Annotated in this window: 48 protein-coding genes and 1 riboswitch (1 of these 49 running past the window's edge); of the genes, 17 read left to right on the top strand and 31 right to left on the bottom strand. The window is 68.2% G+C overall.

The genetic code is table 11. The annotated features are described in order from the left end of the window. From ACTJLF_RS29440 to ACTJLF_RS29395, 10 genes are all read right to left on the bottom strand, one after another. On the bottom strand, positions 1–4,563 hold the 5' portion of the coding sequence (locus tag ACTJLF_RS29440; RefSeq protein WP_440884450.1) for an alpha-2-macroglobulin family protein. It extends 1,464 nt beyond the left edge of the window; only the first 4,563 of its 6,027 coding nucleotides appear in the window; its start codon is at positions 4,561–4,563; the stop codon falls past the left edge of the window. Between the two features lie 135 nt (positions 4,564–4,698). After that, the gene (locus ACTJLF_RS29435) at positions 4,699–5,169 is read right to left on the bottom strand and encodes a DUF2269 domain-containing protein (RefSeq protein ID WP_132801587.1); all 471 of its coding nucleotides are present in this window, start codon (positions 5,167–5,169) and stop codon (positions 4,699–4,701) included. A 1-nt stretch (position 5,170) separates the two neighbouring features. Beyond that, a complete protein-coding gene (locus ACTJLF_RS29430; RefSeq protein WP_207918284.1) occupies positions 5,171–5,521 on the bottom strand; it encodes a DoxX-like family protein in 351 nt (116 codons plus the stop codon). A 23-nt stretch (positions 5,522–5,544) separates the two neighbouring features. After that, positions 5,545–6,051: an SRPBCC family protein gene (locus ACTJLF_RS29425; protein ID WP_132801592.1), complete on the bottom strand. Its 507-nt coding sequence runs from the start codon at positions 6,049–6,051 to the stop codon at positions 5,545–5,547. After that, positions 6,032–7,180 (bottom strand): saccharopine dehydrogenase family protein, encoded by a 1,149-nt coding sequence (locus ACTJLF_RS29420; RefSeq protein ID WP_440884449.1) that lies wholly within the window; start codon positions 7,178–7,180, stop codon positions 6,032–6,034. Before ACTJLF_RS29420 ends, ACTJLF_RS29425 begins: the two co-directional genes overlap by 20 nt. Beyond that, on the bottom strand, positions 7,177–8,820 hold the full coding sequence (locus ACTJLF_RS29415) for an FAD-dependent oxidoreductase (RefSeq protein WP_440884448.1): 1,644 nt from the start codon (positions 8,818–8,820) through the stop codon (positions 7,177–7,179). The genes ACTJLF_RS29420 and ACTJLF_RS29415 overlap by 4 nt, the downstream gene beginning before the upstream one ends. Positions 8,821–8,939: 119 nt before the next feature. Next, a complete protein-coding gene (locus ACTJLF_RS29410; RefSeq protein ID WP_019653704.1) occupies positions 8,940–10,487 on the bottom strand; it encodes a polyamine aminopropyltransferase in 1,548 nt (515 codons plus the stop codon). A gap of 99 nt (positions 10,488–10,586) precedes the next feature. Further along, on the bottom strand, positions 10,587–10,805 hold the full coding sequence (locus ACTJLF_RS29405; RefSeq protein ID WP_019653703.1) for a DUF350 domain-containing protein: 219 nt from the start codon (positions 10,803–10,805) through the stop codon (positions 10,587–10,589). A gap of 54 nt (positions 10,806–10,859) precedes the next feature. Beyond that, positions 10,860–12,344 (bottom strand): DUF4178 domain-containing protein, encoded by a 1,485-nt coding sequence (locus tag ACTJLF_RS29400; RefSeq protein WP_440884447.1) that lies wholly within the window; start codon positions 12,342–12,344, stop codon positions 10,860–10,862. Positions 12,345–12,467: 123 nt separating this feature from the next. After that, positions 12,468–13,517, bottom strand: coding sequence for an SPFH domain-containing protein (locus ACTJLF_RS29395; RefSeq protein ID WP_440884446.1), 1,050 nt, complete (start codon positions 13,515–13,517; stop codon positions 12,468–12,470). Between the two features lie 179 nt (positions 13,518–13,696). Here ACTJLF_RS29395 and ACTJLF_RS29390 point away from each other — a divergent pair, with 179 nt between their 5' ends. From ACTJLF_RS29390 to ACTJLF_RS29380, 3 genes are all read left to right on the top strand, one after another. After that, a complete protein-coding gene (locus tag ACTJLF_RS29390; protein ID WP_020723010.1) occupies positions 13,697–16,045 on the top strand; it encodes an NADP-dependent malic enzyme in 2,349 nt (782 codons plus the stop codon). A gap of 180 nt (positions 16,046–16,225) precedes the next feature. Next, entirely contained in the window at positions 16,226–16,639 is a 414-nt protein-coding gene (locus ACTJLF_RS29385; protein WP_019653699.1) for a ribonuclease domain-containing protein, read from the top strand. A 50-nt stretch (positions 16,640–16,689) separates the two neighbouring features. Continuing rightward, positions 16,690–17,115, top strand: coding sequence for a barstar family protein (locus tag ACTJLF_RS29380; RefSeq protein ID WP_086011111.1), 426 nt, complete (start codon positions 16,690–16,692; stop codon positions 17,113–17,115). Positions 17,116–17,389: 274 nt separating this feature from the next. On the opposite strand, the gene rsmA is transcribed toward ACTJLF_RS29380, so the two are convergent. The 3 genes from rsmA to ACTJLF_RS29365 form a co-directional block, all read right to left on the bottom strand. Beyond that, positions 17,390–18,160 carry a 16S rRNA (adenine(1518)-N(6)/adenine(1519)-N(6))-dimethyltransferase RsmA gene (gene rsmA / locus ACTJLF_RS29375; RefSeq protein WP_440884445.1) on the bottom strand — a complete coding sequence of 257 codons (771 nt, stop codon included), beginning with the start codon at positions 18,158–18,160 and terminating at the stop codon, positions 17,390–17,392. A gap of 92 nt (positions 18,161–18,252) precedes the next feature. Then, on the bottom strand, positions 18,253–19,659 hold the full coding sequence (locus ACTJLF_RS29370) for a peptidylprolyl isomerase (protein WP_019653695.1): 1,407 nt from the start codon (positions 19,657–19,659) through the stop codon (positions 18,253–18,255). 35 nt (positions 19,660–19,694) lie between these two features. Then, positions 19,695–22,292, bottom strand: a complete 2,598-nt coding sequence (locus tag ACTJLF_RS29365) for an LPS-assembly protein LptD (protein ID WP_132755601.1) — start codon at positions 22,290–22,292, stop codon at positions 19,695–19,697. 235 nt (positions 22,293–22,527) lie between these two features. Here ACTJLF_RS29365 and ACTJLF_RS29360 point away from each other — a divergent pair, with 235 nt between their 5' ends. The 6 genes from ACTJLF_RS29360 to ACTJLF_RS29335 all read left to right on the top strand — a co-directional run bounded on the left by ACTJLF_RS29360 (position 22,528) and on the right by ACTJLF_RS29335 (position 30,697). After that, the gene (locus ACTJLF_RS29360; RefSeq protein ID WP_132755603.1) at positions 22,528–23,652 is read left to right on the top strand and encodes a phosphotransferase; all 1,125 of its coding nucleotides are present in this window, start codon (positions 22,528–22,530) and stop codon (positions 23,650–23,652) included. A gap of 69 nt (positions 23,653–23,721) precedes the next feature. After that, positions 23,722–24,435, top strand: coding sequence for a 16S rRNA (uracil(1498)-N(3))-methyltransferase (locus tag ACTJLF_RS29355; RefSeq protein WP_126183604.1), 714 nt, complete (start codon positions 23,722–23,724; stop codon positions 24,433–24,435). A gap of 121 nt (positions 24,436–24,556) precedes the next feature. Continuing rightward, entirely contained in the window at positions 24,557–25,918 is a 1,362-nt protein-coding gene (locus ACTJLF_RS29350; protein ID WP_132755605.1) for a M20/M25/M40 family metallo-hydrolase, read from the top strand. A 100-nt stretch (positions 25,919–26,018) separates the two neighbouring features. Continuing rightward, positions 26,019–26,480, top strand: coding sequence for a YidB family protein (locus ACTJLF_RS29345; protein WP_020723009.1), 462 nt, complete (start codon positions 26,019–26,021; stop codon positions 26,478–26,480). A 102-nt stretch (positions 26,481–26,582) separates the two neighbouring features. Next, positions 26,583–29,516 (top strand): DUF4132 domain-containing protein, encoded by a 2,934-nt coding sequence (locus ACTJLF_RS29340; protein WP_440884444.1) that lies wholly within the window; start codon positions 26,583–26,585, stop codon positions 29,514–29,516. Beyond that, positions 29,513–30,697, top strand: a complete 1,185-nt coding sequence (locus tag ACTJLF_RS29335; protein ID WP_440884443.1) for an MFS transporter — start codon at positions 29,513–29,515, stop codon at positions 30,695–30,697. Before ACTJLF_RS29340 ends, ACTJLF_RS29335 begins: the two co-directional genes overlap by 4 nt. On the opposite strand, the gene ACTJLF_RS29330 is transcribed toward ACTJLF_RS29335, so the two are convergent. Continuing rightward, positions 30,669–31,526 (bottom strand): lysophospholipase, encoded by an 858-nt coding sequence (locus ACTJLF_RS29330; RefSeq protein WP_440884442.1) that lies wholly within the window; start codon positions 31,524–31,526, stop codon positions 30,669–30,671. The two genes, ACTJLF_RS29335 and ACTJLF_RS29330, sit on opposite strands and share 29 nt — an antisense overlap. Beyond that, entirely contained in the window at positions 31,523–33,034 is a 1,512-nt protein-coding gene (locus ACTJLF_RS29325; protein WP_132755613.1) for a M20 family metallopeptidase, read from the bottom strand. The genes ACTJLF_RS29330 and ACTJLF_RS29325 overlap by 4 nt, the downstream gene beginning before the upstream one ends. Positions 33,035–33,129: 95 nt before the next feature. On the opposite strand from ACTJLF_RS29325, the gene ACTJLF_RS29320 reads away from it, so the two are divergent. Next, entirely contained in the window at positions 33,130–33,900 is a 771-nt protein-coding gene (locus tag ACTJLF_RS29320; RefSeq protein WP_440884441.1) for a DUF72 domain-containing protein, read from the top strand. Positions 33,901–34,008: 108 nt separating this feature from the next. Here the strand turns inward: ACTJLF_RS29320 and ACTJLF_RS29315 are convergent, their stop codons facing one another. Then, positions 34,009–34,530, bottom strand: coding sequence for a bactofilin family protein (locus ACTJLF_RS29315; RefSeq protein ID WP_019653684.1), 522 nt, complete (start codon positions 34,528–34,530; stop codon positions 34,009–34,011). A 114-nt stretch (positions 34,531–34,644) separates the two neighbouring features. Here ACTJLF_RS29315 and ACTJLF_RS29310 point away from each other — a divergent pair, with 114 nt between their 5' ends. Continuing rightward, entirely contained in the window at positions 34,645–35,595 is a 951-nt protein-coding gene (locus ACTJLF_RS29310; protein ID WP_145759483.1) for an ion transporter, read from the top strand. Here ACTJLF_RS29310 and ACTJLF_RS29305 read toward each other — a convergent pair. The 4 genes from ACTJLF_RS29305 to ACTJLF_RS29290 form a co-directional block, all read right to left on the bottom strand. After that, positions 35,540–36,127: an IMPACT family protein gene (locus ACTJLF_RS29305; RefSeq protein WP_126183595.1), complete on the bottom strand. Its 588-nt coding sequence runs from the start codon at positions 36,125–36,127 to the stop codon at positions 35,540–35,542. The two genes, ACTJLF_RS29310 and ACTJLF_RS29305, sit on opposite strands and share 56 nt — an antisense overlap. A gap of 7 nt (positions 36,128–36,134) precedes the next feature. Then, positions 36,135–36,725 (bottom strand): methionine biosynthesis protein MetW, encoded by a 591-nt coding sequence (metW, locus tag ACTJLF_RS29300; RefSeq protein ID WP_440884440.1) that lies wholly within the window; start codon positions 36,723–36,725, stop codon positions 36,135–36,137. After that, a complete protein-coding gene (metX, locus tag ACTJLF_RS29295; protein WP_019653680.1) occupies positions 36,722–37,885 on the bottom strand; it encodes a homoserine O-succinyltransferase MetX in 1,164 nt (387 codons plus the stop codon). Before metX ends, metW begins: the two co-directional genes overlap by 4 nt. Before the next feature lie 229 nt (positions 37,886–38,114). Beyond that, a complete protein-coding gene (locus ACTJLF_RS29290; RefSeq protein WP_019653679.1) occupies positions 38,115–38,678 on the bottom strand; it encodes a TMEM165/GDT1 family protein in 564 nt (187 codons plus the stop codon). 17 nt (positions 38,679–38,695) lie between these two features. After that, positions 38,696–38,874, bottom strand: a riboswitch (yybP-ykoY riboswitch). A 272-nt stretch (positions 38,875–39,146) separates the two neighbouring features. Here ACTJLF_RS29290 and ACTJLF_RS29285 point away from each other — a divergent pair. After that, positions 39,147–39,671 (top strand): RNA recognition motif domain-containing protein, encoded by a 525-nt coding sequence (locus tag ACTJLF_RS29285; RefSeq protein WP_126183593.1) that lies wholly within the window; start codon positions 39,147–39,149, stop codon positions 39,669–39,671. 143 nt (positions 39,672–39,814) lie between these two features. Here the strand turns inward: ACTJLF_RS29285 and ACTJLF_RS29280 are convergent, their stop codons facing one another. Genes ACTJLF_RS29280 through ACTJLF_RS29265 form a run of 4 tightly spaced genes read right to left on the bottom strand, consistent with a single transcriptional unit; the run spans position 39,815 to position 42,829 of the window. Continuing rightward, positions 39,815–40,603, bottom strand: coding sequence for an SDR family oxidoreductase (locus ACTJLF_RS29280; protein ID WP_132755621.1), 789 nt, complete (start codon positions 40,601–40,603; stop codon positions 39,815–39,817). A gap of 14 nt (positions 40,604–40,617) precedes the next feature. After that, a complete protein-coding gene (gene lptC, locus ACTJLF_RS29275; protein ID WP_184606017.1) occupies positions 40,618–41,283 on the bottom strand; it encodes an LPS export ABC transporter periplasmic protein LptC in 666 nt (221 codons plus the stop codon). Further along, positions 41,280–41,828 (bottom strand): KdsC family phosphatase, encoded by a 549-nt coding sequence (locus ACTJLF_RS29270; protein ID WP_019653675.1) that lies wholly within the window; start codon positions 41,826–41,828, stop codon positions 41,280–41,282. The genes lptC and ACTJLF_RS29270 overlap by 4 nt, the downstream gene beginning before the upstream one ends. Beyond that, positions 41,828–42,829 (bottom strand): KpsF/GutQ family sugar-phosphate isomerase, encoded by a 1,002-nt coding sequence (locus ACTJLF_RS29265; RefSeq protein ID WP_019653674.1) that lies wholly within the window; start codon positions 42,827–42,829, stop codon positions 41,828–41,830. The genes ACTJLF_RS29270 and ACTJLF_RS29265 overlap by 1 nt, the downstream gene beginning before the upstream one ends. 142 nt (positions 42,830–42,971) lie before the next feature. Between ACTJLF_RS29265 and ACTJLF_RS29260 the strand changes: the two genes are divergently transcribed. Then, positions 42,972–44,957 carry a monovalent cation:proton antiporter-2 (CPA2) family protein gene (locus ACTJLF_RS29260; protein WP_440884439.1) on the top strand — a complete coding sequence of 662 codons (1,986 nt, stop codon included), beginning with the start codon at positions 42,972–42,974 and terminating at the stop codon, positions 44,955–44,957. A gap of 37 nt (positions 44,958–44,994) precedes the next feature. Here ACTJLF_RS29260 and ACTJLF_RS29255 read toward each other — a convergent pair whose 3' ends face one another. The 7 genes from ACTJLF_RS29255 to rpmH form a co-directional block, all read right to left on the bottom strand. Next, positions 44,995–45,978 carry a zinc ribbon domain-containing protein gene (locus ACTJLF_RS29255; RefSeq protein ID WP_440884438.1) on the bottom strand — a complete coding sequence of 328 codons (984 nt, stop codon included), beginning with the start codon at positions 45,976–45,978 and terminating at the stop codon, positions 44,995–44,997. A 106-nt stretch (positions 45,979–46,084) separates the two neighbouring features. Further along, positions 46,085–46,546 (bottom strand): Crp/Fnr family transcriptional regulator, encoded by a 462-nt coding sequence (locus tag ACTJLF_RS29250; protein ID WP_019653672.1) that lies wholly within the window; start codon positions 46,544–46,546, stop codon positions 46,085–46,087. 102 nt (positions 46,547–46,648) lie between these two features. Then, positions 46,649–48,055 carry a tRNA uridine-5-carboxymethylaminomethyl(34) synthesis GTPase MnmE gene (gene mnmE / locus ACTJLF_RS29245; protein ID WP_132801604.1) on the bottom strand — a complete coding sequence of 469 codons (1,407 nt, stop codon included), beginning with the start codon at positions 48,053–48,055 and terminating at the stop codon, positions 46,649–46,651. Positions 48,056–48,139: 84 nt separating this feature from the next. Beyond that, positions 48,140–49,837: a membrane protein insertase YidC gene (gene yidC / locus ACTJLF_RS29240; protein ID WP_019653670.1), complete on the bottom strand. Its 1,698-nt coding sequence runs from the start codon at positions 49,835–49,837 to the stop codon at positions 48,140–48,142. Further along, positions 49,834–50,121 (bottom strand): membrane protein insertion efficiency factor YidD, encoded by a 288-nt coding sequence (gene yidD / locus ACTJLF_RS29235; protein ID WP_132755627.1) that lies wholly within the window; start codon positions 50,119–50,121, stop codon positions 49,834–49,836. The genes yidC and yidD overlap by 4 nt, the downstream gene beginning before the upstream one ends. Then, positions 50,118–50,546, bottom strand: a complete 429-nt coding sequence (locus tag ACTJLF_RS29230) for a ribonuclease P protein component (protein WP_132755733.1) — start codon at positions 50,544–50,546, stop codon at positions 50,118–50,120. The genes yidD and ACTJLF_RS29230 overlap by 4 nt, the downstream gene beginning before the upstream one ends. Before the next feature lie 101 nt (positions 50,547–50,647). Then, positions 50,648–50,782 carry a 50S ribosomal protein L34 gene (rpmH, locus tag ACTJLF_RS29225; protein ID WP_007834827.1) on the bottom strand — a complete coding sequence of 45 codons (135 nt, stop codon included), beginning with the start codon at positions 50,780–50,782 and terminating at the stop codon, positions 50,648–50,650. A 317-nt stretch (positions 50,783–51,099) separates the two neighbouring features. On the opposite strand from rpmH, the gene dnaA reads away from it, so the two are divergent. The 4 genes from dnaA (at position 51,100) to ACTJLF_RS29205 (ending at position 56,739) form a co-directional block, all read left to right on the top strand. Further along, a complete protein-coding gene (gene dnaA, locus ACTJLF_RS29220; RefSeq protein ID WP_132755629.1) occupies positions 51,100–52,479 on the top strand; it encodes a chromosomal replication initiator protein DnaA in 1,380 nt (459 codons plus the stop codon). A 96-nt stretch (positions 52,480–52,575) separates the two neighbouring features. Then, positions 52,576–53,682, top strand: a complete 1,107-nt coding sequence (gene dnaN, locus ACTJLF_RS29215) for a DNA polymerase III subunit beta (protein ID WP_126183589.1) — start codon at positions 52,576–52,578, stop codon at positions 53,680–53,682. A gap of 135 nt (positions 53,683–53,817) precedes the next feature. After that, the gene (gene gyrB, locus ACTJLF_RS29210) at positions 53,818–56,424 is read left to right on the top strand and encodes a DNA topoisomerase (ATP-hydrolyzing) subunit B (protein ID WP_019653664.1); all 2,607 of its coding nucleotides are present in this window, start codon (positions 53,818–53,820) and stop codon (positions 56,422–56,424) included. 69 nt (positions 56,425–56,493) lie between these two features. Next, the gene (locus tag ACTJLF_RS29205) at positions 56,494–56,739 is read left to right on the top strand and encodes a hypothetical protein (RefSeq protein WP_440884437.1); all 246 of its coding nucleotides are present in this window, start codon (positions 56,494–56,496) and stop codon (positions 56,737–56,739) included. Positions 56,740–56,753 lie beyond the last annotated feature (14 nt).

Raw genomic sequence — 56,753 nt, 5'->3', positions numbered from 1 at the left:
GTGCGGGTACGCCTCCAGGTACTGCATGAGTCCGGTCGCGAAGGCCCACGGCGCGGCCGACACAGCCACGTCGCTCTGGCGGAAGTTCGGATACAGGTCGGCCTGGCTCGAGATTTCTCCCGCACGCTGGAAGCTGCCGGCCTGCACCAGCGTGACGAAGGGCGACGCGGGCCGCACGCTCACCTCGGTCGACAGGCGCGCGCTGTAGTTCTTGTGCGTGGAGGTGAACACCAGCGCCGAGGAACCCAGCACCGCCTGCTCGCCCGGCTTGGCGCGCACGTTGAACTTGGTGCTGGCCTCGCCGCGCTCGTTGACCTTGAGCGTCTGCGTGGCGTCGCCCACCACTTCGAGGCCGCCCGATGCGGTGAGCGTGAGCGCGATGGGCGCCTCCCTGCCCGAGCCGACGATGTTGTTGGCCAGCCCAACGCCCACCTCGACGGTGTCGCCGGGCGCCATGGCCAGCGGTGCGTTCGGCAGGATCACCATGTCGCCGCGCACCACGGTGCGGGTGCTCTTGGCGCCTGTGGTCTCGTCGTTCACCGCCACGGCCATCACGCGCAGGCTGCCGTTGAAGCTCTCGGGCACGGTGTAGCTGAACTCGCGGCTGCCGTTCACGTCGACCAGGCCAGACCAGTAGGCCACCGGCTTGTCGCGCTTGCGCTTGAACGGGTTCAGGTGCTTGCCGAGCTCGCCTTCGCCGTCACCACCGGGAGCGGCGCCCTGCATGAGCTTCTTGAACTCGGGCAGGATCAGGTCGAGCGTCTGCAGCGTGCCCACCTCGAGTGCGCGCTTCTGGAAGAAGTGCTTGAGCGGGTCGGGCGTCTTGTAGCGCGCCACCTGCAGGATGCCTTCGTCCACCGCGAACACCACGGCGCGCGTGGGCTTGTCGCTGGTGAGCTTCATCTTCATCGTCTGCCCCGGCTTCACCAGCTCGCTGCTGGTGAGCTGCAGGTTGGCGGTGCGCCTGGCCAGCGCGGTCGCGAAAGGCACCACGCCGTACGACAGCGGGCTCATGTAGACCTCGTCGGAGGCCGGGTCGCGCACGAAGTGCACGTTGATGTAGCCGGTGCCCTCGAAGTCCTTTGGCACGGTGATCTTCTGCACCGAGGCGGTCTTGTCGGTCTTGAACCACGCGTGGGCGTAGACCTTGTCGCGCTCGATGGTGATGAGGCCCGCGCCCACGTAGGGCGCCCGGATGCTCACCGAGATCTCCTGGCCCGGCTCGTAGTCCTTGCGGTCGAGCGTGAGCTGCAGTTCGGCGTTGCGGTCGAGCGAGCGCGACACGTTGGCGTTGCCGGCCACGCTGTACTCCACGCGGTTGAGCTCCATCCCCTGCGCGTTGCGCATCACGTAGGCGAAGTTGCCGGGCGCGGAGGTGTCCAGCGCCACGTTGTTGCCCGCTGCCGCGATGGCGAAGGGCTTCTCGTCGAGCACGATCTCCTTGAGGCGCGACTCGTAGCGGTACAGCCCGTTGTCCTGCTTGATGAGCACCGACAGCACCTTGCGCTCGACGCGCTCGATCTTCAGGTCGGCCACGGCCGTCTTCTTCGCGCGCGGGTCGATGGCGATCACCGTGGCGTTGCGCGTGGCGCCCTTGCTCACGTAGCTGGTGTCGCCGTCGACCTTCACGCCGACGAGGTAGGGCAGGTCGCTCACCAGCGTCTGGGCCTCGGCCGACACGCTGCGCCCGCCCTCGGGCTCGAAGGCCTTGGCAAGCACGTGCACCTGGTAGGTGGCGGCGTCGAAGCGCGAGAGGCGCAGGTCGAACTCGGCCTTGCCCTCGGCGCTGGTCTGCACGCTGCCCAGGTCGTCCACCTGCTTCTCGGTGGCGCGCTGCGGGTCGAAGAAGGCGTAGTCGGTGAAGGCGCGGAACACCGGAAAGCCCGGGCTCAGCGTGAGCGTGCCTTCCACCTTGCGGTCGGGCGCGGGCGTGCCGAAGAGGTTCTGCACGTCGATCTGCGCCTTCAGGTCCTTCGGGCTCACCCAGCCTTCGGCAACTTCATTGCTGAGCTTGGCCGTGACCTTGGTGCGGTCGGGCAGGAACTCCTGCACCTTCACCGTGGTGCTGCCGATCAGCAGGCTCTCGACCTCGGGAGTGCCGGGCGACGACTGGCGCGGCAGGTACAGGTTGACGGCGTAGTTGCCGGTGGGCGAGGTGTCCTGCGTGGTGTGGGCGATCTCGGCCGCGCCGCCCGGGCCGAGGCGCAGCTTCTCGCGCCGCACGCTGAGCCCGCGCGCGTCGATGATCTCGGCTTCGAGCGGCAGGTCACGCAGCGAGGTGCCCCAGTTGCCGGCCTTCACCATCATCGCGATGTGCATGGTGTCGCCGGGACGGTAGATGCCGCGGTCGCTGAAGACGTACGCCGTCATCTGGTTCGGCACGCCGGCCGCGCGCAGGCCGCCCACGTCGAAGCGCGAGATGTCCAGCGTGCGGTCGCTGCGGTTGAAGGGCAGGAAGCTCAGGTCGCCGTCCTTGCGCACCACCAGCACCACCGGCGCCTTCTCGCGCTGGTAGCCGGCGAGGTTGGGCAGTTTGGCTGCGCCAGTGGCGTCGGTGGACTGCGACGCGACGATCATGCCGTTGCGCCCCCACACCTCGACCATCGCACCCGCCACGGGCTGGCCGCTGGCGATGCTCTGCACGAACACGTCGCGCGTGCCGTCGAGCGACTTCTTGGCGACGATGCCCAGGTCGGTGACGAGCACCAGGCGCTGGTCGACCTGCTGCTCGGGGCTGCCGCCTTCACCGTCACTGCTGCCTTCCTCTTCGGAGGATTGCTCTTCCTGTTGCGGCTGTTGCGCCTCCTCGGGCTGGCCTTCGCCATCGGGCTTCTTCTTCGCCTTGGGGTCGTAGCCCTGCACCTTGAGCAGGAACACGCCGCGGCGATCGGTCGCGTCGCTGCGCAGGTAGTCGGCGAAGTCGACGGTCTCGTAGTGCGCCTTGCCGGCGGGGATGCTCAGCGGAATCTCCTTCTGGAAGCGGTCGACGAGGTTGTCCGACTGCAGGCCGCCGTAGAACTGCGGATGCGCGAAGTCGCCGCTGGTCTGCGTCACCAGGTGCTGCAGCTGCTGCGGCAGCAGGCGGCCGATCTCCAGCCGGATGCCGGGCAGGTCGCGCACCAGGATCGGCAGCTTGCGCTCGCCCGAGAGCGCGAGCAGCGAGCCCTGGCTCATGATGCTGAGCTCGGGCGCGAAGGTCTTGAGCAGGCGCACGTCCTGCCGCGCGGCGCCGAGCTGGTAGCCGCCGGGCGTCTTCAGGCCCTTGGCCACGCGCACCAGCAGGTAGCGGCCGCCTTCGGCCTGCGGCATGCGGAAGCTGACCATCTCGGTCACCTCGCGCTCGCTGGCGATGGGCTGCAGGTTGAGCTTCTTCGCGCGACGCAGCACGGCGTCGGTCACCTTCGACGGATCGGCGGACCAGTCGAACTTCTCCGCGGGATCGCCCTTGGCCTCTTCCGTCACGGGCAGCAGCCAGGCCTGCACCACGCGCGCCATCTCGCGCTCGTGCACCGGCATGGAGGCGCTGACCTGCATCACGTGCTCGGGCTCGCCGTTCTCGCCGGTGACGATGGTGGGCTCGATGCCGGAGATGGAAAGGCTGTAGAGGCCGGGAATGTCGACCGCGCGCGACTGGTCGTTGCGCAGCGCCGGCCCGCCCTTCTGCGCGACCGCGCCGGCCGTGAGGCTCAAGATCGCGGGCCGGTTCTTCTCGGGAATGGGCAGCGGCTCCGACTGCAGCGTGGCGATGAGGCGCAGCTTGTCGTAGCTGACGGTGAACTTCTCGCTCGCGCACTTGCCCACGCTGAAGAAGGAGCTGCTGCATGGCTGGTCGTAGGTCAGCACCAGGCGCTTCTCGAACTCGGCCGTGTTGACGGGGTGCGAGAAGCGTACCTGGAAGAGTGCGCGTCGCACGTTGGCCTGGACCGGGTCCTGGTAGAACTCGGCGCCGATGATCTGCGCTGTGAACTCGGGCGAGGTGAACTCGTACTTGCGCTGCGCCAGCTCGATGTGCGGCGCGAGGGCGCTGTCGGCGATCTGAACCTTGTACGGCTGGCCGACGGGCCAGTCCTGTGCGGGCAGGAATTCGAGGCGTTTCTGGCTTGTCCAGGTCCAGCGGCCGGCAATGGCGGGCTCGATGGTGACGCCGGTGGCCTCCTGGCCGATGCGCGCAATGGGAGCGACCGAGGCAGAGAAATTCACGACGAAGGGATTCGGCCCCTTGTCGAGCTCGATCTGGGTGCGCTGCGGCGCATCGGCCTTGGCGGTGGCGACCACCGGCTCGACGCGGTCGGGCGTGAGGCCGTGCCACCACTTCATCACGTGGGGATGGGCGATCCAGCCGGCCAGTGCGATCAACACCAGCAAGACCAGCCATGCGAGCCGCTGCTGGAGCCACTGCAGCCCGAGAAGAAGGAAGGCGCCCAGGATGCGCAGCCAGCCCGGTGGTCGCCAGGAACCGATGAGCCCGCGAGCCAGCGGACGCAGGAAGCCGAGCGCGCGGCCCAGCCCGGTGAAGAGCACGTCGCTGATCGACGCGAGTTTTCTGTTGGCGACTTGAAGCATGGAAGCTCCCCACTGTTTTTGTTGGCGCCCGCGAGTGTGCGAGCCATCTGTGAAGCAATCGCGCTGTGTGTGAAGTCTTCGTGAAAACCGCACAGGCCCGCGCCAGGCCTTCTTTCATCGGCTCGTTTCAGCGGCTCATAGCTGGGGCTTGTTCACCATCAGGTAGAACACCACCACCATGGCCGCGAAGGCCGGGTAGCCCAGCAACTCCCACCAGCGCTGGTAGCGCGCATAGAGCGGCGGCAGCGGCACTGCGTCGCGATGCGCCTGCGCCGCGATCGCCGCCATGCGGATCTGCAGCCACACCACCGGCAGCCAGCAGGCCCCCGCGAAAACGAACAACCCCAGCGACAGCGCGAGCCACGGCGTGGAAAGCGGAAAGCCCGCCATGTGCGCCAGCGCGAAGCCGGTGGCCGGCTGCAGGATCACGGTGGGCGTGGTGAACCACCAGTCGGCGCGCACCACCAGCCGGCTCACCACCGCCTGCGCGGGCACGCTGCCGCTGCGGTTGGCGAAGAACATGTAGAAGGCCGAGCCCAGCCCAGTGCCGACCATCAGCACGCTGGAGACGATGTGCAGCCACTTGAGGACGAGGTAGGTGTTCATGTCATGATGCGGCGCGCCGATACAGATGCCAGAGCAGTGCGGCAATCGGGATGTTCTTGAGCAGCGGCCCGAGCGGGTGCAGCCACAGGCCGGGCTGCAGCACGGTCGCCACCAGTGTCATGACGAGCATCAGGGCCAGGGCCGCCGCATAGCTTGCGCGGCCAGGCCAGCGCCACAGTGCGATGCCGACTGCAAGATCGGCAGCCGCGCCGCCAACGATCAGCCCTTGCACCAGCCACTGCGGCGATGCGATGCCGGCGGCGGCCAGCACCTGGCGGCTCTGGCCGTTCAACTCGACGATGCTGGCGACGGCGGTGAATAGCCAGACGGCGACGAGGCTCAGACGCAACAAGCGCTCCTGCGCAACAGAATCCTTCACGTGGCGGAGCCCCCACGCTCAGCGTGCTGCCACGCAACGACTTCATGCGCCTGCGTGGCCAGGAACGCATGCAAGCGCGCGAAGCGCCGCCGCGTCTGCCATGCAAAGACCCACGCGACCACCGGCTCCAGCAACCAGCGCAAGGCCTTCGGCCCCGCCTCGATGGTGTAGACGTAGATGAGAACGGAATGACCCGGCTGCACGTCGCGGTGCCGCATGGAAGCGGCCCAGCGGCTGAAGGGGAAAGAGCGGCCGACCATCGAGGCTGCAGCCACATGCGGTCGATCGAAGCTCACGAAGCGCGTTCGCATCGACAAGCCGCGCAACCAACCGTGACCCGTGTTTTCCGTCTCGGCCCCGACGAAGGGACAGGGCGCGCCGCCCACCACGCGGGCGTTGCCGACCAGCGAGTCCCAGCGTGCGCGCCACACGTGGTAGTGGAAAGCGTCGAATACCACGTCGGCAGGCGCCGGCATGTCGAACTCAAAACGCCGGTGCGCCATGGCCTGCCACTGCGATCGGCGCTTCTTCGACCACGTCGGTCACCATGCCCCAGCGAGCGAACTCCGGCCCGAATTCGGGCAGGGTCAACAGACCCATGCAGGCGTGCGCACCCACGGGCGGCAGCGTCGCGTCGCCTTTCGCGAGCCGGCGCGCCAGCAGGATCGCGGCCATGCACGGGATCTCCGGCCCATGGTTGTCGTCGGCAGCGATGTGCCAGGCGCGCCGTGCCGGCCGGCCCTGCGCATCGGTGCCTTCGACGCGCACGACCATGCCGCCCAGCGCGGTGCCCAGCGCGTCGAACACGCCGCCGGTGGCGTGCAGCAGGGGCGCCAGCTTCTGCGGCGCCGGCAGCAGTCCTGCGCGGCGCATGAAGGCCAGAAAGGCGAAGGCGCGCTGCGTCAGCCCGACTTCGAGCGCGGCGCGGAACATCACCGACTGCACGCCTTCGTACCGCGCCGGAAAGAGCTCCAGGTCGGGAATGTCGCAGAGCGCGCCGCGGCGCGGCTTCATGCGCGCGAACTCCACTTTCTCCGGATCGGCCCAGCCGGGAAGCTCGACCCAGCGACCGCCCTGCCAGACGCGGATGGGCTCGCCGCAGTATGCGAGCACCCCGGCCAGCGTGGCCTCGCCGCGCGGCGCGCCCTGCGCGGGGGCGATGCAGATGTCGATGCTCCGTATGTGCTGCCAGCCGTCCGCGAGATGGTCGACCACGGCGGACGACAGTGCGGGCACTGTGCTGGCGCCGCTCACGGCGATGCGGTCGGCGCGGCGAAAGGCGGCGTCCAGGGCGGCAGGAAAGTCGCACACGAAGCGCCGTCCGTCGGCCAGGTCGATGTAGTGCGCGCCCGCGGCTGCGACGGCGTGCGGCACGCGGTAGTCCTGGTTCTGGAAGGGGCCGGCGGTGTGGATCACGAGCTCCACGCCAAGGCCTCGCAACGTGTGTGCGAGATCGGCAGCCTGCACGTCGATGCGTACGCCACTCGCGGCCGCGTCCAGCGATGAAGCGAAGGCCGTGGCGCGCTGCGCGTCACGCCCCGCCACGAGCAGCTCGATGCCGGGACTGCCGGCCAGCGCGCGGCAGATGCGTGCGCCGAAGTTGCCGTAGCCGCCGAGCACCAGTGTCTTCATGCCGCCGCCGCATCCGTTCCCGCGACATGCCCGCGCGTGAACGCCTCTTCGAAGATCGAATAGCCCGACCAGTCCGCGTGCGCGAACGACAGCCGGCCCGCCACCACGCTGCCGCGATGCCCGGCGTCGGGTGCGCTGCGCTCGGGGCCGATCTGCGCCAGCAGGCCGGGCCTGGGGATGGACATGGCGTGCCCGTAGCGCGTGATCTCGATGCGAGAGACCAGCGAAGGCAGGTCGGGGTGGGGCACCGACAGCTCGGCGAGCAGGTCGTCGCGCCAGCCGGTCCACGGGCGCTCCAGCAGCAGCTTGCGGCCGTCGACGGTGTCGTAGCCGCTCGGGCCCAGTGGGCGGTACCAGCTCAGCACGGTGCCGCGCGGCGTGGGGTCCAGTGCCTGGTGGCGCGCGTCCACGTAGCCGAGACCCCTGGTGCCGTAGATCACGTTGTCCCAGCTGGGTGCGGCGCCGGGCCGGTCGGCCAGCGGGCCGCGCAGGTGGATGTTGGCCACCAGCCAGGGCGCATAGCGCACGTGCGCGGCGGCGTTCTTCAGCAGCTCGGGCGGGTTCTCGACGACGCGCGCGGCGATGAACACGGGCAGCGCGACGATGCAGCGCTCGGCCTGCCAGCGCACCATGGATTTCGATGCCGCATCCCATGCATCGACCTCGACGCCGTCGCGCACGTGCGCGATGCGCGTGACGACGCTGCCGGTGCGAAGCCGCTCGCCGAGCGGCCTGGCGAGCTGCCTGGTGAGCCAGCCGTTGCCCTCGGGCCAAGTCAGGATGCCGTCGCGCTCGGGGCTCGAATCGTTGACGCTGCCCGTCGGATCGCCGGGCGCGTGGAAGCCGTGCCGGCTCGCGAAGTAGTGGATGCCGGCCCAGGCCGACACCTGCCCGATGCCGGCGCCGTAGTCGTCGCGGCAGCAGTAGTCGAGGTACCAGCGCAGCTGCGCATCGCTGAAGCCTTCGCTGTCGAGCCAGTTCTGGAAGCTGACCGCATCGAGCGCCAGCAGCTCGGGCGTGATGGCGACCTTGAGCGTCGGAATGGCGAAATGCGCGGCGTGCTGCAGCGCGTCGATGCGCTGCGCGAACCTGCGGTACTGCGCGAGCGTCGCCTCGCCCACGCCATGCACGGGCAGCAGACCGTCCTGCCACTCGCCCTGGAAGAACAGGCGCTCCTGGGGGCTGTGGCAGAGCGTGACCTCGTCGTATTCCCAGCGGCCGGCCACGCGGCGGCGCAGGCCGAGCTCTTCCAGCAGGTCCTGCACCTCGCGCGCGTCGTCGCCCGGCACCGGCAGGTAGTGCGCGCCGAGCGGGCAGGCGATGCCGTTGACCATGCCGCCGCGCGCGTTGCCGCCGGCAGTGTCTTCCAGCTCAAGCAGCGCGAACTCGTCGACGCCCGAGAGCCGCAGCGCGCGGGCCGCGGCAAGGCCCGCCACGCCACCGCCCGCGATGACCACGCGCGTGCGCTTCACCACGGCAGGCGTCGTGCTCCCGAGAGTGCGGTCGCGCATCGCATGGCCACGGGTGACGTCGATGCCGGTGAAGCCACCCTCGATGGGCGGCGGAGGCGCCTCGCAGCCGGCAAGCGCGAATGCACCAGCAGCCCCCGCGGCAGCCCCAAGAAACCCACGCCGCCTCATACGCACCTGCCTGTCCCAGGAACACCGCGGAACCGGCTCCGCCGGGCCGCAGGTGTTGCCCCCGGCGAGGGGGTTGGCGAAGCGACACGAAGTGCGCGAAGCCTGGGGGAGTACGTCATTCAATGCGCCATGACCTTGCCCCACTCCTGCTCGTAGGTGGTGACGAGGATCTGGTTCGAGAGGCGGTTTACTTCGGCCGGCACGCGCGCCATGTCGAGCGGAAAGTCGAACATCAGCGGCAGGGTGGTCGGGGAGAGGAATCGCAGGCCGGGCGGCAGCGCATCGGGCATGCGGTAGGGCCTGCGGCTCGCGATGATGTAACCCCATTCGCCGAAGCTGGGCACGTGCGCGTGGTACGGCGTGGCGCGCAGTCCCACCGACTCGATGGTCGCCGCCACGGTCCAGTAGCTCTTGCGCGCCACGAGCGGCGAGGTGGTCTGGATCACCGCGTATCCGCTGGCCGACAGCCGCTTCTCGAGCAGCGCGTAGAAGCTGTTGGTGTAGAGCTTGCCGATGGCGAAGTTGGTGGGATCGGGGAAGTCGACCACGATCACGTCATACATGTCACCAGGCTGCTGCAGCCACTGGAAGGCATCGGTGTTGACGATCTTCACCTTCGGCGAAGACAGCGAATGTCCGTTCAGCGCGGCCAGCGTCTCGTGCTCTGTGAAGAGCCTGGTCATGTTCGGGTCGAGCTCCACCAGCGTGATCGATTCGACCGACGGGTACTTGAGGATCTCGCGCACCGCCATGCCGTCGCCGCCGCCGAGCACCGCGACCTTCTTCGGCGCGCCCTGGGCGGCCATCACCGGATGCACGAGCGCCTCGTGATAGCGGTATTCGTCGCGCTCGGCGAACTGCAGGTTGCCGTTGAGGAAGAGCCGATGCCCCAGCAGCCCGCGCGTGACCACGATGCGCTGGTAGGGCGAGGTGGCGCTGAAGACGATGCGGTCCTGGTAGAACTTGTCTTCAGCCAGCGTGGTGATGTGGTCGGCGCCGACGAAAGCCCCCACCAGCGCCCCCAGCGCGAGAACGCACGCGACGGCATGCGCGCCCACGCGGCGCAGCTCATGGCGGAAGAGCCATAGCGCCCACACCGCCACCGCCGCGTTCATGAAGCCGAACAGCAGGCCGGTGCGGATCATGCCGAGCTGCGGCACCAGGATCAGCGGGAACGCCACCGACACCGCCAGCGCGCCGAGGTAGTCGAAGGTGAGCACCTGCGACACCAGGTTCTTCAGCACGATGTTGCGCTTCAGGATGCGCATCACCAGCGGGATCTCGAGCCCCACCAGCGTGCCCACGACCATCACCAGCCCGTAGAGCAGCAGCCGGAACGCGCCGGGCACGTAGGCGTTGGCCAGGAACAGGATCGCCGGCAGCGCGCCGCCGATCAGCGCCACCAGCAGTTCGATGCGAAGGAAGTGTGCGGGCAGCTGCCGCTCGAAGTAGCGCGAGAGCCACGAGCCCACGCCCATGGCGAACAGGTAGGTGCCGATGATGGTGCTGAACTGCAGCACCGAGTCGCCCAGCAGGTAGGAGCTGAGCGCGGCCGCGGTGAGCTCGTAGACCAGCCCGCAGGCGGCGACCACGAACACGCTGGCGAGCAGCGCGATCTCCACGGGCTGCGGGCCTTTGGCCGGCAGCGGACTGGCAGGGGTATCCATGGATCAGGCGGTCGCCGCCGGACCGCCCCGAGGCGGACCGCGCCTCCCCCGCGGGGGGTGGCGAACGACGCGTAGCGAAGCGAAGTGCAAGGCCGGGGGCTAATGGATCGCTGCTGCGACGATGATGCTGATGCCGAGGCTCATTGCCGCCACGACGAGGCCCAGCGCCACGTTCTGCTTCTCGACGATCTCGCCCCACAGGTCGTAGGGCGTGATCTTGTCGATGATCAGGAAGCACAGCCAGAAGATCACGACGCCGATCAGCGCGTACACGAGCGATCCGAGGACCACGCCCGGTTTCAGCCATTCAAATCCCATGGGGACCTCCAGTCGTAGCAGTAGTTAGAGAGAGCATCGCGCGCATCTTCGCCGTCATTTGTGGCCGCCGCCACTGGAATAGCCGCCATAGGAGCCGCCCGAGCTGCGGTAGCCGCTGGACGATCCGCTGCTGCTGCAGGTGCTCAGGATGATCAGCAGGATGATGATCACGACGATGATGAGGATGATGGTGCCGCAGCCCAGCCCCGACGCGGCGCTCACCGGCAGCGCGTCGGCGCGCTTGAACATGTCCTTCTTCGCGTCGAGCTTGAAGGCGGTGGCCACCGCGCCGCTGTCGATCTTGCTGCCCGCGGACCAGGTGAGCTCGTTGGCCGAGCGCTCCATCGACAGCAGCGCGCCGCCGCTGGCGAAGTCGCGGTTGAAGGTCTTCTGGCCGCGCTCGACCTGCCAGTAGAACTCGCCCGCCACGTAGGTGGTCTCGGCGTTGTAGGCGTACTGCTGCTGGTAGCGCTTGCCGAGGTAGGTGGCGCTCGTGCCGTTCTCGGCCATCACCGGCGCGCCGGTGGTCGGCTTGACCATGCTCCAGCCGTCCTCTGCGTCCACCAGGAAGCTGAAGCCGCGCTTGTTGTTGTAGAGCAGGTATTCGTCCCAGCCGAAGTGCTCGTCGTCGCCGGGCTCGCTGCCCATGCGGTGCTGGAAGCCCACCACCTGCCACTGCGCGCCCTGCAGCTGACCCATGCTGCCCAGCGCGATGAGCGGGCGCACGGGCTCGTCCTGCGTGGCGTGCTTGAGCTCGCCGCCGATGCCCTGCGACAGGTCGATGATGCTGTGGCACGAGCCGCAGGTGATGCTCTTGCTGTCGGCGAGGTTGACGGTGACGGGCGAGCCGCAGTTGGGGCAGTTGAAGCTGCGGCCTTTTTCGTCCTTGGCGGACTCGGCGCGCAGGCCGGTCAGCTGCAGGTCTTCCAGCTGTACCGAGCGGCCGAGGTAGGCGCTGGGCCTGGCGGTGCCGTAGTCGATGCTGAGCACCAGCCCGCGGTCGTTGCGCAGCTCGACCATCGCGAAGGGCCGGCCGAGCTCGGGCAGGTGCGGCAGCTCGCCCTGCGCCGAGGTCAGCGCCACCTGCTCGTTCGAGGTGACGGTGTAGCTCTGGCCGGCGAAGGCGCTGGTGGCGCCCACGCGAAGGTCGCCGGGCGGCGGCGCCGCGCGCTGCAGGTCGAAGGGCAGGGCGAGGACGTAGGCGCCGTTGTCCTCGCTGAGGATGGCGGTGCGGTCGCCGTCGAGCGCGGCGATCCATTCGGTCCAGCGGCCACCGGGGTAGGTGTACTGCAGCCGGCCGATCAGCGTGAAGGGCTTGTCCTGGATGCGGCCGGCGGCGAACAGCTGCAGCGGGCTGAAGTCGTCGAACAGCTCCGCCATCTTGCCGGTGCGCGCGAGCGTGTCGCCCTGGCGCACGACGGTGCTCTGGCAGTAGGGGCAGACCGCATGGGTCGACTGCGCCGAACGGAATTCGACCGGCGCTCCGCAGCCGGGGCAGGGCGCCCGGTAGTAGCGTTGGTTGCCGTTTTCCTCAGCCATGGCACGCGGCTGAAGACACGACGAACGAGGCGGGAGATACCGCGCAGCCGGCTATGCCGGGCTGCTGGCATCGCCCCCTGCAAGGGACGAGGGAGGGCGACACGAAGTGCGCGAAGCCTGGGGTCAGACCAGTTTCTTGAGCAGTTCGGCCTTCTTGGCGTCGAACTCTTCCTGGGTGAGGATGCCCTTGGTCTTGAGTTCGCCGAGCTTCTCGAGCGTGGTCATCACGTCGGCAGCGCTCACCACGGCCACCGACGGCTGCTGCTGCTGGGCTGCAGCGGCAGCCGCGACGTTGGGGCTCAGGCCCTGCGCGAGGTTCTGCGCCAGCACCTGGCCGAGCGCCACGCCCGCGCCAAGTCCCATCGCGTCGCCAGCGACACCGCCGCCGCCGGCCGCGCCCTCGGCGAACTTGGGAATCGCCTGCGCGGTCTGGTACTGCATGAACTTGCCCATGTCGTTGCCGACCATGCCCATGCCGATCTTCTGGTCGAGGATCTTCTGCAGCTCTTCGGGCAGCGAGACGTTCTGGACCGTGATGTTCTCGAGCTTGATGCCGATCTTCTCGAACTCGGGCACCAGCTGGGCGGCGAGCGCCTGCGCGAACTGGATCTGGTTGGCCGCGAGGTCGAGGAAGGGCACGCCGCTGGAGGCGATGGCGTTGCTGATGTTCTGCAGCACCAGGCCGCGCAGCTGGCCGTCGAGGTCGGCCACGGTGTAGGTGTCGCGCGTGCCGGAGATCTCGGTGTGGAAGGCCTTGGCATCGCCGATGCGGAAGGAGTAGTTGCCGAAGGCGCGCAGGCGCACGGCGCCGAAGTCCTTGTCGCGGATGGTGATCGGCTGGGGCGTGCCCCACTTCTGGTCGACCTGCTGGCGGGTGCTGAAGAAGTAGACGTCGCTCTTGAAGGGGGACTCGAACAGCTTGTCCCAGTTCTTCAGGTACGTGAGCACGGGCAGCGTCTGCGTCGTGAGCTTGTACATGCCGGGGCCGAACACGTCGGCCACCTTGCCCTCGTTGACGAAGACGGCGACCTGCGATTCGCGCACCGTGAGCGAGGCGCCGTTCTGGATTTCCATCTCCGCCATCGGGAAGCGCCAGGCCAGCGTGCCATCGCCGGTCTCGGTCCACTGGATGATGTCGATGAACTGCTTCTTGATGAAATCCATCAGGGCCATGGTCGGTCACTCCTCTTCAGGTTTTTCAGGTTTTGTCCGAACCGTGCATATTGCCACACAGCCCCGCGGAAACACCCGTGCTATTGGTCATGGGAGCCCCTGGCCATGCGGCCTAGGGCGTCATGCGCGAGGTCTACAATCGGCGCCCCCAGAAGAAGCGCCACCAGGAGCTACGGCACATGTCAGATTCGACCCCCTCGACCTCATCGACTCCCACGCCCGAAGACAAACGCGCAGAGCTGCGCCGTGCCGCCCTCGAGTACCACGAGTTTCCCGTTCCCGGCAAGATCGCCATCGCGGCGACGAAACAGATGGTCAACCAGCGCGACCTGTCGCTGGCCTATTCGCCCGGCGTGGCGGCTCCCTGCGAGGAGATCGTCAAGGACCCGGCCAACGCCTTCAAGTACACCTCCCGGGGCAACCTCGTGGCCGTCATCAGCAACGGCACCGCCGTGCTGGGCCTGGGCGACATCGGCCCGCTGGCCTCCAAGCCGGTGATGGAAGGCAAGGGCGTCCTCTTCAAGAAATTCGCGGGCGTCGACGTGTTCGACATCGAGATCGACGAGAAGGACCCGGCCAAGCTGGTGGACATCATCGCCTCGCTGGAGCCCACCTTCGGTGCCGTCAACCTGGAAGACATCAAGGCGCCCGACTGCTTCTACGTCGAGCGCGAGCTGCGCAAGCGCATGAAGATCCCGGTCTTCCACGACGACCAGCACGGCACGGCCATCACCGTGGCGGCCGCGATGGTCAACGGCCTGAAGGTGGCCGGCAAGAAGATCGAGGAAGTCAAGCTGGTCGCCTCCGGCGCGGGCGCCGCGGCGCTGGCCTGCCTGAACCTGCTGCTCAAGGTGGGCCTGAAGCGCGAGAACGTGTTCGTCACCGACCTGGCCGGCGTGGTCTACGAAGGCCGCACCGAGCTGATGGACGACGACAAGCGCCAGTTCATGCAGAAGACCGACGCGCGCACGCTCGGCGAGGTGATCGAGGGTGCCGACGTGTTCCTGGGCTTGTCGGCCGGCGGCGTGCTCAAGCCCGCCATGGTGGCCAAGATGGCCAAGCGCCCGGTGATCTTCGCGCTGGCCAACCCCAATCCCGAGATCGCTCCGGAAGACGCCCACGCGGTGCGCGACGACGTGATCATGGCCACGGGCCGCACCGACTATCCGAACCAGGTCAACAACGTCCTGTGCTTCCCGTACATCTTCCGCGGCGCGCTGGACTGCGGCGCGACGACGATCACCGACGAGATGGAGATCGCCGCGGTGCACGCCATCGCCGACCTGGCCCAGGCCGAGCAGAGCGAGCGCGTGGCCGCCGCCTACGTCGGTGAAAAGCTCAGCTTCGGCCCCGAATACCTGATCCCCAAGCCCTTCGACCCGCGCCTGATGATGAAGATCGCGCCGGCCGTGGCCAAGGCTGCCGAGGAAAGCGGCGTGGCGCAGCGTCCCATCAAGGACATGGACGCCTACCGCGACAAGCTGCAGAGCTTCGTCTACGCCTCGGGCACCACGATGAAGCCGATCTTCGACGCCGCCCGGCGCGCCAGCAAGAAGCGCGTGGCGTATTCGGAAGGCGAGGAAGAGCGCGTACTGCGCGCGGCCCAGATCGTGGTGGACGAGGGCGTGGCCCGCCCGACGCTGATCGGCCGGCCGGCCATCATCGCCCAGCGCATCGAGAAATTCGGCCTGCGCCTGAAGGAGGAGCTGGACTACGACGTGGTCAACGTCGAGCAGGACCACCGCTACCGCGAGTTCTGGCAGACCTACCACCGCATGACCGAGCGCAAGGGCGTGACGGTGCAGGTCGCCAAGATCGAGATGCGCCGGCGCCTGACGCTGATCGGCTCGATGCTGCTGCACAAGGGCGAGGTCGACGGCCTGATCTGCGGCACCTGGGGCACGACCGCCAACCACCTGCACTACATCGACCAGGTGATCGGCAAGCGCCCTGGCGGCTGCGAAAGCACCCCGCAGGACGTGCCGGTGTACGCCTGCATGAACGGCCTGCTGCTGCCCGATCGCCAGGTGTTCCTGGTCGACACGCACGTCAACTACGACCCCTCGCCCGAGGAACTGGCCGAGATCACCACCATGGCGGCCGAGGAAATGATGCGCTTCGGCCTGAAGCCGAAGGCTGCGCTGCTGTCGCACTCCAACTTCGGCACCAGCAACGGCCCCAGCGCCGTCAAGATGCGCCGCACGCTCGACCTGCTGCGCGTGCAGGCGCCCTGGCTCGAGGTGGACGGCGAAATGCACGGCGACGTGGCGCTCGACAGCAAGCAGCGCGCCGTCGTCATGCCCCACAGCGCGCTGGCGGGCGACGCCAACCTGCTGGTTTTCCCGAACATCGACGCGGCCAACATTTCCTACAACCTGCTCAAGACGGCGGCGGGCGGCAACATCGCCATCGGCCCGGTTCTGCTTGGTGCGGCCAAACCTGTGCATATTCTCACGGCGAGTGCAACTGTTCGGCGCATCGTGAACATGACAGCCTTGACAGTGGCGGACGCAAACGCCGAGAGATAAGCCCTCTGGCGAGAGTGGCCGCCAACTTGAAAAGCCATTCGATAGCCTCGCGACTGCTCAAACTTTGGGCAGTCGCTTGCTATTTTCGCCAGCGTGGTGCACACTCGCGGGCTTGAATTTGCGGGTTAACCCCGACGTTGATCGCCGATTCGACCCCCCGCTCTTTTCTTGTGGTGCCCCATGGCGGCTTACGCCTCGATCACGTCCTCTGTCACAAAGTTTGCGCTCACCAGTCTGATGCTGGTGGCGTTGACGACGGGGGCCGAGGCCCGCGGATGGTTCGGCGCCGGGAAGACCTCCGCCGATGAAACCATCGCACTGGCCGACCTGCCGGTGCAGGGCCAGCGGACCTACCAGGCCATCCTCGATGGCGGCCCCTTCCGGTATGACAAGGACGGCTCGGTGTTCGGCAATCGCGAACGTCTGTTGCCGCCCGCACGCCGTGGCCACTACCGTGAATACACGGTATCCACGCCCGGTTCTCGCGACCGCGGCGCACGGCGGATCGTCTGCGGCGGAGAGCGACGCACCGCGCCCGAGGCCTGCTGGTACACCGCAGACCACTACGCGAGCTTCAGACGGATTGCGCCATGAGCGATGAAAACGACCTGAGCGGCGCCTCGAAGCGCCCCGACGAAATGATGATGACTATGGAAAGACCAGCGGAGATGACCTTATCCCTTCGTGCCGTACGCCCGAACATCGTGCAATCGATCCGCGCGTTCCGCGTGAACGACCTGCAGGACGCAGCCAATGCGGCCGGCCAGCACTTCCTGTACGCCAACCTGGGCAACGCCCAGACCAAGCAGGACGTCCTCGACCTGATCGCGCAGCAGTTCACGTTCCCGGCCCACTTCGGGAAGAACTTCGACGCGCTGTACGACTGCATGACCGACCCTTTGCATAAATCGGGCCCGCAGCCGGGATTCGTCATCGTGCTGGAGCAGATTCCGGCCAACGCCAAGTTTGACAAGGAAGCCCGCGAGCAGCTGCTCGACATCTTCCGCGACGCCTCGGACTACTGGGGCGACCGCAAGGTCCCGTTCCGGTGCTTCTATTCTTTTCTGTAGCCCGTTCTGCATCCACCAGCCAAGCAGAACGGGCGAACGAGGCTCAACCGAACGTTGAAACCCTCGATGGCATCGAAGTGAACTCCACGGCAGCAGCCGAGCCGGCCGGCGAAAAGATGCCGACCGACAAACTGGTCGACGTCTCGCCGCTGGCGCTGCGCATGAGCAGCCCCTTCAACGCGGGCTATTGGCTCGCTGCCGCTTGATCGGGAAAAGTCGGCAAAGCTTGCCGGCAACGAGCAAATGAAAAAAGCGCGCCTGGGGCGCGCTTTTTTCATCGGGGTACGGCCTGGGCCAGCGCCACGTAGTCGGCCACCGGCACCTCCTCGGCCCGCCGCTGGGTGTCGAAGTCGCCGGAAAAACCGTGTTCCTCCAGCCACTTGCCCAGCGTGTGGCGCAGCAGCTTGCGGCGCTGGCTGAAGGCGACCTGCACGATTTCGCCCAGGCGTTGCTCGTCGACGGCCGGCGGCATCGCCAGCGGCACCATCCGCACCACGGCGCTGTCCACGCGCGGCGGCGGGTCGAAGCTCTCGGGCGGCACGAACAGCACGTTCTCCATCTTGTAGCGCCACTGCAGCATCACGCTCAGGCGGCTGTAGTCGGACGTGGCGGGCCTGGCCACCATGCGGTCGATCACTTCCTTCTGCAGCATGAAGTGCTGGTCGGCGACCAGGTGGGCGCAGCCCAGCAGATGGAACAGGATCGGCGTGGAGATGTTGTAGGGCAGGTTGCCCACCACGCGCAGCGGCTTGCCGGCCGGAAACCTCGCGGCCAGTTCGGCGAAGTCGACCTTGAGCACGTCGGATTCGACCACGTCGAGCTGCGGATGCTCGCGCAGGCGCTTCGCGAGGTCGCGGTCGAGCTCGATCACGGTGAGCCGGCCCAGCCGCTCCACCAGCGGCTGCGTCAGCGCGGCGAGCCCCGGGCCGATCTCGACCATGGCATCGCCGGGCTGCGGCGCGATCTCGCGCACGATCGCATCGATGATCCCGCCGTCGGACAGGAAGTGCTGGCCGAATCGCTTCCTGGCGATGTGCTGCGCCATACCGTCAGGCCGTCATCGATGTGAAAGCGAGCCGGCTCCCGCAAGGAAGCCGGGAAACCGACCCGAGGTGCGCGCAGCCTGGGCGCATGCCATCAGGACTGCGGCGGCTCACGGTATTCGACGTAGGCACGCGCGCGCACTTCCTGCACCCAGGTGGTGAAGGCTTCCTCGACGCGCTGTTCGCGCAGCGCGGCGCGTGCGGCTTCGCGCTGCTCCGACTGGCTCAGCTTGGAATCGCGGCGCGCCACCACCTGGATCAGGTGAACGCCGAAGCGCGAGACAACCGGGTCGCTGATCTGGCCGGGCGAGAGGCGGTCCATGGCTTCCTCGAACTCTGGCACGAACTGCCCGGGGCGCGACCAGCCGAGATCGCCGCCCTGCTTGGCGCTGCCGTCCTGCGAGTTGTCGCGCGCCAGTCCCGCGAAGTCTGCCGTGCCGGCCTGGATGCGGCGCTTGAACTCGGCCAGCTGCGCAACCGCCTGAGCGGTGGTGCGCTTGGGATCGTTGAGCAGCAGGATGTGGCGCACCTGGGTCTGGGTGACGGTGGCGTCGCCGGAACCGATCTGGGCCTTGGCCAGCACCTTCAGCACGTGGAAGCCGGCGCTCGAACGCACGGGCCCGGCGATGCCGTTCACGGCGGTCGACTGCGTGGCCTCGACGAACAGCGAGGGGTAGCGGTCGGCGCTTCGCATGCCGATGGCGCCGCCGTTGCCGCGGTCGGGCGAATCGGAGTTCTCGCGCACCAGCTTGGCGAAGTCTTCGCCGGCACGGGCGCGCTGCGCGATGTCCTGCGCCTTCTTCTGGGCGGCGGCCACCTGCGCGTCGGTGGCGTTCTCGGGAACGGCCACCAGCACCTGGGCGAGGTTGAGGTTCTCCAGCGCCACGTTCTTGACGGACTGGTTACGCTGATCGCGCAGGTACTCGTCGGCCTCGGCGTCGCTGACCTTGACCTTCGACTCGACCTCGCGGTCGCGCAGTCGGGTGAGCAGCAGCTGGTCGCGCAGGTCGTTGCGGAAGTCCTGCTGCGCGATGCCCTCGGCAGCCACGCGGCGGCGCAGCTCCACCAGGCTGATCTCGTTCTGGCGCGCCACGGTCTGCTCGGCCTGGTCGATGGCCACTTCGTCGACCTTGATGCCGTTTTCCTTCGCGAGCTGCAGCTGCGCGCGCTCGGTGATCAGGCGCTCGAGTACGAGCCGCGTGAGCTCGCCGCGGGGCACGCGCTCGGCGTCGGGGTTCTCCTTGATGAGCCGCGTCACGCGCGACTGCACGTCGGTGTTGGTGATCGGCTCGGAGTTGACCAGCGCGACGATGAATTCCGCCGAGCGCTGCACCGGGGCCGCCGCAGGAGCGGTGGACGGGCGCGCCGGCGGCGGACCCAGGCGCGGACCGGCGCGCATGATGTCCGTGATGCCGGTACCGGGACGATAGCCCTGGGCACCCGCCGTGGCGGCGATCGCCGCGAGGCAACCCAGGGTGATGATGGAACGGATGTTTTTCATGGCGTCGCTCGCTAGCTCAGTCGGAGTCAGTCGTCTCAGTCGTAGTTGGTGAAGCGGCTGGGCGCTTCGCCCGGTTGGCGCAGGGGTTCGTAGCGCTGGATGTTCTGCCGCAGCGTCTGCATGGGGCTCGAGCCGATGCTGGAGAAGCCGACGAATTCGAGCTGGAACATGATGCGCGTGTTCGCCGTCACCTGGCCGGTGGTGATGCGCTGCATCACCACGCGACCGATCCAGCAGCAGCCGTCGTACTCGAAGCCGAGCACGCCATCGGTGAGCTTCTTGTCCTGCAGGCTGTAGTTGAGCCGGCCGACCGCATACCAGCGCCCGCCACCCTGGCCCTTGCCGGGGCCGAGGTTCTTGCCCTTGTCGCCCCACAGGTCGTTCAGCGGCCACTGCCAGCCCACGTCGATCGACTTGTTGCCGTCGGTCGCGGTCGGGGTGCTGGGCGCCTGGTAGCGGAAGGCCGCACTCAGGTTGTGGTACGGCTCGGGGTTGTAGCGCGCGCTGATGGCCGAGCGCTCGGACCGGCGGGTGTCGGGGTTGTACTGGACCAGCGTGTCCAGGCTCCACTTGGGCGTCCAGTTGATCGTGGCGCCCAGCAGCAGGTCGCTCGCTCGGTCGGTCACCGGCGTGCCGCCCGGCAGCGTGACCTTCTGGTCGCTGAAGCGCAGGCGCTGCGCGATGCCGAAGCGCGCGGCCTCGACGCCGGTGTCCGGGTCGATCAGGCGGGAGGTCACGCCCAGCGTGAGCGCATTGGTGTCGGAAATGCGGTCGCCGCCCGAGAACGCGTTCTCGGTGTAGATGGTCGCAAAGCTGAAGTCGTTGGCTGCCGAGTCGTAGTTCGGCAGCATGCTCTGGTTGCGGTAGGGCGTGTACACGTAGTACGCGCGCGGCTCCAGCGTCTGGCGGAAGGCGCGGCCGAAATAGCTGGCGTCGCGTTCGAAGGTCATGCCGCTGTCGAGGCTGAAGGTCGGCACCACCCGGTTGCTGGACGTCGGGAAGAAGTACAGCGAACTCGGGTTGTAGACCTGTCCGTTGACGTACTGCACGCCATTGAGCGTGAGCTTCGGAATGTCGGCCTGCGGCAGGTAGTAGTTGTACGAAGCCGCGTTCAGGATCAGCTTCGGGATGACGTACGTGCTCGGCGTGATGAAGGGCCGGCTGATCGTCGCCACGGCCATGGCGCGGTCGCCGTCGGGCTGAGACTGCTGGTTGACGTCGTAGCCGAGCTGCGTCGACGAGAGCCTGTTCACGCGGAAACGCGTGTAGTCGAGGTTCAGCGCGACGTCGAAGCCGTGCCAGTCGTACTTGTTGTAGTTGGCCGTGATCTGCGGCATCCGGTCGTACGACGGCGTGATCGGTGACAGGTTGTACTGCAGGTTCTGGTACTTGAGCGTGCGGATCATGCCGCTCCAGTCGCCCTTGCCCCAGTTCAGCGAGGCGTCGTTCGGCAGCTGGCGCTGCGCGAGCGAGGGCGTGCGGGTGAAGTCGCGCCAGTAGTCGTCGTCGCTCACCCGGTTGATGGTGACGTTGGCCGAGAGCGAATCGAGGCCGAGCGCCTTGGCGTCGAAGTCCTGGTGGTGCGTGAGCCACAGGCCCCAGCGCCGGGTGTTCTTCGGCGGATTGGTCAGGCTGCCGGCCGTGATCTGCCCGTTGGCCAGCTGCTGGAGCTGGCTGGTGCGCAGCTCGTTGTAGCGGTCGCCCACGAGGCGGTCGCTGCCCATCAGGTCGAGGCGGATCTCGCCCTTGTATTGCTTCTCGAGGTAGCGGAACTCGTTGCTGAAGTTGACGCCGCGCTTGCTCATGATCGTCGGCGTGAACGTGGCGTCGCGGTTGGGCGCGATGTTCCAGTAGTACGGCTGCGCGATCTCCAGGCCGTTGATGTTGTCGATGCCGATGGTGGGCGGCAGCAGGCCGGTCTTGCGGTCGTTCGACAGCGGGAAGCTCACGCTCGGGATGGGCGGCGTGCTGATGCCCATGAAGCTCAGGCGCGCGTTCTTCGCCACGCCCTCGTTCTCCTCGGTGTCGGTGGTGATCGAGGTCGCGGTCAACAGCCAGGCGGGCATCCAGCCGGGGAAGTCCTCGCGGCGGCAGGTGGTGTAGGTGGCTTCGCGGGCGATGGAGACGTTGGCGTCGACGAAGTCGATGCGCTTGGCCTCGCCGTGCGCCTCGTTCGCGAGGAACTGGTAGCGCACGTTGTTGAAGAAGCCCTCGAAGGTCTCGAGCTTGAGCTGCAGCTCGGGGCCTTCATAGACGTTGCCGGCTTGGTTGACCCGCACGTTGCCGGTGGCCTTGGCGCGGTCGTCGGGCTGGTAGTACTCGAGCCGGTCGGCGGTGATGGACACCGCGCCGCGGCGCAGCGTGGCGTTGCCCTCGACCACGGTCTCGAGGTCGGGCCGGCCGGAGATGCGGTCGCCGGTGACCAGGCTGGGCATCTGGCCGCGGTCGGCGGGCGTCAGGGTCTCGGTGAGCTGCGGCGTGCGCTTCAGCGTGAGCGGGGCGTCGGCGAGATTGCCGGCCGTCTGGGCCGAGGCGCCGTGCACATGGATCAGCGCCAGCGACAGCACGGCCAGCGGCAGGGGCGGCATGCCCGGGCGCCGCGGACGCGGGGCGGCGACACGACGTCGGCTCATCAGGCCTCCCGCCCGGCCGTTCCGAGGAAAGCCGGCGACTCTCCCGAGGAGAGCAGCGAGCGCACAAGGTGCCAAGCGTGAGGGCTTTGGGTCGTAGGCATCGGTTCGGAACGAAAGGTCGTCGGGGGACGGCGCGGCAGGCCGGCGGGTTGCAGGGGCCGGTGGCGATCCGCATCGGCCGGAAGCCGGCCAAGGGGGATTGCCGCGCCAGGCGGATTTGTAGAATCGATTATCCATGACAGCACCCCCGCCCCCGGCCGCATTGGCCCCAAGCCGCCCCGCCGAAACCATTGCCTGGACGGATCCGCAGCGGGCCGAAGCGTTCCGCGGCTGGCTGGCGGCCGTCGCGCCGCGCCACGCGCTGCGGCCCGAAACCGTGAGGCTCGCCTCGGCCGACGCGAGCTTCCGCCGCTACTTCCGGCTCGACACCACCGACGCTGCCACCCCCACGCGCATCGTCATGGACGCCCCGCCCGACAAGGAAAACAGCGCCCCCTTCGTGCAGGTGGCCGGACTGATGGCCACGGCCGGCGTGCTGGCCCCCACGGTGCTCGAATGGGACGAGCCCAACGGCTTCCTGCTGCTGGACGACCTGGGCCGCCAGACCATGCTGGACGTGATCGATCCGACCCGCCCGGAGGCCGCCCGCCCGCTCTACGACCAGGCCATCGACGCTCTTGTCCGCTGGCAGCTTTCCTCCAGGCCCGGCGTGCTTCCCCCCTACGACCGGGCGCTGCTGGAGCGCGAACTGGCCCTCTTCCCCGAGTGGTACATCGGCCGCCACCGCGGCATCGCCGTCGAGGGCAAGCTGAAGGAGCGGCTCGAGCGCAGCTTCAAGCTGATCGTCGAGAGCAACCTCGCGTCGCCCAGCGTCTACGTGCACCGCGACTTCATGCCGCGCAACCTGATGGTGGATGCGACCCCCACGCCCGGCGGCGGCTCGGGAGCTGCACTCGGCGTGCTCGACTTCCAGGACGCGGTGTACGGCCCCATCACCTACGACATCGCCAGCCTGCTGCGCGACGCCTTCCTGAGCTGGGACGAGGAGTTCGTGCTCGACGTCACCATCCGCTACTGGCAGGCGGCGCGCAAGGCCGGGCTGCCGGTCGACGAGGACTTCGGCGCCTTCTACCGCGCGGTCGAGTGGATGGGCCTGCAGCGCCACCTGAAGGTCGCCGGCATCTTCGCGCGCCTCACGCTGCGCGACGGCAAGCCGCGCTACCTGGCCGACACGCCGCGCTTCATCGCCTACATCCGCGCCACCGCGAGCCGTTACTCGGAGCTGACGCCCCTGTCGCGCGTGATCGACGAGATCGAGGGCACCTCGGCCATCACGGGCTACGCCTACGGCCGTGTCTGAAGGCGAACTGAAAAAGCACCACCCTGCGGCGCCCGCGCAACGGCCGCTCGCAGCTATCGATTCCGTAGCATGCCGCGTTTCCATTGTTCAGTGCCGTTGAGCGCCGGCGCCAGCCTGGCGCTGCCGGCAGGCGCCGCGCGCCATGTGCAGGTGCTGCGGATGCAGCCGGGCGACGCGCTCACGCTGTTCGATGGCGCGGGCGGCGAGTACGCGGCCACGGTCGAGCGCATGGGCCGCAGCGACGTCTCGGTGACGGTCGGCGCGCACCTCGCCGTGGAGCGCGAAGCGCCGCGTGCGGTGCATCTCGCAGTCGGCATGCCGGCCAACGAGCGCATGGACTGGCTGGTCGAGAAGGCGACCGAGCTCGGCGTGGCGAGCATCCAGCCGCTGGCCACGGCCCACGGCGTGCTGCGCCTGGCCGGCGAGCGTGCCGAGAAGAAGCGTGCGCACTGGGAAGCCATCGCCGTCGCGGCCTGCGAGCAATGCGGCCGCAACCGCGTGCCGGCGATCCATCCGGTGCAGCCTTTCGCGGCCTGGCTCGAAACCCAGCGCGAGCCGGCCGTGCGCCTGGTGCTGAGCCTGGCCGAGGGCACGCGCGGCATCGCGGCCATCGCCCCGGGCGACCAGGGCGCGACCGTGCTGAGCGGCCCCGAAGGCGGCCTGAGCGCCGCAGAGGAGCAGCAGGCCATCGCCCGAGGCTTCGCTCCCGTCACCCTCGGCGCGAGGGTGCTGCGTGCCGAGACGGCGGCGCTGGCCGCGCTGGTGGCCTTGGCCGGCCTCTAGGCGGGCGAACGGTCAGGCGGAGCGCCGCCGGCGTGCCGGTGGGTGTTTTCCGCAACGCGCGCCTGGACAGCCTGAGAAACAATCGTTACTTCTTTAAGACAAAAGAAGGACTCCCGCGCCCATGTTCAAGTTGCCCGGCCTGCTGCGCCTCGCCCCTCTGACACTTGCCGCGACGCTGCTTTGCGCGGCTCAAGGCGCGCTCGCCCAGCCCCAGGCCGTCGCCCCGACGCCCGCTCAGGTCAGCCCCGAGATCGACCAGGCTTTCACCCAGCTGATGGCGTCCCCCGCCATCCAGAAGCTGCTGGACGCGGTCAGGGCCGACCACGACCGCTCGATCGAAGACCTGAAGATGCTCACCGAGATCGAGGCCCCGCCGTTCAAGGAGCACCGGCGCGCCGAAGCTTTTCTCGCCCGCATGAAGGCGCTCGGGCTGACGAGCGCGAAGATCGACGCCGAAGGCAATGTGGTCGGCCTGCGCAGGGGCACGGGCAACGGGCCCAAGCTGCTGATCTCGGCCCATCTCGACACCGTGTTCCCCGCCGGCACCGACGTGAAGGTCAAGGAGCGCGACGGCCGGCTCCATGCGCCGGGCATCGCCGACGACACGCGCGGCCTCGCGGTGCTGCTCTCGTGGCTCAAGGTGCTCAACGACAACAGGATCCAGACCGTGGGCGACCTGATGTTCGTCGCCAACGTGGGGGAGGAAGAACTCGGCAACCTGCGCGGCATGAAGGCGATCTTCCGCGACCACCTCGACATCGACGGCATGGTGGGGCTCGAGCCTTCGGCGCCCGGCTCGGTGCTGGTGCTGGGCACCGCGAGCCACCGCTACGAGGTCACTTTCCAGGGGCCCGGCGGGCACAGCTTCGGCGCCTTCGGGCAGGTGCCCAGCGCGATCCACGGCATGGGCCGCGCCATCGCGAAGATCGCCGACATCCGCACGCCGAGTTTCCCGAAGACGACGTTCACCGTCGGCACCGTGAGCGGCGGCACGTCGGTGAACACCATCGCGCCCGATGCGCGCATGGCCATCGACATCCGTTCGGACGACATGGCCTCGCTGCTGGAGACCGAGAAGAAGATCCTTGCGGCCATCGACGAGGCCGTGGTCGAGGAGAACAGACGCTGGAACGTCAGCACGCTGAGCGTGAGCACCAAGCTCATCGGCGAGCGCCCCGGAGGCCGTACGCCGCCCGACTCGCCGATCGTCGAAGCCGCGATCCGCTCGAACGCCGCCTTCGGCAACAGGACGCTGCTGCGCGGCGGCAGCACCGACGCCAACGTGCCGATCTCGCTGGGCGTGCCGGCGATCATCGTGGGCGGCGGAGGAAGGGCCTCGGGATTCCATTCGCTGAGCGAGTCCATTGACATGACAGATGCGTGGAAAGGCGCGCAGAATTCGCTCGTCACCGTGCTCGGCCTGGTGGGCGTGCAGGGAGTCAGCCCCGCGCTGCTCGCCAAACGGACGGCACGTACCAAGTAATTTGTCACGTTGCCGGTTCGAAAGTGGCGTGGCACTTTCGACTTACGGTCCGCGGCATTTAACAATGTTGGCGGTTCTGTCACACACCAAGGAAACAGCCATGGGATTGCTCGATTCGGTACTCGGCCAGGTGCTCGGAGGCGCTGCGCAACAGCAGCAGCCGCAAGGTGGAGGCCTCGGCGGTCTGGGTGATCTGGGCGGCCTGGCCGGCGCGCTGGGCGGCCTGCTCGCCAACAACGGCAGCGTGGGCGGCCTGGGTGGCCTGGTCTCGAAGTTCGAGCAGGCCGGCATGGGCGACGTCATCGGCTCGTGGATCGGCAAGGGAGAAAACCAGCCCGTCACCGGCGACCAGCTGCAGAACGCGCTGGGCAGCGACACCATCGCGAGCATCGCATCCAAGCTCGGCATCAATGCGCAGACGCTCCTGCCGATGCTGGCCACCATGCTGCCGGCGCTCATCGACCAGCTCACGCCCCACGGCAAGGTCCCCGACCAGGGGCTGGGCAACCATGACGACCTGCTGGGCTCGCTCAGCGGTCTGCTGCAAGGCAAGCAGTCCTGAACCGGACTGCCTTCTCCAGCGTTCGAGCGCCCGCGAGGGCGCTTTTTTTTGGCCCGCGCGTGTTGGCCGACAATCCCTGCGGCATCAACGGAGAGCAATGGCATGGCGGGCAGTCGCAAGTCGAAGGGAGAAGACGAGAAGAAAGAGGGCGGCCTCGACGCGCGGCCCGACGGCAAGGTGCGGTGGTCCAAGAGCATGCGCGAGGCGCTCGCGCGGTTCAACGACCGGCCCTGCGGCCAGTGCGGCGGCTCGCTCTCCGACGAGCGCAGCCTGGCCGACAGCCTCGACTTCTTCCGCCGCCACCGCTCCAGCTTTTATCCCCCGCGCGCCGCGCGGCTGCGCATGCTCGAGATGCATGGCGCCGCGGCAGCCGAGCTGCTCTTCGAGCCCTCGCCGCACAAGGAAGCCGTCACCGACCTGCTGGCCATCCATGACGCGGAGGTGGTGCGCTTCTTCGTCGCGCAGGTCAAGCAGATCGACTGCAAGAACGCGCTGGTGAAGCAGGCGGCTCGCTGGCCGCTCTTCGTGCTGCGCGAACTGCTGTCGGCGAACCCGGCGCGGCACCAGGCCGGGGCCGCGCTGATCCTGGAGCTGCTCGCGGCGAACCCCGAATGGCAGAAGCCGCTCGAGGCCTCCTGCGACGAGGCGCAGCGCAAGACGCTCGCGCGCCTGCAGGAAGACGGCTCTCCCGGCGTGGCCGACGCATCCGCCGACGACTGGCCCGCGCTGCTGCGCCGCCCGCCATGGAAGAACCGGCAGGCGCTGCCCGTCATCCCGGTGCTGGCGCTGCAGCCGCTGCCACCGACAGCGCGGCTGCATTGGGCCGACCTGCAGCCGCCGCAGTACCTGCAGGCCACGGGTGACCTGTCCGACTGGCTGGCGCGCGAGGTGCGCGTCTCGCGCGATCGTTCGAACCAGTGGATGACCGAGTTCCCGCGCCACCAGCCCAATGCGCCGGATGCCATCCGCGAAGGCGGCAGCGTGCACAAGGCGCTGTGGATGCTGGGCCTGCGCCCCGAACTCGTCGACGACGTGGCCGCCGGGCGCCGCGAGATCGCCGGACCCGAGGATTTCGGCTCGCTCCCGGGCACGCGCTGGGGCGTGGCCGAATACATCTGGCAGCTGCCCGCGCCGCTGGCCGTGGCGGCGTTCACGCACGGGCCGGCCGTCGATCACTTCATGGGCGACGTGGCGCGCGTGCGGCCCATCCTCCACGCCCTCGGCGCGGACGCGCTGCCGGGGCTGCCGCGCTTCCTCAAGCAGGGCTCGCGCGCGATGTTCGAGCTGGCGTCGGTCATCGAGTGGGACCCGCTCGCCGGCTGGATCGCCAGGGGCTTCCACACCAACCGCTGGGTGCGACGCGAGGCGGCCGCATGGCTGGAACGCTACCCCGACACCGCCGCGCGCGGCCTCGTCCCCATCGCGCTGGGCGAGCCCGGCGCCGCGCATGAATCGGCACAGGCCGCGTTGCGCTGGCTGCACGACAACGGCCATGCCGATGCGGTCCGCAAGCAGGCACGGGCCTACGGCGCCGAAGCCGCCGACGCAGTGGCGCAGCTGCTGTCCATCGCGCCCGAGGACGTGCTGCCCGACAGCCTGCCCGCGGTGCCGAAGACGCTGCCGCTGCCGACGCTGCCCCGGCTGATCCTCGCCAAGGACGGCCTCGCGCTGCCGCAGGCCGTGGTGCCCGACGTGCTGATGGCGATGATGCTTGGCAAGGCCGACGCGCCCTATCCGGGGCTCGCCGGGCTGCTGGAGGCGATCACGCCCGACTCGCTGGCACGCTTCGGCCGCGCGCTGCTGGCCTGGTGGATCGGCAACGGCCGCCCGAGCAAGGAACGCTGGATGTTCGCGCTGCAGGGCCGCCTGGGCGACGGCGAGACCGCGCGCCAGCTCTACGGCCTGCTGCGCCAGTGGCGCGCCGCCCTCGACCGCGTGCGCGCCTACGACGCGATGGCCATGCTCGGCGAGATCGGCAGCGACGCCGCGCTGATGCACCTGGCCGAACTCTCGCGCCAGACCCGCTACGACGACCTGCGCACCCGCGCCGACCGCATGCTCGGCGAAGTGGCCGAACAGCGCGGCCTGAGCCTAGACCAGCTGGCCGACCGCACCGTGCCCGAGCTCGGCCTCGATGTCCGCGCGCGCCTCACCCTGGACTTCGGCTCGCGCAGCTTCGAGGTGCGCATGGACGACAGCTTCCAGCCCGTCGTCCACGATGCGAAGGGCAAGGCGCTCAAGACGCTGCCCAAGGCCGGCGCGAACGACGACCCCGGCAAGGCGGCCGCCGCAACGACCCAGCTCAAGGAACTGCGCAAGCTCGCGAAGACCGTCGCCACCACGCAGATCAGGCGGCTCGAAGCCGCGATGTGCGCGCAGCGCCGCTGGAGCCCCGACGAATTCATGCCCTTCTTCGCCAACCATCCGGTGCTGCGCGTGTTCAGCCGGCCGCTGGTCTGGGGCCTGTTCGATGCCGCCGACAGGCTGCAGGGCACGTTCCGCGTCACGGCGGAAGGCGAGCTGGCCGACCTGAACGACGACCCGGTGAAGCTGGCGGAGAACGCGCGCATCGGCCTGCCGCATCCGCTGGACTTCGCAGCGCTCGATGCCTCGCTCGCCGCCGCATGGGGCCAGGTGCTGGCCGACTACGAGCTGCTGCAGCCCTTCGAGCAGCTCTCGCGCCAGTCCTTCGTGCTCGACGATGCGCTGCGCGCCGGCCGCGAGCTGCCGCAGTGGGCCGGCCGCGCGGTGTCGAACGCCGCGCTCATGGGCCTGGAGACGCGCGGCTGGGTGCGCGAGATCGGCGACGGCGGCATGGTCAACGCCTTCAACAAGGGCGTGCCCGGAGAAGGCCAGGTCCGCCTGCAGCTGGAGGAAGGCTGGTTCGTGCAGGACAGCCCCGACGGCAAGGCGCTCCAGACCGTGCTCGGCGTGGCGCTCACCGGCACCGAGCGCACGCTGGGCGACCTGCCCGCCATCGCCTTCAGCGAGATCGAGCGCGACCTGCAGCGCGCGATACGAGAGACCGCACCATGAACCGCAACCTCTGGCTGCTCGCCATCTGCCAGGGACTGCTGCTGACGAACAACGTCACCTTCATCGCCATCAACGGCCTGGTGGGCCTGGCCATCGCGCCGCGCGGCTGGATGGCCACGCTGCCGGTGATGAGCTACGTGATCGGCGGCGCGCTCTCCACCGGGCTGGTGGCGCGCACGCAGCAGCGCTTCGGCCGGCGCGGCTCGTTCCAGACCGGTCTGGCTGTGGCGCTGGTGTCGGCGCTGCTGTGCTGCTTCGCGGCCGTCACCAGGAACTTCTGGCTGCTGTGCTTCGCCACCGTCATCGCGGGCTACTACAACGCCAACGCGGGGCTCTACCGCTTCGCCGCGGCCGAACTGGCGGCGCCGGAATGGCGCGAGAAGGCGGTGTCGATGGTGATGGCCGGCGGGCTGATCGGCGCCGTGGCCGGGCCCAACCTCGCCAAGGCCACGCGCGAGGCCTTCGCCGTGCCTTTCGCGGGCGCCTACATCGCGCTCGCCGCGGTGGCGCTGCTGTCGATGGTGGTGATGCACTTCATCGAATTCCCGCCGGCGCCCGCGCGCAAGGAATCGGGCGGCGGACGCTCGCTGTCGGAGATCGCGCGCCAGCCCGTGTTCATCGTGGCGGCCGCAGCCGGCGCACTGGGCTATGGCGTCATGAACCTGCTGATGGCCGCGACGCCGATCGCGATGCAGATCTGCAGCCTGCCCTTCTCCGACGCCGCGCTGGTGCTCGAATGGCACGTGATCGGCATGTTCGCGCCGGGCTTCTTCACCGGCCACCTGATCCGCCGCTTCGGCGCGCTGCCGGTGATGGGCGCGGGGCTGCTGCTGAACCTCGGCTGCATCGCCGTCGCGCTCTCGGGCGTGGAACTGCATCACTTCATCGTGGCGCTGTTCCTGCTGGGCGTGGGCTGGAATTTCCTGTTCACCGGCAGCACCACGCTCTCGCTCACCGCCTACGCGCCCGAGGAGCGCGACCGCGCCCAGGGCGCGCTCAACTTCTGCGTGTTCGCCACGCTGGCGCTGACCTCGTTCGCCTCGGGCGTGCTGGTGACCACGCAGGGCTGGCAACTGCTGAACGTCGGCTCGCTGGTGCCGGTGGTGCTGACCGGTGCGGCGCTGCTCTGGCTGGCGCGCCGCAAGCGCGCCGTCAGATCCGCGGCGGAAAGCGCCGGTTGAGCCAGCGCTGCAGGGCCTCGAAGACCGGCTCGGCTTCGAGCTCGTTGAAGATCTCGTGGTACAGGCTGTCGAAGCAGTGCGCCTCGACCTTGCCGCCGGGCGCCGCCGCCGAGGCGAAGGCGCGGCTGGCCGCGGGGCGCACGAGGCGGTCGTCGCCCGCGTAGAGCAGCAGCGTCGGCACGGGCCAGTCCGTGGCCTGCTGCAGCACGATCTGCCCCTCGTACGCGAGGAAGCGCGCGAGGCGCCCGCCGATGCGGTCGTGCGTGAGCGGGTCGTCGCGGTAGGCCTGCACCACGGCCGGATCGTGCGAGAGGAAGTTGTCGTCCAGGCCGTTGCCCACGCGCAGCCCGGGCGCAATGCGCGGCAGCACCGCGAGCAGCATCTTCTGGAAGCCGCTCAGCCCCGGGTCGAGCCCCGGCGAGGAGAGCACCAGCGCATCGACCTGCCGCACGCCGCGCGCGACCAGGCTCGCCGCCACCAGGCCGCCGAGGCTGTGGCCCAGCAGCACCAGCGGCAGGCCGGGGTTCTCGCGGCGCGCGTCGTCGATGACCAGCGCGAGGTCATCCACCAGCCGCAGCTCGCTCGGCAGGCCGCCGCGCGGGCCGCTGGATTCGCCGTGCCCGTAGTGGTCGTGCGCCCACACCGCGAAGCCCCATTCGTGCAGGTACTCGGCCAGGCCGTGGTAGCGGCCCGCATGCTCGCCGAGCCCGTGGACCACGACGACCACGGCGCGCGCCGGGCCGGGCGCGGGCAGCCGGCGCAATGCGAGCGTCTCGCCGCCGGGCGTGGACAGCGAAACGCGCTGCAGCAGAGGCAGCGCCTCGCTCAAGCGGCCACCGGCTCCGATGCTGCTGCGCGGTGCGCGGCCGGCAATGCGGCGATCACTTCGGCCACGGCAGCAGTGAGCTTCTTGGCATAGGGCACGTGCAGGAACTCGTTGGGGCCGTGCGCATTGCTCTTCGGGCCGAGCACGCCGCAGACCATCATCTGCGCCTTCGGGAAGCCGGCACTGAGCATGTTCATCAGCGGGATGGTGCCGCCCTGGCCGATGTAGCCGCAGGAAGCGCCGAAGTGCGCCTTCGAGGCCTTGTTGAGCGCGTCCTCGAACCATGGCGTGATGGTGGGTGCGTTCCAGCCGGTGGCGCCGCCGTTGCTCTCGAAGGTGACGCGGGCCTGGTAGGGCGCGTTGTCCTCCAGCAGCGTCTTGAGGTTCTGCACGGCCTCGGCCGCGTCCACCAGCGGGGGCAGGCGCAGCGACAGCTTGAAGGCGGTGTAGGGGCGCAGCACGTTGCCCGCGTCCTTCAGCGCCGGGAAGCCTTCGGCACCGGTCACCGACAGCGTGGGCTTCCAGGTGCGGTTGAGCAGCGCCTCGACCGGGTCGGTGGTGGTGGGCAGCGCGAACACGGTCGAGCCGCCGCAGTCGTAGTGCGCCCACGGGAAGCGCTTGTAGACCTCCTCACCGAGGATGGCGGCGGTGGCCTTGGCCTGCGCGAGGCGGTCGGCGGGCACTTCGCAGTGGAAGCTCGCGGGCAGCAGGCGGCCGGTGGCGCTGTCCTCGAGCCTGTCGAGCACCTGCCGCATGATGCGGAAGCTGGAGGGCACGAGGCCCGAGGCGTCACCCGAGTGGATGCCCTCGGTCAGCACCTCGACCTTGAGCGTGCCGCTGGCCATGCCGCGCAGCGACGTGGTGAGCCACAGCTGGTCGTAGTTGCCGGCGCCGGAGTCGAGGCAGATCACGAGCTCGACGTTGCCCAGGCGCGGGCGCAGCGCGTCGACGTAGGGCAGCAGGTCGTAGGAGCCGCTTTCCTCGCAGGTCTCGATCAGGCCGACGATGCGCGGATGCGCCGCGCCCTGGTTCTTGAGCGCCTGCAGCGCGGCGATGCTGGCGTACACCGCGTAGCCGTCGTCGGCACCGCCGCGGCCGTAGAGCAGGCCGTTCTCGTACTTGGGCGTCCAGGGGCCGAGGTCGTTGCGCCAGCCGGTGAACTCGGGCTGCTTGTCGAGATGGCCGTACATCAGCACGGTCTCGCCCATGTCGGTGCCGGTGGCCGGCACTTCGAAGAACAGCACCGGGGTGCGGCCCTCCAGGCGCACGATCTCGAGCTTCAGGCCCTCCACCTTCTGCGCCTCGACCCACGCGGCGGCGTTGCGCAGCACCGTCTCGAGATAGCCGTTGGCCGACCAGTCCTTGTCGAAGCCGGGCGACTTCGCGGGGATGCCGATGTAGTCGGTGAGTTGCTTGAGGATGTCGCCGTCCCATTGGGCGGTGACGTCGGACAGGGCGCGCTCGGCGTCGAGCGTGCCGGCGGGCATTTCGCGGTGCAGGGGGGCGTTCATCGGTGGGTTCTCCGCGGGTGACGAAAGAAAGGACGCATTTTGCGCCTTGGAGCGACCGCGCGTAGAGTGCGGGCGATCTCAACCCGGAGGGCCACGTGAGCAAGGCAAACATCAAGGTGGGCATCGGCGGCTGGACCTACGAGCCCTGGCGCGACAACTTCTATCCCAAGGGGCTCGCGCACGCGAAGGAACTCAACTACGCGAGCCGCAAGGTCAGCGCCATCGAGATCAACGGCACCTACTACAGCACCTTCAAGCCCGAGACCTTCCGCAAGTGGCGCGACGACACGCCCGACGACTTCATCTTCTCGATGAAGGCCTCGCGCTTCGCGACCAACCGCAAGCTGCTGTCGGGCGCGGGCGACTCCATCAAGCGCTTCATCGACAGCGGCGTGGCCGAGCTCGGCGACAAGCTCGGGCCGATCGTGTGGCAGTTCATGCCGACCAAGCAGTTCGACGCGGAGGACTTCGAGGCTTTTCTCGCGCTGCTGCCGAAGAAGGAGGGCAGCCGCGCGCTGCGCCACGTGATGGACGTGCGGCACGAGAGCTTCATCGTGCCCGCCTACAAGGCGCTCGCGAAGAAGTACAAGGTGTCGACGGTGTTCACCGACGCCGACAAGTTTCCGTCCTTCGAAGAGCCCGAGGGCGACATCGCCTACGCGCGGCTGATGATGGCCGACGCCAAGCTGAAGCTGGGTTATGCGCCGAAGGCCCTCGACACATGGGCCGAGCGCGCGCAGGGGTGGGCCACGTCGCCGAAGAAGCGCGACGTGTTCGTCTACTTCATCAACGGCGCAAAGGAAAAGGCACCGGCTGCTGCCGGTGCCTTGCTGGAGCGTCTTGGATGGACCGCGCCTGCCACGTGAAAGGCGCCCGTGGGCGCCTCCGGGCCGCTCCCCAGGCGATCCGCGCCATCCCCCTCGAGGGATGGATTTACACGCAGCGAAGCGAAGTGAAAAGCCGGGGGACCGACTTCAGGCCGCAGCCTGCAGCGAGGGCTTGGCGGCGCCGAAGCTGATCTCGCCGGAGATCTGGCCGCCTTCCTCGATCACGATCTTGCCGTAGCGGATCTTGCCCGTGACCTTGCCGGTCGAGTGGATGACGAGCTTCTCGCGCACGGTGAGGCTGCCGTCGAACACGCCGCGGATCTCGGCGATGTCGATCTCGGCGGAGCCCTTGAACGCGCCCTGTTCGGCGATCTGCATCAGGCGCGAGTCCATGGTGGCTTCGACCAGGCCTTCGACCACGAGCGTGTCGCAATCGGTGATCTCCACGCCCTTGAGCTTGATGTTGGGACCGACGGTCAGCTTGCTGCCGCCTTCCTTGGCCGGCGCGGTCGCGGGAGTGTTCAGGCCGCCTTGCTGTGCGGTGAGCGAAGAAGGATTGACGGGGCTTCCGGAGAGGTTGGTGCCCGAGCCGACGAGCGGCGCGGGGCGCGATGTCAACGAATCGGTGTCACGATCACGCTTGCCGAAGAAGGGGGACTGTGTAGCCAAAGGGGAGCTCCTCATGAAAGGGACTATCGTAAGAACGCACTCACGGCCTGCGGCACTTCATTGCGCAAGAAGCGTAACTGAATAAGTCGATCGCGCGCATGACAATGTGGCGCCATGACCCGCCAGAACACCGCAGCCGACGCCACGCCTTCCACCATGCCCGCATCGCGCGCCATGTCGGCCTCTTCGGACTCGCGCTTCGACAAGCCCGCGCACGGCTGGCGGCGCACGCTCTTCACGGTGATCTTCGAGGCCGACACGCGCGCAGGGCTGTGGTTCGACCTCGCGCTGATCGCGGTGATCGTGGCGAGCGTGCTCGTGGTGATCCTCGACAGCGTGCAGTCCATCCGCGAGCAGTGGCGCTCGGTGTTCAACGTGCTCGAATGGGTGTTCACGGCGCTCTTCACGCTGGAGTACATCGCACGGCTGAGCTGCGTGAACAGGCCGCTGCGCTACGCGACGAGCTTCTACGGCGTGATCGACCTGCTCGCGCTGCTGCCGACCTTCCTCGTGGTCTTCGCGCCGGAGATGGGGCTGGGCTATCTCATCGACGTGCGCATCCTGCGACTGCTGCGCGTGTTCCGCATCTTCAAACTATCGCGCTACTCGGTCGAGTACCGCGCGCTGGTCTCGGCGGTGGCGGCGAGCCGGCGGAAGATCACCGTGTTCGTCGGCTTCGTGATGCTCGTGGTGCTGGTGATGGGCACGCTGATGTACGTGGTCGAGGGGCCGCAGCACGGCTTCACCAGCATTCCGGTGGCGGTCTACTGGGCGATCTCGACGATGGCCACCGTGGGCTTCGGCGACCTCGTGCCCAAGACCGACCTCGGCCGCGCGATCGCCTCGGTGATGATGCTGGTGGGCTGGGGCGTGCTCGCGGTGCCGACCGGCATCGTGACCGCCGAGATGGCGCGGCGCGGGAGCGACGACGAACCGGCCGTCCTGCCGGTGGCGCAGCGCGGCGTTCTCGCGATGGTCGAGCCGGCACCCGCGGTCCCGGCGAAGAGGCTCACTCCTGCGGCCAGACGACGCGCCCTTGCGCAGCATCGCCGAGGCGCGCGATGAAGGCGTCGGCCTCGGGCTCCGGCAGCGAGAAGGCGAAGGCCACGTCGTCGCCGTGCTGCACGCCCTCGAGCACCGCGCCCGCGGCAGCGAGCTCGCGCCGCACCAGCCCTTCGAGCGCATAGGGCACCGAGCAGCGCAGGCTGCGCTGGCGCAGGAGCGGCACCAGCGTGGCGCCGAGCAGGGCCTGCGCGACCGCATCGGTGTAGGCCCGCACGAGCCCGCCCGCGCCCAGCTTCACGCCGCCGAAGTAGCGCACCACGGTCGCGAGCGCACCCTCGACCTGCTGGTGGCGCAGCACTTCCAGCATCGGACGTCCTGCGGTGCCGCCGGGCTCGCCGTCGTCGTTCGCGGCCGACTGCCCGCCCGCCATGAGGGCCCAGCACACGTGCGCCGCCGCGGGATGCTCGGCACGCAGCGAGGCGACCACGGCCAGTGCCGCCGCGCGGTCGGCCACCGGCTGCACGCAGCCGATGAAACGGCTCTTCTTGATGACGAGCTCGCTGTGGACCGGCTGTGCGAGCGTAAAGCTCATCGCGCTATCAGCCGCCGCCGCGCTCGAACTTGAAGGCGGCCGTGCTGGCGCGCGCGTTGGGCAGCCAGCGCACGTCGCGGCCGTTCTGCAGCCCGAAGGCGTCGAGGATGCGAAGGTTGTTCTTGCCGGCCAGCACCTCGAAGTCCTTGAAGGTGCCGACGCGGATGTTGGGCGTGTCGTACCACTGGTAGGGCAGGCGGCGCGTGACGGGCATGCGCCCGCGCGCCACGCTCAGGCGGTTGGGCCAATGCGCGAAGTTGGGGAAGGCGACGATGCCGATGCGGCCCACGCGCGCTGTCTCGCGCAGCATGACCTCCGCATTGCGCAGGTGCTGCAGCGTGTCGATCTGCAGCACCACGTCGAACGAGGCGTCGTCGAACATCGCGAGGCCTTCGTCGAGGTTGAGCTGGATCACGTCGACGCCGCGGCGGATGCACTGCAGCACGTTGCCGTCGGCGATCTCCACGCCGTAGCCGGTGCAGCCGCGCTCGCGCTGCAGCAGGTCGAGCAGGGCGCCGTCGCCGCAGCCGAGGTCAAGCACGCGCGAGCCCTGCGGCACGAGCTCCGCGATGAGTCTTTGGTGTTCGAGGTCGCTCATTGCTGGAACTCCTTGGCGACACGCTCGAAGTAGGAGCGCACCACGCCCATGTAGCGCACGTCGTCGAGAAGGAAGGCGTCGTGGCCATGCGGCGCGTCGATCTCGGCGTAGCTCACGTTGCGGCTGTTGTCGAGCAGCGCCTTGACGATCTCGCGGCTGCGCGCGGGCGAGAAGCGCCAGTCGGTCTTGAAGCTCACGAGCAGGAACTTGGCGCGCGCCTGGGCCAGCGCGGCGCTGAGCTTGCCGCCGTGGTTGCGCGCGGGGTCGAAGTAGTCGAGCGCGCGGGTGATCAGAAGGTAGGTGTTGGCGTCGAAGTACTCGCTGAACTTGTCGCCCTGGTAGCGCAGGTAGCTCTCGATCTGGAACTCGACGTCCTGCGTGGAGTAGCGGTAGTCCGCGCCTGCCGCCTCGCCTTCCACCGCGCTGCGCAGGATGCGGCCGAACTTGGCGTTCATCACGTCGTCGCTGAGGTAGGTGATGTGGCCGATCATCCGCGCGATGCGCAGGCCGCGCTTGGGCACCACGCCATGTTCGTAGAAATGGCCGCCGTGGAAATCGGGGTCGGTCACGATGGCGCGGCGCGCCACTTCGTTGAACGCGATGTTCTCGGCCGTGAGGTTGGGGGCGCTGGCCACCACCACGGCGTGGCGCACGCGCTCGGGATACTGCAGCGTCCACGAAAGGGCCTGCATGCCGCCGAGGCTGCCGCCCATCACGGCGGCGAGCGTCTCGATGCCGAGCGCGTCGAGCAGCGCGGCCTGGGCGTCGACCCAGTCCTCGACCGTCACCACGGGGAAGTCGGCGCCGTATACACGGCCCGTGGCGGGGTTGACGTGCATGGGGCCGGTCGAGCCGAAGCAGGAGCCGAGGTTGTTGACGCCGATCACGAAGAAGCGGTCGGTGTCGACCGGCTTGCCCGGACCCACCATGTTGTCCCACCAGCCCTCGGAGCGGGCCTGCCCCTGGTAGACGCCGGCGACGTGGTGCGATGCGTTGAGCGCGTGGCACACGAGCACGGCGTTGCTGCGATCGGCGTTCAGGGTGCCGTAGGTTTCGTAGGCGAGCGTGTAGTCGCTGATCGATGCGCCGCTACGCAGGGCCAGCGGGCCTGCGAACTGCATCGACTGCGGAGTGACGACCAAAGGTGGCGACGAAGACATGAATGAAAAAACCCGGCCTCGCCAAAAACGAGCCGGGTTGTTCGCCAACTGACTGTCTTTAGCTGCATTTATCAAGCGCCCGCAAGCTGAAGCAAATCGGCGCAGAGAGAGTATATCCCCCAGGCTTCGCGCACTGCGTGTCGCTTCGCCTACCCCCTTGTGAAGGGGGCAACACCTGCGGCCCGGCAAAGCCGGTTCCGCGGTGTTCCTGGGAGGGGGACGGTGTTTTTTATATGCCGACGATCATGAGAACGCCGAGCACCAGGAAGATCGCTGCCGAGATGCCGTGCACGAGCTTGATCGGCACACGCCGCACGATCTTCTCGCCGAGCCACACCACAGGCGCGTTCGCCAGCATCATGCCCAGCGTTGTGCCCACGACCACCCAGAAGTAGTCGTGCGTGAAGCGGGCGGCGAGCATGACGGTGGCGATCTGGGTCTTGTCGCCCATCTCGGCGAGGAAGAACGCGACGACCGTGGTGCCGAAGACGCCGAACTTCGATGCACCGGGGGCGTCATCGTCGTCGAGCTTGTCGGGGATCAGCATCCAGACGGCCATCGCGATGAACGAGCCGCCCAGTATCCAGCGCAGCACCTCGGGTCCGAGCCAGCGCGTGAGGTAGTTGCCGACCGCGCCCGCGAGCGCGTGGTTGATGACGGTGGCGGCGAAGATGCCGAGGACGATCGGCCAGGGTTTCCTGAAACGCGCGGCCAGGAGAAGGGCCAGGAGCTGGGTCTTGTCGCCCATTTCCGCGAGCGCGACGACGCCCGTTGCTACGAGAAAAGCTTCCATGATGACGTGGGGTTCCTTGGGCCGAAGGACGCAATTGACCGTGCAACACCTTCGGCCATATTCCCGAAGTTGCACGGTCAAAGGTCTCGCCAGGTGTTTTTCACTGCACGCGCCATATCCTGGTGGGACAGGACAAGTCTGTTGACGCGGGCCCTTCTCGCAGATCGGAAGGCGGCTACTCCCCAATGACGATCGGAATTCTACATGCAGGCACGGATGTAGGGCGAAGGACTTCGCTTCATCATGAGAGTATGCGCAAACTTCCGAATTGTTTTGGCAGGTGCTACCTCAAGAAGCAAATTCCCGCTTGCAATTCGGATATTTCACCCATAATGCACGAGCCTCCCTCTTCAATTTGGTCGGGAGGCAGTTCGGTGATCGGTCAGTTTCGCGCGACTCGACGCTCTCGTTTGAGTGATGCTTTCGGGACTCCATCGCTTTTCTTGATGTGTTTATAGGAGTCCCTTGATGGGCAACAAACTGTACGTCGGCAACCTGCCTTACTCGGTGCGCGACGGAGATCTCGAACAAGCCTTCGGGCAGTTCGGCGCCGTGACCAGCGCCAAGGTCATGATGGAACGCGACACCGGTCGCTCGAAGGGCTTCGGCTTCGTCGAGATGGGCAGTGACGCGGAAGCACAGGCCGCAATCAACGGCATGAACGGCCAGCCCCTGGGCGGCCGCAGCGTCGTCGTCAACGAAGCACGTCCGATGGAAGCCCGTCCTCCGCGCAGCGGCGGCTACGGCGGCGGCGGCGGCGGTGGTGGTGGTTATGGCGGCGGTGGTGGCGGTGGCTACGGCGGCGGCGGCGGTGGCGGCTACGGTGGTGGCGGTCGCTCCGGCGGCGGTGGCGGCTACGGCGGCGGTGGCCGCAGTGGTGGCGGCGGCGGTGGTGGCGATGGCGGTTTCCGCAGCCCCTACGGCGCAGGCCCCCGTGGCGGCGGCCGCTCGGGCGGTGGCGGTGGTTACGGCGGCGGCAACAGCGGCTACTGAACCCTGCGACACTCCTGCAAAGCACACTCAGACTGAAAAGGCTCCCTCGGGAGCCTTTTTCTTTGCCTGACCACTTATCTGCTTGTTTGCTTGTCTGCCGGTGGATTCGGTCCGACCGGATGCGATCAGACCGCCGAGTTTCTTCAGGCTTCGCCGCTTCGCTTCTTGCGCTCGCGCCCCTGCACGACCCGGTCGAGCACGGCGTTCGGCAGCATGCGCATGATCTTCGCGACCACACCCATCTGCCAAGGGATCACGCGATAGCTGGTGCCGGCCTCGATGGCACGCAGCGCCTGGGCGGCGAAGTCTTCCGCCTTCATGAGGAAAGGCATGCCATAGCGGTTGCCCTGCGTGAGCGGCGTGTCGATATAGCCCGGGCACAGGGTGACGACCTTGACGCCGCTCCTGTGCAGTTCGCCGCGCAGGCTCTCGCAGTACGCCACCACGCCGGCCTTGCTGGCGCAGTAGGCGCCGTGCCCCGGCAGTCCGCGGATGGAGGCCACGCTGCCGATGCCAACCAGCCGCCCGCTGCCGCGCCGGACCATCGCCCGCACGAAGGGATGGAAGGTGGCCATCAGGCCCACGTTGTTGGTTGCGAAGGTGCGCGCCATCACGTCGATGTCCTCGCGCTCCCCCGTGTCGATGCCGACGCTGATGCCCGCATTGGCGATCACCACGTCGGGCAGGCCGTGCTGTTCGATGCACGCGTTGCCGGCGGCGACGATGCTGTCGGTCTGGGCGACGTCGGCACCGTAGACCCGGTAGCGGTCGGGGCTCAGCCGGCGGGCGCTCGCCCACGATTCGATCTCTCCCGTGCGCCGCGCGACCAGCGCCAGCCGGTAGCCCGCGTCGTAGAAGCTCGCGGCCAGTGCCTGGCCGATGCCGCTGGAAGCGCCGGTGATGAAGACGAGCGGGGAGCTGCCGTTGGCCATGCGACGAATCTTCCTCAGCGCTTCTTGGCCGGCGCGGGAGCCGCGGCAGCTGCCGCCGACGGGATCAGCACGCCGCGCACCCGGCCGTTCAGGTTGGCCACGCCGCTGAGGTTGTCGTAGTCGAGCGTGTCGCCGGTGAACTGGTCGGTGCCGCGGATGAGCGTGACCGGCTTGTTCGAGGTGACGCGCTCGGTGTCGACATAAGCATGCAGGAAATCGCCGCGGAACTCCAGCTGCGGCGTGGGCTTGCCGTTCGGTCCCACGGAGGGGTCGCGGATGACGATCGCATTGCCGAAGAGCTGGATCTCGCTGCCGTCGGAATTCGACAGCCCGCGGTCGGCGCTGCCGCGCGTCACGAGCCCCTCGGGGGACACCGAGCGCATGCGCACCTTGTCGATCTCGATGGTGTCGGTGTCGGGGTAGTGCCGGCCTTCGACGCCGTGAAGCTCGCTGCGCAGGTCGCCGTTGGGCAGGAAGTTCTTGATGACGAAGTCGCGCATGAAGTAGTCGGGCTCGTGCGTGGGCGCGACCTTGGGAGTGGGCTCCAGCAGCTTGGGCGCGTTGCGCACCAGCCAGTAGGTGCCGAGCGCGACGGCGGCCGTCAGGATGATCGGCAGGTAGATCGTGGCGCGGTCGAGGCCGTCGCGCACCATGCCCCATGCGCGTTTCATGCCGCTCATGCGATCGGCCCCCGGGCTGCGTCGAGCATGACGCGGTACTGGCCGCAGGCCGTGAGCAGCAGGTCGCAGAACTCCCGCGCCGCGCCTTCGCCGCCGCGGGCCTTGGTCACGTAGCGCGCGATGCCGCGCACTTCCGCATGGGCATTGGCCGGCGCCGCGGGGAAGCCCACGCGCGATAGCACCGGCAGGTCGGGCCAGTCGTCGCCGATAGCCGCGGCCTGCGCCCAGCCGAAGCCGAGCTGGTCGAGCATAGCCTGCGCGGCGGGCAGCTTGTCTTCGGTGCCGTAGCGCACGTGCTCGATGCCCAGCGCCTCCAGGCGCACGCGCAGCGGCTTGGAATCGCGCCCGGTGATCACCGCCGGCACGATGCCCGCCTTGCGCAGCAGCTTCAGGCCGTAGCCGTCGAGAATGCTGAAGCGCTTGAGCGTCTCGCCGTGCTCGGTGAAGTACACGCCGCCGTCGGTCAGGACGCCGTCGATGTCGAAGAAGGCGATGCGCACGTCCTGCGCGGCGAGCAATGCCTCGGCCTGGAACTCGAGCGGCATCAGATGACTTTCGCCCGCATCAGGTCGTTGGTGTTGATCGCGCCGACGACCACGCCTTCGCCGTCGATCACGAACAGCCGCGTGATGCCGCACTGCTCCATGAGCTCGGCGGCCTCCACCGCCAGCGCGTCGACCCGGATGGTGCGCGGGTTGCGGTGCATGACCTCGGCCGCCCTCGGGCTGCGCAGGTCGGCGCCGGCCTCGATCAGCCGGCGCAGGTCGCCATCGGTGAAGATGCCCGAGGCACGGCCGTCGGGCTCCACCACGGCCGCGGCGCCGAAGCCCTTGTTGCTCATGGCGCGCATCAGCTCGCTGATGTTGGCGTCGGGTGCCACGCGCGGGACGTCGTCGCCCGAGCGCATGACGTCGCTCACGTGGGTGAGCAGCTTGCGTCCGAGCGCGCCGCCCGGATGCGAGCGCGCGAAGTCTTCCGAGCCGAAGCCGCGTGCGTCCAGCAGCGCCACGGCCAGCGCGTCGCCCATCGCCATCTGGGCGGTGGTGCTGGCGGTGGGGGCGAGGTTGAGCGGGCACGCTTCCTTGGACACGCCGGCGTCGATCACGATGTCGGCGTGGCGGGCGAGGGTGGATTCGGGGCGGCCGGTCATGGCGATCAGGGGCACGCCCTGGCGCTTGACGACCGGCAGGATGACGGTGAGCTCGTCGACCTCGCCGCTGTTGGAGATGGCGAGCACCAGGTCGACCGACTTGATCATGCCCAGGTCGCCGTGGCTGGCCTCGGCCGGGTGCACGAACATCGCCGGCGTGCCGGTGGAAGCGAGGGTGGCGGCGATCTTGCGGCCGACGTGGCCGCTCTTGCCCATGCCCATCACGACCACGCGGCCGCGCACTTCGAGGATCTTGCGCACGGCCTCGACGAAGCTCGGGCCGACGCGGCTCTTCAGGCCGGCAACGGCTTCGGCTTCGATGTCGAAGGTGAGGCGTGCCCGGGCCAGGATGGCCTCGGGATCGGCCACGGGGGCCGGGGCGGGACGGGAGCTCATCGCCGGATTTTACGGGCCCGCGGCTCGCCCCCGCGCCCGGCGGGCCCCTTGCGGCACGGGCACGCCGGCCAGCCTGCGCCGCGCGGCGCCCGGTGTCCTCACTGAGGCGGCGCGCACGGCTCTTGCTCTAGCATCGGCGTCTATGTCTTCGTTCGATCTCACGCTGTTGTATTTGCTGGCCGCGGTGATCGGCGTGGTGGCGTGCCGCTCCCTCAAGCTGCCGCCGATGCTGGGCTATCTGTCGGCCGGCGTGCTGATCGGGCCGCACGCCTTCGCGCTGGCCCAGAACACCGAGGGCATCCAGCACCTCGGCGAGTTCGGCGTGGTGTTCCTGATGTTCGTGATCGGGCTGGAATTCAGCCTGCCCAAGCTGCGCGCGATGCGAAAGCACGTGTTCGGCCTGGGCATGCTGCAGGTGCTGCTGACGATGGCACTCGCCACCGCCGGCGCGCTGCTGATGGCGCGGCTGCTGCCGCCCGCATGGCACCTGGGCTGGCAGACGGCGCTGGCGCTGTCGGGCGCGCTCACCATGAGCAGCACCGCCATCGTGGTCAAGCTGATGGCCGAGCGGCTCGAGCTGGAGAGCGAGCACGGCAAGCGCGTGATGGGCGTGCTGCTGTTCCAGGACCTGGCGGTCGTGCCCCTGCTGGTGCTGATCCCCGCCCTGGGCGCGCCGCCGGAAGCGCTGGCCAAGGCGCTGGGCCTGGCGCTGCTGAAGGCGAGCTTCCTGATCGGCGTGCTGCTGTACGGCGGCCCGCGCGTGATGCGCTGGTGGCTCACGCTGGTGGCGCGCCGCCGCAGCGAGGAGCTCTTCATCCTGAACGTGCTGCTGATCACGCTGGGCCTGGCCTGGCTCACCGAACTGGCCGGCCTGAGCCTGGCGCTGGGCGCATTCATCGCGGGCATGCTGGTATCGGAAACCGAATACAAGCACCAGGTCGAGACCGACATCCGCCCCTTCCACGACGTGCTGCTGGGGCTGTTCTTCATTACGGTGGGCATGTCGCTCGACTGGCACATCGTGGTGGAGCGCTGGGTGCTGGTGGGCGTGCTGCTGCTGTTGCCGCTGGCTTTCAAGCTGGCGCTGGTGACGGTGCTGGCGCGGGTGTTGGGCGCCACCTCGGGCGTGTCGCTGCGCACCGGCCTGTACCTCGCGCAGGCCGGCGAGTTCGGCTTCGTGCTGCTGACGCTGGCCCAGGAGCGCAGCCTGCTGCCGCAATGGCTGGCCAACCCGGTGCTGGCCTCGATGGTGCTGTCGATGCTCGCGACGCCCTTCATCATCATGTACAGCAACGCCATCGTGCGAAAGCTCGTGGCCAGCGACTGGCTGCAGCAGTCGCTGCAGATGACGACCATCGCACGCAAGACCATCAACACGGCGCAGCACGTGATCATCTGCGGCTACGGACGCTGCGGCCAGAACCTGGCGCGCATCCTGGAGCGCGAGGGCATCCCGTACATGGCGCTCGACCTCGACCCCGACCGCGTGCGGCAGGCCGCCGCCGCCGGCGATTCGGTGGTGTTCGGCGACGCGGCGCGGCTGCAGGCGCTGATGGCCGCGGGCCTGGCGCGGGCCAGCGCGGTGGTCGTGACCTACCTCGACGTGCCCGGCGCGATGAAGGTGCTGGCCAACACGCGCGCCCACGCGCCGCACGTGCCGGTGATCGTGCGCACGCAGGACGACCACGACCTCGAGAAGCTGCAGGCCGCCGGAGCGACCGAGGTGGTGCCCGAGGCCATCGAGGGTTCGCTGATGCTTGCGAGCCATGCGCTGGCACTCGTCGGCGTGCCAATGCGGCGCGTGATCCGCGTGGTGCAGGACCAGCGCGACGCCCGCTACAACCTGCTGCGCGGCTACTTCCACGGTGCCGACGACGACAACGCCGACGAGATCGACCACGAGCGGCTCAACAGCTTCACGCTCGACGGCCGTGCGCGCGCCGTCGGACAGACGCTGTCGGGGCTCGGGCTGAATACGCTGGGTGTGCGCATCGCGAGCCTGCGCCGCCACGACGGCCAGCCGCGCCCGGTGGCCGACGACACGGTGCTGTCGGACGGCGACACCCTGGTGCTGTCCGGCAAGCCGGCCGCGCTGGCGATGGCCGTCGAGCGTCTGCAGAAGGGCTGAGCGGCGGCGCGCCGCCCCTGCCTTCTCGCCGCTGCGCTCAGTTGATGAGCGTCGGGTTGCGCTTCTCTTCCTCGATGCGCTGCTGGCGGCGCACCGCCTCGCACTGCGCGTGGGCCTTGAACTCGGGCTTCAGGCACTGCGCCGCCATGCACTGGGCCCTGGCGATGAAATTGCGGTCGCCGCACATGGCTGCGGGCTCGGCCGGCGCCGCCGGTGCGGGCGGCGGGGCAGGGGCTGCGACGGGAGGCGGCGCCTCGGCCGCGGGCTGGGGCACGGCAGCAGCGGCCGGTTGCTTGCGCGCCTGCTTGGCGGCGGGGGGCTTCGGCGGCGTAGATGCCGTCGGCACGGCCTCCGCGGGAGCCGCCGGTGCCGTCTGATCGGCAGCCTGCGCATCCGCTGCGGGGGGCTCGACAGGTGCCGGCTGTGGCGGCTCGGCCGCGGGCGGTGCGGCGACGGGCGCAGGCGCCACGGCGGCCGGCGGCGCGGTTTCCTCGGCGGCCGGCGCTGTCTTGCGCGTTCCGTAGCCGGACCAGCCCGCCACGATCATCGCCACCGCCACCAGCAGCAGGCCGACCCATAGCAGGATCGCCCGCCAGCGCGGCGCCCGGTCGACCGCAGCGGGCTTGCGGATCCTGACGCGGGGCTTCTTCGATCTCTCGCGCGACAGCGCCCAGCTCGATTCCAGCCCCTGCGGCGCCGCGGGCGGTGCCGGCACGCGCGGCGAGCCGTCGTCGTGCAGCATGAGGACGGTCTGCTCGTCGTCGTCATGCCGCGGCGCGGAGGCCGGCGACCTGCTGAAGAACGACGGGCGGGCCGGCGTCGGGGCCGGCGGGATCTCCTGGAGCGGCGCAGGGATGGTCGGGGCGCGGAGCTGGGCGGGTGCGGTGGTGGCCCATTCGCGTTCGGGGGTCGGCGGCGGCGGGATCCGGTCTCCCGCGGCGGACAGCTTGATGCCGCAGCTCCTGCAGAAATTCGCGCCGTCACGGTTCTCCGTGCTGCAGACCGGACAGATCGAGGCCATGGATTGCTTGCTGACTACTTCTTGTTTTGCAGGGGTCTTGGACGGCGGTGGCTGGCCCGCATCCGCAGGATCGATCCGGCGGCAGGCGGGAGAGGAAGCTTCCTGCTCAGGTCACCGCGACGCGCTTGGAACGGTGCGCCATGCGCTTGGCGATCACGCCGCCCAGCGCCATCGCGATCTCCAGCGCCATGTTGGGCTGGCGGTTGCCCAGTTCGCCGAAGCGGATCGCCGTGAGCCGCCAGACTCGGCCCGCGCCGGTGACCACCACGTTGGCCGAATGCGGCTGCCGCGAGAAGAACGAGCCTTCGCCGACCACCGACCCCGCGGTGAGCACAGCCAGCTTCATCTGTTCCTTGCTGCTGACGCGGTGCACGCTGATGGCGCCGCTCTCGACGAAGAACACCGAGCGGTCGGGCGTGCCCTGTTCGATCAGCACGTCGCCGACGCCGGTGTCGATCGGCTGCAGGTAACCCGCCAGCGTTTCCCATTGCTGGACGCTGAACGTCAACGCGAACGCGTCGGTGTTGATGTTCTCCGCGATGGCGCGGCTCAGGTTCTGGATGGACATGTGTTTCTCGGCCCCCGCATGTGGGCTGAAGTATCCGCCATGGCCATGTTATTTCGCTACAACTGTTTACGTTTTTTGGAGGTCGGCCGCCGCCGTCTGTGGCTATTTGCCAATGCAGAAGCGCGAAAAGATGACGCCCAGCAGGTCGTCCGCGCCGAACTCGCCGGTGATCTCGTTCAGGGCGTTCTGCGCCAGGCGCAGCTCCTCGGCCAGCAGGTCGAGCAGTTGCGCCTGCGCCGCGAGGTGGTCGGCGGCCAGCGCCAGGTGCGTCTCGACCCGCGCCAGCGCCTGCACGTGGCGCGCACGCGCGAGGTACACGCCCTCGGGCACGGCCTGCCATCCCGCCATGGCCAGCAGCTGCTCGCGCAGGGCCTCGATGCCCAGGCCGGTCTTGGCGGAGAGGGCGATGCCCTGCGCCGGCCGGGCGGCGGGCGCCGCGTCCTGCTTGTTCCAGACGTCGAGCACCGGCACGCTCGCGGGCAGCTTGCGCTGAAGGCCGGCCAGGATCTCCGCGTCGGCGGCGGCGTAGTCGGGCTGGTCCGCGCGCGTCAGGTCGTGCAGGAACAGCACCGCATCGGCGCTCTCGATCTGCCCCCAGGCGCGCGCCACGCCGATCTGCTCGACCTCATCGCTGCTCTCGCGCAGGCCGGCGGTGTCGGCCACGTGCAGCGGCACGCCGTGGATCTGGATGGTCTGCGAGACGACGTCGCGCGTCGTGCCCGCCACCGCGCTCACGATGGCCAGCTCCGCCCCGGCCAGCGCATTGAGCAGCGAGCTCTTGCCCGCATTGGGCTGTCCCGCGATCACGACCTTGATGCCCTCGCGCAGCAGGGCGCCCTGGCGCGCGCGCTGCTGCACGGCGGCCAGCTGCGACTGCAGCTTCGCCAGCTGCCCAGCCGCGTCGGCCTTCTGCAGGAAGTCGATTTCCTCCTCGGGAAAGTCGAGCGTGGCCTCCACCAGCATTCGCAGGTGGATCAGCGCGTCGCGCAGCGTATGGATCTCGCGCGAGAAGGCGCCCGACAGCGATCGCCCGGCGCTGCGTGCGGCCGCCTCGGTGCTGGCGTCGATCAGGTCGGCGATGGCCTCGGCCTGCGCCAGGTCGATCTTGCCGTTGAGAAAGGCGCGCTGGCTGAATTCGCCGGGCTCCGCCACGCGCAGGCCGGGCAGGCGGGGGCGGCCGGTGACCGGGTCGGGCTCGGCCGCCGCCTCCAGGCAGCGCGCCAGCAACAGCTGCAGCACCACCGATCCGCCGTGGGCCTGCAGTTCGAGCACGTCTTCGCCCGTGAAGGAGTGCGGTGAGGGAAAGTGGATGGCCAGGCCGTGGTCGACGGGCTCGCCCTCGGCGTCGCGGAACGGCAGGTAGGTGGCCTCGCGCGGCTTGAGCGCGCGGCCGCAGATCGCGTCGACCAGCGGCGCCAGCCTCGCGCCCGACACGCGCACGATGCCGACCGCGCCGCGCCCCGAGGCGGTGGCGATGGCGACGATGGGATCGGAGGTGCGGGCGAGCATGGTGGTGCGGATTCTTTCAGCAAAAAGGGCCGCTGACGCGGCCCTTCGAAGGATGGCTGGAGTGCCGTGCGGCTACTGCCGCCGTCACTTGGTGCCGAGCACGCCCAGCCGCTTGTTGATGAACCACTGCTGCGCGATCGACAGCACGTTGTTCGTGATCCAGTACAGCACCAGACCGGCCGGGAAGAAGATGAACATCACGCTGAACGCGAGCGGCATGATCCACATCAGCTTGGCCTGCATCGGATCGGGCGGCGTCGGGTTGAGCCAGGTCTGGAAGAGCGACGTGGCCGTCATCACGATCGGCAGGATGTACCAGGGGTCGGGTGCCGACAGGTCGGTGATCCAGCCGATCCAGGGCGCATGGCGCATCTCGACCGACGACAGCAGCACCCAGTAGAGCGCGATGAACACCGGGATCTGGATCAGGATCGGGAAGCAGCCACCCATCGGGTTGACCTTCTCGGTCTTGTAGATCCGCATCATCTCCTGCTGCATCTCCTGCGGCTTGTCCTTCAGCCGCTCGCGCATTTCCATGATCTTGGGGTTGATGGCCTTCATCTTGGCCATGCTGGCGTAGGCCTTGGCGTTGAGCCAGTAGAAGGCCGCCTTCAGCAGCACCACCAGCGCGACGATCGACCAGCCCCAGTTGCCGATCAGGCCGTGCAGCTGGTTCAGCAGCCAGTACAGCGGCTTGGAGATGATCGCGAAGATGCCGTAGTCCTTCACCAGGTCAAGGCCGGGGGCGATGGCTTCGAGCTTCTTCTCTTCCTCGGGGCCGGCGAACAGCGTGCTGTTCACGACCTGCGTGGCGCCGGGGGCGATCTTCGGCAGCGTGGCCACCATGGCGATGGAGAACTGGTTGTCGCCCAGGTCCTTCACGCGGAACTCGCGGCGCAGCTGTTCGCTGGCGGGGTCGCCGCGCAGCAGCCAGGCCGACACGAAGTAATGCTGCACCATGGCGATCCAGCCGTCGTTGGCCGGCGGCGGCGGCTCGACCTTGCCCTTGGCGATGTCCTTGAAGTCGAGCTTGTGGAACTTCTTCTCGTTGGTGTACGCGGCCGGGCCGGTGAAGGTGTTGGTGCCGAACATGGTGCCGGCGGCCACGGTGCCGTGGCGCAGCAGCTGCATGTAGAGCTGCGCGTCGCGCGGCTGGTCGGTGGTGTTGACCACTTCGTGGCGCACGCCGATGGCGTAGTCGCCGCGGTGGAACACATAGGTCTTGACGTACTTCAGGCCGCCGACGGGGGCGCTCTCGAAGCTGACTTCCAGCGTGTTCTGGCCGTCGGCCATCTCGCGCGGGCCGGGCTTGGGCGTCATCTGCGTCAGGTGGTTGGGGTAGCGCTCGCCGGTGTCGACCTGGTTCAGCAGGCCGGTCTGCGCGACGTAGCGGGTGGCGGGCGAGCCATTTTCGAACAGCACCACGTGCTTGGTGCGGTCGGCCTCGTCGTACTTCAGCAGCTCGAGGTAGTTGACGGTGGCGCCTTCGCTGTCGATCGTGGCCTTGAACAGGTCGGTGGTCACCTTGACCTGCTCGCGCGGCGTGGCCGCGGCCGGCTGCGTGGGCACTGCGCCCGCGTTGCCGCCGGCAGCGGCGGATGCGGTCGGCACGCCGTTGTTGGCCGCGGGGGTGGCGTTGGCGGGGGCGGCGGCCGTGGCGGCCGGCTTGGTCGACGGCAGGAAGGTCGGCTTGTTGCCGTTGAAGACCTGCCATTGGTCCCACAGCAGCACCAGCGAGAAACCAAAAATCACCCACAGTATCGTGCGGCGGATATCGTTCATGACGAAGACTTCTTGTCGGAAGAGAGAAGAGACGAAAACAGCGATCCTGACCGCTCAGTGCGACGCTGCGATTTCGGCGGGACCGGATCGTGGCCGCCCTGGCACCAGGGCTGGCATCGCGCGATGCGGTGCAGGGTGAGATAGCTGCCCTTGAGCGCGCCATGCACTTCCAGCGCCTCGATCGAATACACGGAGCAGGTCGGCGTGAAGCGGCACGCCTGGCCGAGCCAGGGGCTCAGCAGCAGGCGGTAGGCCTTCACGATGCCGATCAGCACGCGTTTCATGGCGAGGAGGAGGGTGCCGCAGAAGGGGCCGGAGCCTGCGCCGCGGGAGCGCGCACGGCCCGTGCGAGCAATTGCCGGAGCTCGGCGCGCACGGCGGCCTTGAGCTTGTCCGAGGAGGCGCTCACGAACTCCTTGCGGTCGAAGCCCGCGCGCAGGCGCACCACGTGCGCCGCACGCGGCAGGCTGGCGCCCGACTCGGCGCTCACGGAATAGATCTGGCGCTTGATGGCGTTGCGCGTGACAGCGCGGCGCGCCCAGCGCTTGGGCACCATGGCCCCCAGCCAGACGTCGTCGGACGCGAACAAAGGCTGTGCGCTCGATGCGAGATCGAGCGCACAGCGATGCAATGCGAAATGAGCAGTGCGCGCCACGGTGGCACCTGCGAGGACGGCCTGGAATTGCGCGCGGGTCTTGAGCCGCTGCATGAGAGCCGGGCCGCTGGCGTCGCGCCTGTTCGGGCCAGCCACGCTGGCTGTTGGAGTTGGCGCTGACGAACCGGCTGCTGGCAACGGCAGGTGGGCTGCCGTCAGACGGCCAGGCGCTTGCGGCCCTTGGCGCGGCGTGCGTTGATGACGGCACGGCCGCCGCGGGTCTTCATGCGGACCAGGAAGCCGTGGGTACGGGCGCGGCGGACTTTGGATGCTTGGTAGGTGCGTTTCATGGTGATTTCCTTTTTCCCTGTTCGCGCTGGCCCTTCGCGCTTTCGCGTGCGAAAGCCTGAAGTACCTGCGGAGCGCCGGGCGAGCGTGTTTCGGATGACCCCCGAAAGACGCAAAGAGGTTTTCAGGGAAACCCGCAATTATCGCAAACATTGGGGCCCTGAACAATCTTCGAGCAGATTTGCGGGCCTTTCGACACACTCGGCGGCGTGTGGATAAGGTTTTGACAAGTTAGAATGTCAGGCGCCTTCCAGCAGAGAATATCCACAATACCTATACCAAAAAATGCCCGAGGGTCCCTTCACTTTTCCCTACGCCCATGTCGACTGACGGCATCGGCGAAAGCCTCTGGCAGGCCTGCGTCGACCAGCTCGCGCAGGAGCTGTCCGAGCAGCAGTTCAACACCTGGATCAAACCCCTGACCGCACAGGTCGCCGACGACCTGTCGCGCATGACCGTGTTCGTCGCCAACCGGTTCAAGCTCGACTGGATCCGCGCCCAGTACGCCGGCAAGATCGCCGCCATGGCGGAGAAGATGTACGGCCAGCCGGTCGCCATCGAGTTAGCGCTTGCTCCTCGTGAAGTGCCCCTGCGTTCTGCGCCCGTGGCCGTCATGACCGAAACGGACGTGCCGCGCGACGTGGCCGGCCCGGGCGAGGAGCCGGCCGCCGCCGGCTTCAAGAACCGCCTGAATTCCGGCCTCACCTTCGACACCCTGGTCGAGGGCACGGCCAACCGCATGGCGCGCGCCGCGGCAATGCACGTGGCCGGCATGCCGGGCCATCTGTACAACCCTCTTTTCATCTACGGCGGCGTCGGCCTGGGCAAGACCCACCTGATGCATGCTGTGGGCAACCGGCTGCTGGCCGACAAGCCGGACTCCAAAGTTCTCTACATCCACGCCGAGCAGTTCGTCTCGGATGTGGTCAAAGCCTATCAGCGCAAGACCTTCGATGAGTTCAAGGAGCGCTACCACTCGCTCGACCTGCTGCTGATCGACGACGTGCAGTTCTTCGCCAACAAGGACCGGACGCAGGAAGAATTCTTCAATGCGTTCGAGGCCCTGCTGGCCAAGAAGTCGCACATCGTGATGACCAGCGACACCTATCCGAAGGGCCTGGCCGACATCCACGAGCGCCTGGTCTCGCGTTTCGACTCCGGTCTCACCGTCGCCATCGAGCCGCCCGAGCTCGAGATGCGCGTGGCCATCCTGATCAACAAGGCGCGCGCCGAATCGGCCGAGATGCCGGAAGAAGTGGCCTTCTTCGTCGCCAAGAACGTGCGCTCCAACGTGCGCGAGCTCGAAGGCGCACTGCGCAAGATCCTCGCCTACTCGCGCTTCAACCAGAAGGAGATCTCGATCGCCCTGGCGCGCGAGGCGCTGCGCGACCTGCTGTCGATCCAGAACCGGCAGATCTCCGTCGAGAATATCCAGAAGACGGTGGCCGACTATTACAAGATCAAGGTCGCCGACATGTACAGCAAGAAACGCCCGGCCAGCATCGCGCGGCCGCGGCAGATCGCGATGTACCTGGCCAAGGAGCTCACGCAGAAGAGCCTGCCGGAAATCGGCGAGCTGTTCGGCGGGCGCGATCACACGACGGTGCTGCACGCGGTGCGCAAGATCTCGGGCGAGCGCCAGCAGCTCACCGAGCTCAACCAGCAGCTTCACGTGCTCGAGCAGACCCTCAAGGGCTGACCGGAAAGAAATCGAATGTCGTCCAGGAAGCTCCCCGCGACAGCGGAGAATGGCGCCCTGCAAGCTGATTCAAAGAGATAGGAAGAGGAAGAAGACATGATCGTTTTGAAGGCAACCCAGGACAAGGTCCTCGCCGCGCTGCAGTCGGTGGCGGGCATCGTGGAGCGGCGTCACACCTTGCCGATCCTGGCGAACGTGCTGATCCGCAAGACCGGCGGCCAGCTGCAGCTGACCACCAGCGACCTCGAGATCCAGATCCGCACCACCGCCGAACTGGGCGGCGACGACGGCAACTTCACCACCACCATCGGCGCGCGCAAGCTGATCGACATCCTGCGTACCATGCCGGCCGACCAGACCGTGAGCCTCGAGTCGAGCGCGAGCAAGCTGGTGCTCAAGGGCGGCAAGAGCCGCTTCACGCTGCAGTCGCTGCCCGCCGAGGACTTCCCGCTGGTGCAGGAGGCCGCCAACTTCGGTCCCGTCTTCAGCGTGCCGCAGAAGACGCTGAAGGACCTGCTCTCGCAGGTCTCGTTCGCGATGGCCGTGCACGACATCCGCTACTACCTCAACGGCATCCTGTTCGTGGCCGAGGGCAAGCAGCTGAGCCTGGTCGCCACCGACGGCCACCGCCTTGCCTTCTCTTCCGCCACGCTCGACGTCGAAGTGCCGCGCCAGGAAGTGATCCTGCCGCGCAAGACCGTGCTCGAGATGCAGCGCCTGCTGTCCGACGCCGAAGGCGCCATCGAGATGCAGTTCGCGAACAACCAGGCAAAGTTCAGCTTCGGCGGCATGGAGTTCGTCACCAAGCTGGTCGAGGGCAAGTTCCCCGACTACAACCGCGTCATCCCGAAGAACCACAAGAACACCGTCACGCTGGGCCGCGCGCCTTTGCTGGCCAGCCTGCAGCGCACCGCCATCCTGACCAGCGAGAAGTTCAAGGGCGTTCGCCTGAACATCGAGCCGGGCACGCTGCGCATCGCGTCGAACAACGCCGAGCAGGAAGAGGCCCAGGACGAGCTCGACATCGACTACGGTGGCGACACGATCGAGATCGGCTTCAACGTGACCTACCTGATCGACGCGCTGTCGAACATGGACCAGGACATGGTCAAGATCGACCTTGCCGACTCCAACAGTTCGGCGCTGCTGACCATCCCCGAGAACGCATCCTTCAAGTACGTCGTGATGCCGATGCGGATCTAAAAGACACAGACCACAGCGCCTTGCGCACACGACCCGCGGCCCTCCGCGGGTTTGCGCTTTCAAGAGGCGGCGAATTGAGCTTTTGAGAGCCCGAAAAATCACGCGAAAACGCGTGAGAGACAGAGGAATATCCGAATGAGTGCTGAAGAAAACAAGCCCGACGTGCCGCACACCGAGCCCGTCTACATCCCCGAGATCGAAACCGTGGCCGCCGACACCAGCTATGGCGAAGGCTCGATCACGATCCTCGAAGGGCTTGAGGCCGTGCGCAAGCGCCCCGGCATGTACATCGGCGACACCTCCGACGGCACCGGGCTGCACCACCTCGTCTTCGAGGTGGTCGACAACTCCATCGACGAAGCGCTGGCCGGCCACTGCGACGACATCGTCGTGACCATCCACACCGACAACTCGATCTCCGTCACCGACAACGGCCGCGGCATTCCCACCGGCGTGAAGATGGACGACAAGCACGAGCCCAAGCGCTCGGCCGCCGAGATCGCGCTCACCGAACTGCACGCGGGCGGCAAGTTCAACCAGAACAGCTACAAGGTCTCGGGCGGCCTGCACGGCGTGGGCGTGAGCTGCGTGAACGCGCTGAGCACCATGCTGCGCCTGGTGGTGCGCCGCGAGGGCAAGATCCACGAACTCGAATTCAGCCGCGGCTTCGTGCAGAACCGCCTGCTGGAGACGGTGAACGGCGTCGAGGTCTCGCCCATGAAGATCATCGGCGACACCGACAAGCGCGGCACCGAGGTGCACTTCCTGCCCGACACCGAGATCTTCAAGGAGAACTCGGACTTCCACTACGAGATCCTCAGCAAGCGCCTGCGCGAACTGAGCTTCCTGAACAACGGCGTGCGCATCCGCCTGAAGGACGAGCGCACCGGCAAGGAAGACGACTTCTCCGGCGCCGGCGGCGTGCGGGGCTTCGTCGAGTTCATCAACAAGGGCAAGACCGTCCTGCACCCGAACTCGTTCTACGCCGAGGGCGAGCGCCCGGCCGACACCTACGGCGGCATTCCCGGCACGCACATCGGCGTCGAAGTGGCGATGCAGTGGAACAGCGGCTACAACGAGCAGGTGCTGTGCTTCACCAACAACATCCCGCAGCGCGACGGCGGCACCCACCTCACGGGCCTGCGCGCGGCTATGACGCGCGTCATCAACAAGTACATCGAGGAGAACGAGCTGGCCAAGAAGGCCAAGGTCGAAGTCACTGGTGACGACATGCGCGAAGGCCTTTGCTGCGTGCTGAGCGTGAAGGTGCCCGAGCCCAAGTTCTCCAGCCAGACCAAGGACAAGCTGGTGTCCAGCGAAGTGCGCGCGCCGGTGGAAGACATCGTCGGCCGCCTGCTGACCGACTACCTGCAGGAACGCCCGAACGACGCCAAGATCATCTGCGGCAAGATCATCGAGGCCGCCAAGGCCCGCGAAGCCGCACGCAAGGCCCGCGAAATGACGCGCCGCAAGGGCGTGCTCGACGGCATGGGCCTGCCAGGCAAGCTGGCCGACTGCCAGGAGAAGGATCCGGCGCTGTGCGAGGTCTACCTGGTGGAGGGCGACTCCGCCGGCGGCTCCGCCAAGCAGGGCCGCGACCGGAAGTTCCAGGCCATCCTGCCGCTGCGCGGCAAGATCCTGAACGTCGAGAAGGCTCGCTACGAGAAGCTGCTGACCAGCAACGAAATCCTGACGATGATCACCGCCCTGGGCACCGGCATCGGCCGCGCCGGCGCGAGCACGCCGGGCGGCGGCGCCGACGACTTCAACGTCGCCAAGCTGCGCTACCACCGCATCATCATCATGACCGACGCCGACGTCGACGGCGCCCACATCCGCACCCTGCTGCTGACCTTCTTCTACCGGCAGATGCCGGAGCTGGTCGAGCGCGGCCACATCTACATCGCGCAGCCGCCGCTGTACAAGGTCAAGGTCGGCAAGGAAGAGCAGTACCTGAAGGACGGCCCCGCGCTCGACGCCTTCCTGCTGAAGGTGGCGCTGAAGGACGCGCGCATCGAGACCGGCGGCGCCAGCTCGACCACGCTCAGCGGCGACACCCTGGCCGAACTGGCGCGCAAGCACCAGGTGGCCGAAGCCGTCATCGCGCGCCTGCGCAACTTCATGGACGCCGAAGCGCTGCGCGCCATCGCCGACGGCGTGGCGCTCGACCTCGACACCACGCCCGCCGCCGAGGCCTCGGCCGTCGCGCTGCAGGCCAAGCTGCGCGAACTCAACACGACCGGCGTGCCGGCCGAGGTGAGCAGCGAGTTCGACGCCCGCACCGACAAGCCGCTGCTGCGCATCAGCCGCCGCCACCACGGCAACATCAAGAGCAGCGTGCTCACCCAGGATTTCGTGCACGGCGCCGACTACGCCGCGCTCGCCGAGGCCGCCAACACCTTCCGCGGCCTGCTGAGCCCCGAAGGCGCGGTGGTCAAGCGCGGCGAGGGCGACCGCACCAAGGAAGAAAAGGTCGACGACTTCCGCCAGGCCATGAAGTGGCTCATCGGCGAAGCCGAACGCGCCACCTCGCGCCAGCGCTACAAGGGCCTGGGCGAGATGAACCCCGAGCAGCTGTGGGAAACCACCATGGACCCGAACGTGCGCCGCCTGCTGAAGGTGCAGATCGACGACGCGATCGAGGCCGACCGCGTGTTCACGATGCTGATGGGCGACGAAGTTGAGCCCCGCCGGGAGTTCATCGAGCAGAACGCGCTGCGGGCGGCGAATATCGACGTGTGATTCTTGTCGGGTGACACGGAAAGTGAAATCTGTGCCGAGGGGGGTGCGCCAACACCCGAAGGGGCCGTGATGGAAGTCGACATCCGCTTCCAGTTGCTGACGGACTCTTTGCTGCAGCAGACAGTGACCGTCGCCGGCGGGGAATTTGCGACCGAATCGGCGCGGCTGTTCGACGGCATGGAATGCGGCGTCTTCTTCGATATCGACCACCTGCTGACCAACATCAACCTGCTGACCGAGTTTCATGGCGGACCGGTTTCATTCGCCCGAAGAAGTGTTGATTTCCATCCAGAAGTGACCCACTTGGCCGTGTGATTTCCATCTAAATC

Source organism: Variovorax sp. 22077, assembly GCF_052044195.1.
Classification (GTDB): Bacteria; Pseudomonadota; Gammaproteobacteria; order Burkholderiales; family Burkholderiaceae_C; genus Variovorax; species Variovorax atrisoli.
Note: the sequence above shows the minus strand (reverse complement) of the source record. Positions and strands in the feature narration are given on the sequence as shown.

Coding starts and splice junctions, on each gene's coding strand:
- ACTJLF_RS29435 (WP_132801587.1), bottom strand. CDS start 5,169: ATGAACACCTACCTCGTCCTCAAGTGGCTGCACATCGTCTCCAGCGTG.
- ACTJLF_RS29425 (WP_132801592.1), bottom strand. CDS start 6,051: ATGGCGCACCGGCGTTTTGAGTTCGACATGCCGGCGCCTGCCGACGTG.
- ACTJLF_RS29420 (WP_440884449.1), bottom strand. CDS start 7,180: ATGAAGACACTGGTGCTCGGCGGCTACGGCAACTTCGGCGCACGCATC.
- ACTJLF_RS29415 (WP_440884448.1), bottom strand. CDS start 8,820: ATGAGGCGGCGTGGGTTTCTTGGGGCTGCCGCGGGGGCTGCTGGTGCA.
- ACTJLF_RS29410 (WP_019653704.1), bottom strand. CDS start 10,487: ATGGATACCCCTGCCAGTCCGCTGCCGGCCAAAGGCCCGCAGCCCGTG.
- ACTJLF_RS29405 (WP_019653703.1), bottom strand. CDS start 10,805: ATGGGATTTGAATGGCTGAAACCGGGCGTGGTCCTCGGATCGCTCGTG.
- ACTJLF_RS29400 (WP_440884447.1), bottom strand. CDS start 12,344: ATGGCTGAGGAAAACGGCAACCAACGCTACTACCGGGCGCCCTGCCCC.
- ACTJLF_RS29395 (WP_440884446.1), bottom strand. CDS start 13,517: ATGGCCCTGATGGATTTCATCAAGAAGCAGTTCATCGACATCATCCAG.
- ACTJLF_RS29390 (WP_020723010.1), top strand. CDS start 13,697: ATGTCAGATTCGACCCCCTCGACCTCATCGACTCCCACGCCCGAAGAC.
- ACTJLF_RS29385 (WP_019653699.1), top strand. CDS start 16,226: ATGGCGGCTTACGCCTCGATCACGTCCTCTGTCACAAAGTTTGCGCTC.
- ACTJLF_RS29380 (WP_086011111.1), top strand. CDS start 16,690: ATGACTATGGAAAGACCAGCGGAGATGACCTTATCCCTTCGTGCCGTA.
- rsmA (WP_440884445.1), bottom strand. CDS start 18,160: ATGGCGCAGCACATCGCCAGGAAGCGATTCGGCCAGCACTTCCTGTCC.
- ACTJLF_RS29370 (WP_019653695.1), bottom strand. CDS start 19,659: ATGAAAAACATCCGTTCCATCATCACCCTGGGTTGCCTCGCGGCGATC.
- ACTJLF_RS29365 (WP_132755601.1), bottom strand. CDS start 22,292: ATGAGCCGACGTCGTGTCGCCGCCCCGCGTCCGCGGCGCCCGGGCATG.
- ACTJLF_RS29360 (WP_132755603.1), top strand. CDS start 22,528: ATGACAGCACCCCCGCCCCCGGCCGCATTGGCCCCAAGCCGCCCCGCC.
- ACTJLF_RS29355 (WP_126183604.1), top strand. CDS start 23,722: ATGCCGCGTTTCCATTGTTCAGTGCCGTTGAGCGCCGGCGCCAGCCTG.
- ACTJLF_RS29350 (WP_132755605.1), top strand. CDS start 24,557: ATGTTCAAGTTGCCCGGCCTGCTGCGCCTCGCCCCTCTGACACTTGCC.
- ACTJLF_RS29345 (WP_020723009.1), top strand. CDS start 26,019: ATGGGATTGCTCGATTCGGTACTCGGCCAGGTGCTCGGAGGCGCTGCG.
- ACTJLF_RS29340 (WP_440884444.1), top strand. CDS start 26,583: ATGGCGGGCAGTCGCAAGTCGAAGGGAGAAGACGAGAAGAAAGAGGGC.
- ACTJLF_RS29335 (WP_440884443.1), top strand. CDS start 29,513: ATGAACCGCAACCTCTGGCTGCTCGCCATCTGCCAGGGACTGCTGCTG.
- ACTJLF_RS29325 (WP_132755613.1), bottom strand. CDS start 33,034: ATGAACGCCCCCCTGCACCGCGAAATGCCCGCCGGCACGCTCGACGCC.
- ACTJLF_RS29310 (WP_145759483.1), top strand. CDS start 34,645: ATGACCCGCCAGAACACCGCAGCCGACGCCACGCCTTCCACCATGCCC.
- ACTJLF_RS29305 (WP_126183595.1), bottom strand. CDS start 36,127: ATGAGCTTTACGCTCGCACAGCCGGTCCACAGCGAGCTCGTCATCAAG.
- metW (WP_440884440.1), bottom strand. CDS start 36,725: ATGAGCGACCTCGAACACCAAAGACTCATCGCGGAGCTCGTGCCGCAG.
- metX (WP_019653680.1), bottom strand. CDS start 37,885: ATGTCTTCGTCGCCACCTTTGGTCGTCACTCCGCAGTCGATGCAGTTC.
- ACTJLF_RS29290 (WP_019653679.1), bottom strand. CDS start 38,678: ATGGAAGCTTTTCTCGTAGCAACGGGCGTCGTCGCGCTCGCGGAAATG.
- ACTJLF_RS29285 (WP_126183593.1), top strand. CDS start 39,147: ATGGGCAACAAACTGTACGTCGGCAACCTGCCTTACTCGGTGCGCGAC.
- ACTJLF_RS29280 (WP_132755621.1), bottom strand. CDS start 40,603: ATGGCCAACGGCAGCTCCCCGCTCGTCTTCATCACCGGCGCTTCCAGC.
- lptC (WP_184606017.1), bottom strand. CDS start 41,283: ATGAGCGGCATGAAACGCGCATGGGGCATGGTGCGCGACGGCCTCGAC.
- ACTJLF_RS29270 (WP_019653675.1), bottom strand. CDS start 41,828: ATGCCGCTCGAGTTCCAGGCCGAGGCATTGCTCGCCGCGCAGGACGTG.
- ACTJLF_RS29265 (WP_019653674.1), bottom strand. CDS start 42,829: ATGAGCTCCCGTCCCGCCCCGGCCCCCGTGGCCGATCCCGAGGCCATC.
- ACTJLF_RS29260 (WP_440884439.1), top strand. CDS start 42,972: ATGTCTTCGTTCGATCTCACGCTGTTGTATTTGCTGGCCGCGGTGATC.
- ACTJLF_RS29255 (WP_440884438.1), bottom strand. CDS start 45,978: ATGGCCTCGATCTGTCCGGTCTGCAGCACGGAGAACCGTGACGGCGCG.
- ACTJLF_RS29250 (WP_019653672.1), bottom strand. CDS start 46,546: ATGTCCATCCAGAACCTGAGCCGCGCCATCGCGGAGAACATCAACACC.
- mnmE (WP_132801604.1), bottom strand. CDS start 48,055: ATGCTCGCCCGCACCTCCGATCCCATCGTCGCCATCGCCACCGCCTCG.
- yidC (WP_019653670.1), bottom strand. CDS start 49,837: ATGAACGATATCCGCCGCACGATACTGTGGGTGATTTTTGGTTTCTCG.
- yidD (WP_132755627.1), bottom strand. CDS start 50,121: ATGAAACGCGTGCTGATCGGCATCGTGAAGGCCTACCGCCTGCTGCTG.
- ACTJLF_RS29230 (WP_132755733.1), bottom strand. CDS start 50,546: ATGCAGCGGCTCAAGACCCGCGCGCAATTCCAGGCCGTCCTCGCAGGT.
- rpmH (WP_007834827.1), bottom strand. CDS start 50,782: ATGAAACGCACCTACCAAGCATCCAAAGTCCGCCGCGCCCGTACCCAC.
- dnaA (WP_132755629.1), top strand. CDS start 51,100: ATGTCGACTGACGGCATCGGCGAAAGCCTCTGGCAGGCCTGCGTCGAC.
- dnaN (WP_126183589.1), top strand. CDS start 52,576: ATGATCGTTTTGAAGGCAACCCAGGACAAGGTCCTCGCCGCGCTGCAG.
- gyrB (WP_019653664.1), top strand. CDS start 53,818: ATGAGTGCTGAAGAAAACAAGCCCGACGTGCCGCACACCGAGCCCGTC.
- ACTJLF_RS29205 (WP_440884437.1), top strand. CDS start 56,494: ATGGAAGTCGACATCCGCTTCCAGTTGCTGACGGACTCTTTGCTGCAG.